Annotated in this window: 44 protein-coding genes (1 of these 44 running past the window's edge); 25 read left to right on the top strand and 19 right to left on the bottom strand. The window is 31.8% G+C overall.

Going from position 1 to position 57,671, the window contains the following annotated elements:
* The first annotated feature begins 155 nt into the window (after window positions 1-155).
* Entirely contained in the window at window positions 156-1,526 is a 1,371-nt protein-coding gene (locus B4E59_RS00335; RefSeq protein WP_291050572.1) for a hypothetical protein, read from the top strand.
* A 129-nt stretch (window positions 1,527-1,655) separates the two neighbouring features.
* On the opposite strand, the gene B4E59_RS00340 is transcribed toward B4E59_RS00335, so the two are convergent.
* From B4E59_RS00340 to B4E59_RS00360, 5 genes are read right to left on the bottom strand one after another with little or no spacing between them, the layout of a single operon-like run.
* Window positions 1,656-4,652 carry a restriction endonuclease gene (locus tag B4E59_RS00340; protein WP_291050575.1) on the bottom strand — a complete coding sequence of 999 codons (2,997 nt, stop codon included), beginning with the start codon at window positions 4,650-4,652 and terminating at the stop codon, window positions 1,656-1,658.
* Between the two features lie 9 nt (window positions 4,653-4,661).
* A complete protein-coding gene (locus B4E59_RS00345; RefSeq protein ID WP_291050578.1) occupies window positions 4,662-6,557 on the bottom strand; it encodes a DUF8451 domain-containing protein in 1,896 nt (631 codons plus the stop codon).
* 2 nt (window positions 6,558-6,559) lie between these two features.
* On the bottom strand, window positions 6,560-8,401 hold the full coding sequence (locus tag B4E59_RS00350) for a site-specific DNA-methyltransferase (RefSeq protein ID WP_291050581.1): 1,842 nt from the start codon (window positions 8,399-8,401) through the stop codon (window positions 6,560-6,562).
* 1 nt (window position 8,402) lies between these two features.
* A complete protein-coding gene (locus B4E59_RS00355) occupies window positions 8,403-9,158 on the bottom strand; it encodes a DUF4391 domain-containing protein (RefSeq protein WP_291050584.1) in 756 nt (251 codons plus the stop codon).
* Window positions 9,158-12,289, bottom strand: a complete 3,132-nt coding sequence (locus B4E59_RS00360; RefSeq protein WP_291050587.1) for a helicase-related protein — start codon at window positions 12,287-12,289, stop codon at window positions 9,158-9,160. The genes B4E59_RS00355 and B4E59_RS00360 overlap by 1 nt, the downstream gene beginning before the upstream one ends.
* A gap of 405 nt (window positions 12,290-12,694) precedes the next feature.
* On the opposite strand from B4E59_RS00360, the gene B4E59_RS00365 reads away from it, so the two are divergent.
* Together B4E59_RS00365 and B4E59_RS00370 are read left to right on the top strand one after the other, a co-directional pair.
* Window positions 12,695-14,056 carry an AAA family ATPase gene (locus tag B4E59_RS00365; RefSeq protein WP_291050590.1) on the top strand — a complete coding sequence of 454 codons (1,362 nt, stop codon included), beginning with the start codon at window positions 12,695-12,697 and terminating at the stop codon, window positions 14,054-14,056.
* On the top strand, window positions 14,056-14,943 hold the full coding sequence (locus tag B4E59_RS00370) for a DUF4435 domain-containing protein (RefSeq protein ID WP_291050592.1): 888 nt from the start codon (window positions 14,056-14,058) through the stop codon (window positions 14,941-14,943). Before B4E59_RS00365 ends, B4E59_RS00370 begins: the two co-directional genes overlap by 1 nt.
* Window positions 14,944-15,079: 136 nt before the next feature.
* Here B4E59_RS00370 and B4E59_RS00375 read toward each other — a convergent pair whose 3' ends face one another.
* Complete coding sequence (locus B4E59_RS00375; RefSeq protein WP_038336266.1) at window positions 15,080-15,919, bottom strand: HAEPLYID family protein; 840 nt, start codon at window positions 15,917-15,919, stop codon at window positions 15,080-15,082.
* A gap of 186 nt (window positions 15,920-16,105) precedes the next feature.
* Between B4E59_RS00375 and B4E59_RS00380 the strand changes: the two genes are divergently transcribed.
* Window positions 16,106-16,801, top strand: a complete 696-nt coding sequence (locus B4E59_RS00380; protein ID WP_219034502.1) for a hypothetical protein — start codon at window positions 16,106-16,108, stop codon at window positions 16,799-16,801.
* 52 nt (window positions 16,802-16,853) lie between these two features.
* On the opposite strand, the gene B4E59_RS00385 is transcribed toward B4E59_RS00380, so the two are convergent.
* The 4 genes from B4E59_RS00385 to B4E59_RS00400 all read right to left on the bottom strand — a co-directional run bounded on the left by B4E59_RS00385 (window position 16,854) and on the right by B4E59_RS00400 (window position 23,304).
* On the bottom strand, window positions 16,854-19,241 hold the full coding sequence (locus B4E59_RS00385; protein WP_291050595.1) for a GumC family protein: 2,388 nt from the start codon (window positions 19,239-19,241) through the stop codon (window positions 16,854-16,856).
* A 2-nt stretch (window positions 19,242-19,243) separates the two neighbouring features.
* Window positions 19,244-20,005, bottom strand: coding sequence for a polysaccharide biosynthesis/export family protein (locus tag B4E59_RS00390; protein ID WP_125348880.1), 762 nt, complete (start codon window positions 20,003-20,005; stop codon window positions 19,244-19,246).
* Window positions 19,995-21,935, bottom strand: a complete 1,941-nt coding sequence (locus B4E59_RS00395) for a polysaccharide biosynthesis protein (protein WP_286494991.1) — start codon at window positions 21,933-21,935, stop codon at window positions 19,995-19,997. Before B4E59_RS00395 ends, B4E59_RS00390 begins: the two co-directional genes overlap by 11 nt.
* A 106-nt stretch (window positions 21,936-22,041) precedes the next feature.
* Entirely contained in the window at window positions 22,042-23,304 is a 1,263-nt protein-coding gene (locus B4E59_RS00400) for an OmpA family protein (protein ID WP_286494989.1), read from the bottom strand.
* A gap of 222 nt (window positions 23,305-23,526) precedes the next feature.
* Between B4E59_RS00400 and B4E59_RS00405 the strand changes: the two genes are divergently transcribed.
* The 4 genes from B4E59_RS00405 (at window position 23,527) to B4E59_RS00420 (ending at window position 26,224) form a co-directional block, all read left to right on the top strand.
* The gene (locus tag B4E59_RS00405) at window positions 23,527-24,462 is read left to right on the top strand and encodes a ribose-phosphate pyrophosphokinase (RefSeq protein WP_038336277.1); all 936 of its coding nucleotides are present in this window, start codon (window positions 23,527-23,529) and stop codon (window positions 24,460-24,462) included.
* 45 nt (window positions 24,463-24,507) lie between these two features.
* Window positions 24,508-25,092 carry a 50S ribosomal protein L25/general stress protein Ctc gene (locus B4E59_RS00410; RefSeq protein ID WP_038336278.1) on the top strand — a complete coding sequence of 195 codons (585 nt, stop codon included), beginning with the start codon at window positions 24,508-24,510 and terminating at the stop codon, window positions 25,090-25,092.
* Window positions 25,093-25,231: 139 nt separating this feature from the next.
* Window positions 25,232-25,666: an RrF2 family transcriptional regulator gene (locus B4E59_RS00415; RefSeq protein ID WP_286494986.1), complete on the top strand. Its 435-nt coding sequence runs from the start codon at window positions 25,232-25,234 to the stop codon at window positions 25,664-25,666.
* A gap of 60 nt (window positions 25,667-25,726) precedes the next feature.
* Entirely contained in the window at window positions 25,727-26,224 is a 498-nt protein-coding gene (locus B4E59_RS00420; protein ID WP_221854727.1) for a hemerythrin domain-containing protein, read from the top strand.
* 108 nt (window positions 26,225-26,332) lie between these two features.
* Here B4E59_RS00420 and B4E59_RS00425 read toward each other — a convergent pair whose 3' ends face one another.
* From B4E59_RS00425 to B4E59_RS00440, 4 genes are all read right to left on the bottom strand, one after another.
* Entirely contained in the window at window positions 26,333-27,391 is a 1,059-nt protein-coding gene (locus B4E59_RS00425) for a glutaminyl-peptide cyclotransferase (protein WP_286494984.1), read from the bottom strand.
* A gap of 54 nt (window positions 27,392-27,445) precedes the next feature.
* The gene (gene ruvC / locus B4E59_RS00430; RefSeq protein ID WP_291050598.1) at window positions 27,446-27,994 is read right to left on the bottom strand and encodes a crossover junction endodeoxyribonuclease RuvC; all 549 of its coding nucleotides are present in this window, start codon (window positions 27,992-27,994) and stop codon (window positions 27,446-27,448) included.
* 30 nt (window positions 27,995-28,024) lie between these two features.
* A complete protein-coding gene (locus B4E59_RS00435) occupies window positions 28,025-30,496 on the bottom strand; it encodes a phosphoenolpyruvate carboxylase (protein ID WP_291050601.1) in 2,472 nt (823 codons plus the stop codon).
* A 180-nt stretch (window positions 30,497-30,676) separates the two neighbouring features.
* Window positions 30,677-32,188, bottom strand: coding sequence for a GH3 auxin-responsive promoter family protein (locus tag B4E59_RS00440; protein WP_291050604.1), 1,512 nt, complete (start codon window positions 32,186-32,188; stop codon window positions 30,677-30,679).
* A 52-nt stretch (window positions 32,189-32,240) separates the two neighbouring features.
* Between B4E59_RS00440 and B4E59_RS00445 the strand changes: the two genes are divergently transcribed.
* From B4E59_RS00445 to thrC, 5 genes are all read left to right on the top strand, one after another.
* A complete protein-coding gene (locus B4E59_RS00445) occupies window positions 32,241-33,032 on the top strand; it encodes a DUF2797 domain-containing protein (RefSeq protein ID WP_221854722.1) in 792 nt (263 codons plus the stop codon).
* A gap of 153 nt (window positions 33,033-33,185) precedes the next feature.
* The gene (locus tag B4E59_RS00450) at window positions 33,186-33,614 is read left to right on the top strand and encodes a hypothetical protein (protein ID WP_147280028.1); all 429 of its coding nucleotides are present in this window, start codon (window positions 33,186-33,188) and stop codon (window positions 33,612-33,614) included.
* 216 nt (window positions 33,615-33,830) lie between these two features.
* Window positions 33,831-36,284 (top strand): bifunctional aspartate kinase/homoserine dehydrogenase I, encoded by a 2,454-nt coding sequence (gene thrA, locus B4E59_RS00455; RefSeq protein WP_286494979.1) that lies wholly within the window; start codon window positions 33,831-33,833, stop codon window positions 36,282-36,284.
* A 3-nt stretch (window positions 36,285-36,287) separates the two neighbouring features.
* Window positions 36,288-37,271 carry a homoserine kinase gene (locus B4E59_RS00460; RefSeq protein WP_291048841.1) on the top strand — a complete coding sequence of 328 codons (984 nt, stop codon included), beginning with the start codon at window positions 36,288-36,290 and terminating at the stop codon, window positions 37,269-37,271.
* 2 nt (window positions 37,272-37,273) lie between these two features.
* Window positions 37,274-38,581: a threonine synthase gene (gene thrC / locus B4E59_RS00465; RefSeq protein WP_291048844.1), complete on the top strand. Its 1,308-nt coding sequence runs from the start codon at window positions 37,274-37,276 to the stop codon at window positions 38,579-38,581.
* A gap of 73 nt (window positions 38,582-38,654) precedes the next feature.
* Here thrC and ilvA read toward each other — a convergent pair whose 3' ends face one another.
* Genes ilvA through ilvD form a run of 5 tightly spaced genes read right to left on the bottom strand, consistent with a single transcriptional unit; the run spans window position 38,655 to window position 45,480 of the window.
* Window positions 38,655-39,938, bottom strand: coding sequence for a threonine ammonia-lyase IlvA (gene ilvA, locus B4E59_RS00470; RefSeq protein WP_221854717.1), 1,284 nt, complete (start codon window positions 39,936-39,938; stop codon window positions 38,655-38,657).
* A 34-nt stretch (window positions 39,939-39,972) separates the two neighbouring features.
* Entirely contained in the window at window positions 39,973-41,454 is a 1,482-nt protein-coding gene (ilvC, locus tag B4E59_RS00475) for a ketol-acid reductoisomerase (RefSeq protein WP_286494976.1), read from the bottom strand.
* A 41-nt stretch (window positions 41,455-41,495) separates the two neighbouring features.
* Window positions 41,496-42,089 carry an acetolactate synthase small subunit gene (gene ilvN, locus B4E59_RS00480; protein ID WP_180905464.1) on the bottom strand — a complete coding sequence of 198 codons (594 nt, stop codon included), beginning with the start codon at window positions 42,087-42,089 and terminating at the stop codon, window positions 41,496-41,498.
* A 6-nt stretch (window positions 42,090-42,095) separates the two neighbouring features.
* On the bottom strand, window positions 42,096-43,856 hold the full coding sequence (ilvB, locus tag B4E59_RS00485; protein WP_219034513.1) for a biosynthetic-type acetolactate synthase large subunit: 1,761 nt from the start codon (window positions 43,854-43,856) through the stop codon (window positions 42,096-42,098).
* Window positions 43,789-45,480, bottom strand: coding sequence for a dihydroxy-acid dehydratase (ilvD, locus tag B4E59_RS00490; RefSeq protein WP_221854713.1), 1,692 nt, complete (start codon window positions 45,478-45,480; stop codon window positions 43,789-43,791). The genes ilvB and ilvD overlap by 68 nt, the downstream gene beginning before the upstream one ends.
* Window positions 45,481-45,962: 482 nt before the next feature.
* Between ilvD and mfd the strand changes: the two genes are divergently transcribed.
* From mfd to nuoK, 12 genes are all read left to right on the top strand, one after another.
* Window positions 45,963-49,331: a transcription-repair coupling factor gene (gene mfd, locus B4E59_RS00495; RefSeq protein WP_291050608.1), complete on the top strand. Its 3,369-nt coding sequence runs from the start codon at window positions 45,963-45,965 to the stop codon at window positions 49,329-49,331.
* Window positions 49,332-49,550: 219 nt separating this feature from the next.
* Entirely contained in the window at window positions 49,551-49,916 is a 366-nt protein-coding gene (locus B4E59_RS00500; protein WP_291050611.1) for an NADH-quinone oxidoreductase subunit A, read from the top strand.
* Between the two features lie 29 nt (window positions 49,917-49,945).
* Entirely contained in the window at window positions 49,946-50,518 is a 573-nt protein-coding gene (locus B4E59_RS00505) for an NADH-quinone oxidoreductase subunit B (RefSeq protein ID WP_038333376.1), read from the top strand.
* Between the two features lie 9 nt (window positions 50,519-50,527).
* Window positions 50,528-51,067 (top strand): NADH-quinone oxidoreductase subunit C, encoded by a 540-nt coding sequence (locus B4E59_RS00510; RefSeq protein WP_038333373.1) that lies wholly within the window; start codon window positions 50,528-50,530, stop codon window positions 51,065-51,067.
* A 2-nt stretch (window positions 51,068-51,069) separates the two neighbouring features.
* Complete coding sequence (locus B4E59_RS00515) at window positions 51,070-52,311, top strand: NADH-quinone oxidoreductase subunit D (RefSeq protein WP_038333370.1); 1,242 nt, start codon at window positions 51,070-51,072, stop codon at window positions 52,309-52,311.
* 15 nt (window positions 52,312-52,326) lie between these two features.
* Window positions 52,327-52,818, top strand: coding sequence for an NADH-quinone oxidoreductase subunit NuoE family protein (locus B4E59_RS00520; protein WP_115002287.1), 492 nt, complete (start codon window positions 52,327-52,329; stop codon window positions 52,816-52,818).
* The gene (nuoF, locus tag B4E59_RS00525) at window positions 52,818-54,176 is read left to right on the top strand and encodes an NADH-quinone oxidoreductase subunit NuoF (protein ID WP_221854711.1); all 1,359 of its coding nucleotides are present in this window, start codon (window positions 52,818-52,820) and stop codon (window positions 54,174-54,176) included. Before B4E59_RS00520 ends, nuoF begins: the two co-directional genes overlap by 1 nt.
* 7 nt (window positions 54,177-54,183) lie before the next feature.
* A complete protein-coding gene (locus tag B4E59_RS00530) occupies window positions 54,184-55,266 on the top strand; it encodes an NADH-quinone oxidoreductase subunit G (protein ID WP_291050614.1) in 1,083 nt (360 codons plus the stop codon).
* 24 nt (window positions 55,267-55,290) lie between these two features.
* Complete coding sequence (nuoH, locus tag B4E59_RS00535; RefSeq protein ID WP_291050617.1) at window positions 55,291-56,340, top strand: NADH-quinone oxidoreductase subunit NuoH; 1,050 nt, start codon at window positions 55,291-55,293, stop codon at window positions 56,338-56,340.
* A 22-nt stretch (window positions 56,341-56,362) separates the two neighbouring features.
* Window positions 56,363-56,863: an NADH-quinone oxidoreductase subunit NuoI gene (gene nuoI, locus B4E59_RS00540; protein ID WP_038333352.1), complete on the top strand. Its 501-nt coding sequence runs from the start codon at window positions 56,363-56,365 to the stop codon at window positions 56,861-56,863.
* A complete protein-coding gene (locus tag B4E59_RS00545) occupies window positions 56,863-57,381 on the top strand; it encodes an NADH-quinone oxidoreductase subunit J family protein (RefSeq protein WP_038333350.1) in 519 nt (172 codons plus the stop codon). Before nuoI ends, B4E59_RS00545 begins: the two co-directional genes overlap by 1 nt.
* Before the next feature lie 16 nt (window positions 57,382-57,397).
* A protein-coding gene (nuoK, locus tag B4E59_RS00550; RefSeq protein ID WP_219034517.1) for an NADH-quinone oxidoreductase subunit NuoK crosses the window boundary here: on the top strand, window positions 57,398-57,671 show its 5' portion. Its footprint extends 53 nt past the window's final position; the window shows 274 of its 327 coding nt (coding positions 1-274); it begins with the start codon at window positions 57,398-57,400; the stop codon falls past the right edge of the window.

Below are 57,671 nucleotides of genomic sequence, written 5' to 3' on the forward strand. Positions count from 1 at the left end.
ACACTTTAAGAGACAGTCCTATTTCCAAATATTTTTATCAATAAAAAATTTATCCAATATCAAAATTGATATACTGGACAGGGAAACTTATGTTCAAAAAATCTTTATTAATTATTTAAACAAAGGCTCTGTTATGGAGCCTTTCACTTCACTGTATGAAAAAAATAATTCTTCCAACATCACTTGATGTTCAGAAAATAATATTAATGGCAAACAATCAATATTATGACAACATAACAGGTCAATTAAAGACATATAAATCCGATTTAAAGATACTAAAAATTGAATCCATCAACTATATTCTGTTTATGATATTTCGTTCAACTATGTTTAAATTAAATGCCTTAAATGAAGCGGAAAGATCTACATATTTTAAGGAAGGAAGATTGTGTAAAAATGATTTTTACATCGAGCTTCCATCAACCATTCTGGTTAAAATTGAACGTAACTACAATAATATTATGGACTTCTTAACAAATAAACACTCTAATTATGATAACATTTTATTTCGTATGAAATATGAAAAAGGGAAATCTTTTAGTTATTGTTTGAATTATAATTTGATAAACGACCAGTTTAATCTTATAGATATAACAAGGAAATCTATTTATAAACACATGAACGAAGTTTATCAACCAAAAGTTTCTAGTTCTATTATTAATCGTGAATTGATCGCTTTGAAGAATGATTTCTTAAATAAGTTTAGTATCGACTTTAGTGGTCTTTCAACCCAAATAGACAGCTCAAAAATTGTAACTGAATACAACTCTATCCTTGGATTGATCGATTATCATAATGGCAAAAAATGGATGAGTCTAAATACAGAAAAAGACGGAAGATTACATACGAATTTTACTATTATGTCTTCTAAACATAGGAAGTTAATACGTAATAATAAAAACGAAGAATTTGTCGAAATTGATGTTGGCTCTTGTATTCCTTATCTATTTATAATGAGTATTATACAAAAAGTAGAGTTTTATGGTGATGATCATCTTAAAAAATATCAATTGCTATTTAATAAACTTAACTCTAGAATGATAGAATTAGGAACAGTGGAACTCCTAAAGGCTGAACTTAAGGTCATGCTTATAGCTTTGGAAGAAGATCGTTTTTATCGACTTTTTCCTTTGTTAAATAAGATTGAAATCTTAAGCTTCTTCTTTTGTAAAAATGGATCAAAACCTAGTATTGAAAATATAATTGAATCAACATTTCCAAATTTCTATTATTATGTATTTCAAATGAAGAATAATAATTTTTGGGTTGATCAATACCAATGCCCTCCAAAATTTGACTGTAACGAACTTTTAGCTCATTATTTATTCCATCTTGAAGCTACCTTGATACTTTATAAGATTTCTAAAAGAGTAAAGAAAAGTATAAGAGGTATTGAAATAATAACAATACATGATTGTTTAATGGTTCCTTCTAAATATGCAGAACAGGTTAAGGCTATTATGTTAGAAGAGTTTAGTAATTTATTTAAGATTAAACCAATTATTAAAATAAAAGGCTTACCATAATATGTTTGTAAAATCGCTTGTAAACATTATAAACAGTAAGTTTCTAACTGTAAAGCATCTTTTGTAAAATATAAAACCTCAACCAAATTATTGATTGAGGTTTATATGATTATTATTTAAAATATTTTATTACACTTGATCATTTACATCATCCATATTTGTAGCTACAATCATTCGGCTACCAATAGTTTCAAAATGTGCTTTACCACAGATAATTTTTCCTTTTTCAATTGGTCGTAAAGCTTCATCAAATAAAGTTCCTTTAGATTCCGTTACGAAATACAATTGATCACCATTTCCCTTATTATACATAATAGCCCAGTCAGGATTATATGTTCCTAAAGGAGTTGGCACTTTAAACCAACTTGGTAATTTAGTGTAAAGAGAGATATTATCACTTGTTTCAAATTCTTGTGCTAAATTTACTTCAACATCAGAATCACATAAGGTTTCTTCATAAACTGATTTCGTAGATTCAACAAGATATTTACTTAAATAACCAACTAAATCATCTTCTTCAATTAACTTTTGATCATAATAAGCTTCTTCACCAATTTTCTCATATTTAATACCATCTACGATAAACAATCGTTTTTGAAGATTAATTACCTCGATACAGCTTTCGATAAATGCTTGAGGATTTGATTTGAAATAATTGATTACTCTTGGTTCTAAACCTTTTAATAAACTAATGATTGATTTACGAGTTAAATCTGTCTCATTTTGTAAATAAGTAATAATATCAGGAAGATGATTTACTTGGTTTTCCAAATGCTCTACATAGTTTTTAACCTGACCGTCAGCAGAAACACCACCTTTATCCAAATTTAATTTAGCTTTCGTATGTTCAATTTTAGCACGCTCATTACGAACATTATTGTTAATAGAATCAATACATTTTTGGATCAGTTCATTCGAATCAAACTCAACTTTATATACCGTTTTATACTTGATAGAATCCCATAAATTTTTAAATTCTTCAGATAGATATACTTGTTTGTTTAATTTTACATGTACTTTTTCAGCATTGTTCTTAATTTCCAAACTACCTGCCACTTCCTTAATTCTATTGATAATTTGTTTCGTAACTTCAACTGAAAATTCTTGTCCTAAATCAACTGTATTTTCTTTTATCGCAATTTTTAAAGTATCTTGAATCTTTCCTTTTTTATCAACATAACCTTGTTCAATAAAGTGTTTGAATAGTTTTTCTGATTCTTCTTGTCCCAAATAGATTGGTTCATCATTTTCATCTGAGCCATTTGCAATCGTATTAAATGATTCGATCGCTAAGAAGCCAAATTTAATTCCTGTATCTTCTGTTAATTCTTTTTGATATCCTTCAACAAAATCAACGAAACTTTCGTTAACAATAGTTGTAAGTATATTCACATTTTCACCGTAAACACGGTTTCCTGTTTGATCGACAGCAATACGTAAACCACGTCCTATTTCTTGTCTTCTTCGTATCTCAGAAGCTCCCATTTCTTTTAATAAACAGATTTGAAAAACATTAGGATTATCCCAACCTTCTTTTAATGCTGTATGAGAAAAGATAAAGCGTACAGGAGTATCAAAGCTCAATAAGCGTTCTTTATCCTTCATGATCAATTGATAGGTATCTTCATCTGCCTTTACTGATCCTGAAGTATCTTTAAAGTATTCGTATTTATCTTTTGAATTTGATTTTTTACTTTTTTTATCTGAAGAAAAATACCCTGTATGCACATCAGACACAATCGTGTCTACTTCTTTAACTTCCTTAAATAAGGATAATTTGTATTTAGGTAATTGGATGATACGCTCATATTCTTCTTCAAATATCTGTGCATAATCTCCATTTGAAGGATTCCCTTCCTCGTCGTATTGACGATATTTAGCAACTGTATCAATAAAGAATAAACTTAAAACTTTTATCCCTTTAGGATTTAGCTTCACTTCTTTATCTAAATGCTCTTCTATCGTTTTAGCAATTAACTTACGTTTAATTTCTCGATCATTAACACCTCCTACAACATCCCCTGTTTGGATTAATTGACCGTTAGAAAACTCTACATATTCTGGTTCTGTATTTATTTCTCTAACGATAAAACCAAAGTATTGATCTAGTTTAGTGATTTCATATAAATCATCTCCTAACTTAATATCTTTGGCTTTACGATCTACCTTACCATTTCTTCCCTTGATATCTATGATTAGTTTAGCCTTAATGCTACTTTTATTTGTAATACTCACACATTGGATAAAAGCACCATCACTTACCTCGTTTTTAGTTGTAATCGATGCAACTTCAATCTTCTTTACTTTGTTATCGTTGTAAGCATCGACTGCATCAAATTTGTACAACAAATTAATTTTCTCTTTATGCGTTGCCGAAAAGCGAAATACAGCTAAAGGATTTAAATTCTTAATTGATTTTTTCTGTAAAGCTGAACTCATTGTAGATTGAGGTTCATCTACAATAACAACAGGATTCGTTTCTTGTAGCAAATTAATTGGTGTAGCACCTAATTTATCATTGTACTCTAGTAAAATACGTTTAGTTGCTTTTTCTGTATCCATATCCTGAGCAAAAGCTTGGACATTGATAATCATAATTCGAATCTGATCAGATGTTGCAAAATCACGAACTTGACTTAAATTGGAACTATCGTATATGAAATATTTATAAGGAACATTTTCAAAAACTTTTTTGAAATGCTCGTCTGTTAATTGCAAGGATTTGTTGATTCCTTCACGTATAGAAACTGAAGGTACAACAATGATAAATTTCTTGAAACCGTAACGTTTATTCATCTCAAAAATAGACTTGGTAAAAACATAGGTTTTACCCGTACCAGTTTCCATTTCTATAGAATATTGTAAATCGTTACGATCGATATCTTGAGGTTTAGAAATACGTAAACCATTGCGTAATTGTATGGCTTGTGTATTTTCGACCAATTGTTTCTCTAATAAACTTAATTTATTTGCATAACCTAAATCTGCATCATAGGCTAAAGACTGATCTGTAGGCGCTAAAACTGTAAAATTAGACTGTAATTTTTCTTGTCCTTTAAACACATCTATTACAGCTTCTATTGCCTCTTGTTGGTAATCTAAATTACTTTCGAATTGTATTTTCATAATTTTAGATTAATCTATTTTATTAATGGTTCTATATGCCTGATCAGGATGATTAATCATTTCTGGATATTTATAATTAATGATCTTCTTATCGATCAAAGGTTTTACAAAATCTCTAAGAATATGTTTTTCTGATTTTCCTATTATTTTTACTAAATCATTAATACTAAATTCATGTATTAAGCATAAATCTTTTATAATATCTTGAATTATAGTTTTATCATTAACTCTTTTAGGAAGATTTTTTATCCTTTTAATAATATCAATTAATTCTTGAATTTGTTCTTCAGCTAGTGTATTAAGATCTACAGGTAGTGCACTAAGATCATTAGGTAGTGCACTAAGATCATTAGGTAGTGTAGTAGTATCAGCAATATTATTCTCAACAATTTCAGCAGAATCTGAATAAGTATCTCTTAGTAAATCTGTAGGAATATAGTACGTAAATTTAAATCTTCCTTTCTGTTCTAAAAGCCCTAATTCTCTAAGTTTTCTTAGTTCTGCGTTGGTAATATTAGATTCAGATCCATTAATTTGTCGAGCAGAGGAATTATCAACAGCTCCTAATTCTCTGACAAAAATTAGTATTCTTTTTTGATTATCTGTTAACTGAAATGAATCAAATTTTGTTAACCATTCAAGATCATTTTCATTTAATAGGTGGTGCAGTAACAACCTTACTGTAAATTTATTATTCTCTCTATCACTTTCAAATGTAGGAGGCATCATAGATACACTTTCCATCAACCTTCTCATTGTTCTAATACCAGAACCTTTAGTTTCTGCTAAATTAGTTTCATGAAAAATTGCAGATATATAAGGATTTCGATTTATAGATCCTGGTTCACCTAATTGATCTTCAGATTTTAAAGAAAATCCAGGATTAGTAATTTCTATTCTATTTGGATATCGAATAATTTGAATTGGACTATTTTCTCTATAAGATCTATGAATTAAAGCATTAACAACAGCTTCACGTAAAACACGTAAGGGTAATCCCATATTTTTTGCTTGAATATTTTCATCAGTCAATTCAAAACCTTTAGGTAAATCATCACTTATTGTATGTATAATACGTTGAACTAATTCTAGTAAAGATCCACGCATATCTAATGTAGAAGAAAAACGGTTGTCAGCATCTTTAACCCATTCGTTAGATGAAACTCTTATATAATCTACTCTTACCATTGGTAGAAGTCTTCTAAGAGCCATTCTACTCCCAAATGTTAATAAGCCTGTGTAAGTTATAAAATAATCTTGTTTATCTTTTTTTATTGCATGAATGGATCTTAATAACTCTATATCATTGTATTCTAATTCTTCAGCAGAAGGATTTACAGACTTTCTATATTTCCTATAAAGAGCAATAGCATCATCTGATAAATCATCTAATTCAGCATCTTTTACTATTGATTTATCAAATGAATCCTGACTATTATAGTATAAAACCATATCGTCCTCAGTTCCTTTTAAGTCTGCTGAACCTATTCGTCTATATGCCCCTTGCGGTAAACCTTTACTCTTGATATACAATGGTTTTTGTTCTTGTGATAATTCTTCCACAAAAACAACAATAGCATTTTTACCATTAATATTTTCAACCTTAATTAATGGTCTAACAGGAATATTAAATATTTCTGAGCATTGAGAACTCAAGTTAATTTGAATCTGATCAAGAGAATCAGTAGGAATACCAGTCACTACATATTCTGGAAATAAACTCTCTGAAGTTTCTTCTTTTTCTACACCCAGAAGTAAATAACCTCCACCTAAATTAGGTTCGTTACTAAAAGAACAGACAGTTTCCATAATAGATTTCCCTACCTCTGAAGCCCTTTTAGCTTCTATTTTGTTACATTCATCTGTAGAATTTAATTGTAACATCAATTCTTTTAAACTCTCCATAATTAGATTGATTTTACATTTTCAATTCCTGCTTGACGTAGAGTTTGAACTGTATTTGTTTTATCGGCATCGTTAGCGAAACCTGCATCTTTAAAAATTACAGCTGGTTTTTCGTCTACCGATTCTTTGTGCCATTCTGCAATACCATTGGCAACTTCTACAGTAATATGATCAGCTAAACAAATGTACATCGCACCAAAACCAATGTTATATACCTTACAATTCGCAATTGTTTTCTCTTGGATAGGTAACGTTAATTCTAAACCATATTTAAGTAATATTTCGAATAATACATCCTCTTCTGTACGATCGTTTTTAATGCTATCGCCATTGTTTTCTAAGAATAGATCTAATTGATCTTCGAATTGATCAACAGAAGTATCCCAAGCACGAATATTGGAGCTATCTAATTTAAACGCACGGAATCCAACATCTAATTTGTCGATGTTTTCTTTATCCTTATTTTCTTGTTTAATTAATTCCCCAGCTCTACGAATACGTTCTTTAGTGATTTCTGCAATGGTTTTATAACCTGCTTTATACGCTTCAGATTTCTCATCTGTTGGTTCAGGTAATTGCACCGAAATACATTTTCTATTACCACCATCTTCAGCATTAAGTGACATTACAGCGTGTGCTGTAGTTCCTGATCCTGAAAAGAAATCTAGTACATATAATGTTTTATCATTAGCAAGTCGGATAAAATGTGTGATTAAAGATATTGGTTTTGGAAAATCGAAAAATCTACCTTCCATTAGTTTATCTAAATCAAGACTTGCTTGTTGATTAGATCCAAATTCCTTACCTAAAAAATCATTTGATATTTGCCCTTTTTCATTATCTAAATAAACTTTACCATTCGGATAACCATCTCCATCTTTCGCCCAATAAACTTCATTATTTTTAATCATTTCTTCCAAATCCTCCTTTTTAACCATCCAAGTTCCTTCTAATAAAACGTTATTTGGTGATAAAATAGAATATTTATGACGACCACGAGTCGTATGCATTAACCTAGTTCTAGCGAATTTCCCTTTTTCATCAGAATATCTATATTCTTTTAATGCTTCATTAGATAATGGAATTCTACCTAATTTCAATAAATTTATATTTTTAGTATATAGTAATATATATTCTTTGACTTTCGCAATATTGCCAATATTAGATTGATTAAATGTTTTGCGCCAGTTAATACACGCAACAAAATTTTCCTCTCCAAAAATCTCATCACAAAGCTTTTTAAGATTAGCTTGTTCGTTATCATCAATCGATATAAAAATAACACCATCATCTGCTAATAAATTACGAGCTAATTTTAAACGAGGGTACATCATATTTAACCAATTGCTGTGGAAACGACCATCACTATCTGTATTGGTAGATGTTTTTTTACCTTCTTCGTCGGTTTGTCCTGTTAGCTCTAAATAATTAGATAAATTATCTTTGTAATTGTCTTTGTACACAAAATCCTTTCCTGTGTTGTAAGGTGGATCGATGTAGATCATTTTTATTTGGTTGCTGTAGGTTTTTTGCAACAATTTTAACACCTCAAAATTATCCCCTTCAATAAAAATATTACCTGTTGTTTCCCAGTCTTTACTATCCGCTTTATTTGGTCTTAGTGTACCAGTAGAAACTTTATTTGCTTCTCTTTGCGCTTGTGTTTTTCCTGCCCAAGTCATTTGGTAGAATTCTTTCTCCTTTTGGATATATTCTCCCACCAAAGCTTGTAGCTCTTCTACGACTAATTTTCCTTCACTAAATGCAGTAGGAAAGATTTCTTTTAATCTTTCGATATTCTGTTGCACAATATTTTCAGAAGTTAATTCGTTGATTCTTTCCATTTTAGTTCAGTTTATTTTTTAGTTCTTGTATGTTATTTTTCAGTTGGTGAATATCGGAATTAATTCGCACTTTCTCATTCATTTGAGTGGCTGTAGCTAAAGCTTTCTTTGCTGATTTAATCTTGTATTCTAATGCTTGTATTTGTTCTTGTACCAGTAACATCTGTTCAGTTACTTCATAGTTTCTTAGTTTATACTCATCAGTAAGATCCTGTAAATTATAATTCTGAACTACTTGTAAATAATACCCATAAAATGCTTTTAAGTCGTGTTTATTAGCCTTTTTAAAATCCAGTGCTTCAACGAAGTCAACATTAAAAAAATCTAAATGGTTGGAATAATATTCATTTTGAATAACACGTAAAGCATTCGAGTTTTTACTAATTGATTTAGTTGCTAAACTTACATTTCGTAATTCATTTTCATCACTTACTAAACTTATTATACAATGATGTGGAATTAGCTTGTGTAATAAATGGCTAATTTGTTTATATATTTTAGTATATTGATCTTTTTGAAGAATCACTTCAATCACATAAACCTCAACATAAGATTCCTCTGATGATTGATAATGTTGGATGTTCGCTGTCTCCTGCTTAATTAAAGCCTTAATTCTAATACTTTGTATATTTGCACCATCTAATAATTTACGTTCGCTTAACGTGCAATTCTCGTTGTTTTTTAAAGAGAGCTTTGTAACAGGAATATCAATTACCATTTTTTCAGGAAATTGAAATAAGTTAATAAGATTATTCATTACGATACAATTAAATAACTAATCACTTCATAATTAAAATCACCTGAAGACTTTCCTATAATAGAACCTTCTGGATTAAAAATAGATTGTAGTTCAACTATTTTTTCTTCACCAGATAAATGCTTCTTCACCAAATCTAATAAATCAACATATTGGTTCATAAACTTACCAGACTTTGTTTTTAGGTTGAATGCTTTTAATTGCTCTTCTTCTATTGTGATTTTTCCGTAAGACAATTTTTTAAATAAGTCTAATGCACGTTTTCCCATTCGCATTGGCACATTAATCTCGCCATCATTAGTGATATAAACTAAGCTGTAAGGATGTATTAGATTATTCTTTAATTTGTCTTCAAAATTATTTTCATCTAAATCTTTCAAACAGAATAATACCCCTTGAGGTTGGTCAACAATATTATTAGTAACCAGTGAAAAAAGACCACTTGGATAATTTTCAAACGTTTTTAATTCTGTATCTTTTATCCGATCTGCATCAACTTTAAAATCATTGAACGTTAAATCTGAAATTGAAATACCACCATCTAAATCTTCTAAATCTACAACCGAGTCTTTCATTTTTTCTAATTGTTTTTTACGATAATCCAGTTCTTTTGGTTGGTTTTCACGATCATCAATTACATTGTCATCACCAGTTGCAGAGATATCTAAAATCTGCATTCTACCTTTAACTCGTTGTATAAGATCTATGTATTGATCTAATTCGATATGAGGATAAAAGTTTACTAACTGTATTTGATCATTTTGAGAACCAATACGATCGATACGTCCAAAACGTTGAATGATACGAACAGGATTCCAATGAATATCATAATTCACTAAGTAATCACAATCTTGAAGGTTTTGACCTTCTGAAATACAGTCTGTACAGAATAATAAGTCAATCTCCTTTGTTGCCTCAGGAAATACTTCTTTACGAGATTTAGACATTGGAGAGAAGTTAATTAAGATGTTTTGAAGATCCGTTTTAACTTCTTTTAAATTGGTATAATTTGTACCACTACCTGTAACTAATGCTGAATGAATCCCATATTCTTTAAGGAATAGGTCAGCACAGTTTTCGTACAAGTAATTTGCGGTATCTGCAAAAGCAGAAAAAATGATAACTTTTTTATTATTTGGATTTAAAGGATTTTGAATTTTATTTTGAATTAATCCAACAAGGTCTATTAATTTTTGATCTCTATCAGTAGTTACAACTTTACATTTTGCAAGTAACTCAATAATAATTTCACGATCTGATTTTAAAAACTCGTTGAATTTAACTAAGTCCATATCTTGGATTAGTACTTTAACTTTTCCTCCTAAAACCATATCAGAATAAGCTTGATCATCAAAGTCAAAATCTAAAACATCAATATCATTTGAAAATTCTTTATGATTCTTTATTTTTTGATCTAAGGAGTCGATGGTATGAAGAATCTTTTCTAATGTTAAACAAAATGAATGGATTGAAGATTCTAAACGTTTTAGAAGATTTACACGCATTAAAGTAATAATACTCTCTTCACGATCTAATTGAGAGAAAACAGCCCCTGTTTTAGTTTCTGTATCATATAACTCAGCATAAGCCTTACGTTTATGTTCGAAAACAAAAAACATTGGTGAATAGAATTTTAAATTCAAAGATTCTAAATAATCATTTAGGTATGATATCGAGAAGTCTTTATTTTCTTTATCAAAATCTGAATAAACCGAAATAGGCTTTAATCGAGTTGGAAATTTCCCTATATCAGCCACATCATAGTATTTCTCGATGTGTTTTCTTGATCTTGAAATGGTGAATAAATCTAATAGCTTAAAGTAATCACCATCCAACTTATTGATTAAATCTTCACGAGTTGGGTTTGCTTGCTTTACCCAGTTATTAAATTTTGTTTGAGCTTGTCTTAATGTTAATTCTATACTTGATATTCCTTCATTTATTAAAGCTTGATCGTTAGACTCAGTAATGAAAGATAATTGATTTTTAAGGTCATTAAGGCGTGTATTTACAGGTGTAGCAGATAATAATAGTACTTTAGTACGAACACCAGATTGGATTACATCTCGCATTAATTTTTCATAACGTGAAATACGTTTTTTAGAAGGATTGTTGTTTCTGAAATTATGTGATTCATCAATTACGATTAAATCATAATTACCCCAATTCACCATTTCTAAATTGATATCACCTGATAAACCACTTTCACGAGATAAATCTGTATGGTTTAACACATCAAAATTTAGTCTATCCTGTACTAGAATGTTCCTTTTATCATTCAAACGATATGTTACCCAGTTATCTCTTAGTTTTTTTGGAGCTAAAACTAAAACACGATCATTACGTAGTTCGTAATATTTGATGATAGCTAAAGCTTCAAACGTTTTACCTAAACCAACTGAATCAGCAATAATACATCCATTGTATCTTTCAATTTTGTCAATGGCTCCTAAAACAGCATCTTTTTGGAAATTAAATAATTTATTCCAAACCACAGAAGATTTAAAACCTGTTTTAACTAAACGCTCTTCATTAATGTCGTCCGTTGTTTTATTCTGAAATATTCTCGAAATACTGAATTTATAAATTTCTTCAGGTGATTTTAATGGAACAGCTTGTTTGTACATTTTGATTATATCTTCTTTACAATCAATTGCATTTTCCCAGAACTGTTCAAATACATCTTTAAACGAATTCTGTGAATCGTCCATTTCAAAAATCATGTACGGCTTACCATCTTTAATGATACCAAGAGTTGGTTCATTAAGAGGATTAGGAGCAAATTGGTAAAGTTTATCATCAATAATAATAAAACTATTTCCTGCTACTCCCTTTCTAATATTGAATTGATCTGATTCTGCTATAATTGTATTGATACGATAATACGTCTGTAGTTTATTATTGGTTGAATTTTCTGATAAATCACGAACATAACTTTCCCTATTACTCAATCGATCGAAATCATCTTTGTTAATTATAACATCAACACTTGCACATTCTTTAAATATTTTTAATAAATCGTACAAAGCATTAAATGTGTAATTGTTAGTGCAAATTTTAACTACAGATGAGGTCGTAGTATTAGCTAATATTTCATCGATTAAGGTTGTAGTTTGGTTGTTGATTATCATAATTTATCAATAGTTCTATACTGTAAAAATAATGAATTTTATTTCTAAACTCAATACGTTACATTTTGACGATAAATATAGTATTCAAAATGTTATATTTTGATAAAATAACAACAATTAATGACACTCTTCAAATTAATACTAACTTACTGTTTTTAAGTAATATATTGAATTTAATAATGTTAACTTTCGTGATAATAATTTTTATTATAAAAATTATTATTTTGGTTAATAGACTAACTTTTTCTGCATTTAAGAATTATAAATCACAAAAAATTTAAAAAAATTTTTGAAGCAACATGCAGTGCCTTTATACACTTAGAGGGAGGGAGGGCTATTTAAGCGGATACGGAGGGAGGGGTGTTATAAAGTTTATTTTATTATATATTTGAACAAAACAATAATATGAATAAATTAAACATAGCTGGATTTAAGATAGAAAAACTATTTGGATACTTAGATGTTGATTTAAAATTCGATGAAAAATATAAAATATTAATAGGTGAAAATGGTTTAGGAAAAACTACAATTCTTAATGCATTATATTATTTATTAGAAAAAAAATTCGAAAAATTAAATGATATTGTTTTTGATTCTATTGAATTGACATTCGATTCTAAAAAAATAATAAAATTTAATAAGATTGATTTAGAGTTTTATTTAAATGGAAGAAATAAAAATCAAGAAAATAGATTTTATGAATTGCTAGGTGAAACATTAAAGAAACCTGATCTTCAATCTTTAAATGAAATTATTTATAACAAGAAATATTCAGACTTTGAAAAAAGAATAGAGGTTGTTGATTATTTAAATAAAATAAATTTTAAAGTAAAAGCTCCTAATAAATATATTTATGATAATGTTAAATATTTTATAGTAGAGCAGAAATCAGCGGACTTTAATAATATTTTAGAAATTTTAGAAAAAAATGTTAGTTCAAAAATTTTATATTTTCCCACTTATAGAAGAATAGAATCTCAACTTAATAGATTAAGAAAGGATTCAATAGAAAGGTTTTATTGGGAAGATGAAATAGAAGATGAATCTGAAAAATTTGATGATAATCTAAAATTTGGGATGGATGATGTTAAAGATAGAATTAATAATCTTACAGAGGAAATTAGATCAAAATCATTAGTTGGTTTTTCTAAAATTACAGGAGATCTTTTAGGTCATTTATCTAATGAGTTCAAAAATTATAGAGTTAAAAATAGATTTGATAAAAATAAATTAGAAATTATATTAAATAGGGTTGAGGATTCGATAAATAAGGAGGATAAAATTAAAATTACTCAATATATTGAATCAGGAGATAAATCTAATAAAGGGTTGCTATATTTTATTGATAAATTAATAGATCTATATAATGAACAAGAAACACTTGATCTTGCAATAAAGAATTTTGCGGAAACGTGTAATAACTATTTGAATTTTAAAAAATTTGACTATGATGAGAGTTCTATTAGTCTAAAAATTGTTAGAGAAAATTCAGATGATATAATTGAACTAGACCAGTTATCTTCTGGAGAAAAACAAATAGTTTCATTATTCTCTAAAATTTATTTAGACTTAGAAAAATCTTTTTATATTCTATTAGATGAACCTGAATTATCACTTTCAATTATCTGGCAATCTAGATTATTACCTGATATCGTAAAATCAAATAAATGTGATTTTTTATTTACGGTAACACATTCACCTTTTATATATGATAATGATTTAGAGGATTATGCATATGGTTTAATTAATTATATAAAATTTAATTAATGGATCCTAAAAGACTTTTAAGCAGAACTAAAGATCCAATATCTACATTTCATAAATTTGTTTTAAGTATTGGTAATAATGAAGATAATTGTATTTGTTTTTTTGAAGGAAGAGATTCACAATACTATTACACAAGAATAAATCATTTTAAAAAAAATTATAATCCAATAATTTGTGGTAATAAAATGAATGTAATAGAAAGTAATAAAAAAATTTTAAGGAAATATCCTGATTATAATACATTATTTTTTATAGATTCAGATTTTGATGAAAAGGTAGAATTACCTAATCTTTATGTAACATGTGGTTATTCAATTGAAAATTTTTATTGTTCAAGTGAGGTTATTTCTGAAATTTTGAAAAATGAATTCTTCTTAAATGTAACAGATAGAGAATATATAATTTTGATGAGCTTATTCGAAAAGTTACAAAAAGAATTTCATAAATCTAGTGAATTATTCAATCTTTGGTATTTTACTATAAAGAATAAAGCAAAACAATTAGGAATTAGTTGTGGTGCTTCTCTAAATGATAAATTTCCAAAAGGATTTCTCAGTATTTCTTTAGATAGAGTAAATTCAACTTATGATTTGGAAATTATTAAATCGAAATTTCCAAACGCTATTGATGTTACGCAGGAAGATCTAAATCAAAATAAATCACTTTTTTTTACTAAATCTCCTTGGTTATTATTTAGAGGTAAATACGAGATAGAGTTTATAATTAAATTTTTGAATTTAATTATTGATGATGCAAATACAACAAAGAAATATTTAAAAAATAAGTCTCAGTTTAGAGTTGATTCTACTTTAATATTAAGTCAATTAAGCCAATATGCAATTACAACATTTGAACTTAAAGATTTCTTAAATTCTAAATTAAATTAACAAATCTATCCCCTAATTCATCCTCTTTATTAATTTTAAATAGGTAAGTGGTTGTTTATTAATGTTTATATTAAGTCCCGCCAGCTCCACAAATCTCCTTTAAAAAGTTTTAAAGGAGGTTTTTTTATTAAGAAAACTAAGGTTCCCAAATAATACGTGTCATCACATCAAGGTTGGTTCCTGTATGTTTGGTGATAGAAACTCCAGTAACCAAACCAATCATTAAATTGTGTTGAATAGCCAATCTAATTTGAGGTCTTAAAGTATAATGAAATCCATCGCGGTCAATATCCATATTATTTTCAAGTCCAATAAAGTTTTTCGAATTTGGTAAAACATACATCATACTTGCATTTATAGTTGCTCCAACATCTACTTTTTGCTCTTTATAATGATGTTCAAAAATAGGACCTGTATAGATTAACGTGTTGAAATTTTTAAAATTCTTTGCTCCAATAAAAACAGGATTCATTTTCATACCCGTAAATACAGAACCTTGATGTCCTAATTCTTTAAAATTATTAAACTCAAATTCATGAACATAAGCTACAGCCAAAGACATTTTTTGTTTTTCATTTACTAAAAAAGTATATTGAGTTGCTAATTTTAAACCTTCAATTTTATTGTTCGGAACATAAATAGAGCCATCGTTATTATCGCTTTTGTGATTAAAAGAAAAAGGTACTTCAACCTCCAATCCCAAACGATCTGCAACAGCCCATTCATACTCAATAAAACCATTATATTCATTATATCCTTTTTTTGAGGTCACTCCAAATCCTACATTTATCTCAGCTTCTCCTTTTCGTGCGCCCAAATCACGCATCAAATCTGTATAGAGAGGTTCTGCATGTTCAACTTTAGGTTTTAATGTTTTTTGTTGAGGTTGAATGGTGATAATTGAATCATTTTTCGTCTGAGCTATCGTAGTAATTGTTAAGAAAGTGCTTGTAATTATTGTTAAGAAAAATTTCATTTGTTTATTATTTTGAGACAAAGGACAAAGAAGATTTAGGAAGAAATTAGGAATTGAAGTTTTACCCCTTTAAAAATCTAACCTATTAAATTTTGAAGTTTTTTGATACTTATCATTTTAAGAATAATAAAAACTATCTTATCTTAGTCGATGAATTAACACCACATTTAAGACAATCAAACAATTATGAGTTCCTACGAATATTATAACTTTCCGATACAGTTGATAAACGGTTTTTTAGATGATTCTAAAAAAGTTTTGATTGATATTTCACATTATTGTATTTATAGAGTTTTTATAGATAATTTCGAGAAATATTCGGGTTCTTTTACAGGTTATCAGAAGGCTTGTGATGATTTTGGAATCGAATTTAAAAATGTTGCAGCAGCTTATCAAAATGGTAAAGATTTGTATGAAGCAACAATAGATAAAAGTCCGATGGTTGGAATGACTTCTGAAATGTATTGGGATTATATGACCAATGAAAAATCTGAATTTGAAAAGGTTTTACTGCTTGGGGATCTTGCTTTTAAAAGCATTTTAGGTGCAAAATCATATATAAAATTGGATAATAAATATTGGTTTAGCCGAATGAATGGTTCTGTAAAATCAATTGCGAAAGAAGAAATTTCTCCAAAACTTCAACGTTATTTGAACGAATATCAAACCAAAAAGATTAAGAATCAATTAATTGCTGGTTGGGGATTAGCTTCATATTCAAGATATAATCGCGGATTTTATGTGAGTTATAAAATGACATTAGATGATTTGGCTTATCATGCAGAAAAGATTAGAAAATCTACACAAGATAAAAAGATCAAAAATGATGTAAAATCAGCTCACGAAAAAGCATTAGAGAGATTGGAGAAGGAAGGTCAATAGTGTATATATTTTATAGAACAAAAAACCTGAAGATTAACTTCAGGTTTTTATTTTATTTACGTTTAAAAAGGTTTTTAAAAAATCCACCTTTATTATGGTTTTCTCCATAACCATAACCATAGCCATAACCATAGCCATAACCTTTTGTAAAGTCAACATCATTAATAACCATAGCCATATTCTTAAGTCTATTTTCTCTATATAAATCTCTTGGAATTGCTAGCATACGTTTATCTAAGTAGTTGGCACGAACTACGTACATTGTAATATCTGCATCGTCTGAAATTAATAGTGTATCAGTTACTAAACTTACAGGAGCTGTATCAACTATTACATAATCATAATGTTCCTTTCCATATTTAATAATATCATCAAATCGTCCATTCATTAATAATTCGGATGGATTAGGTGCTATTTGACCTGAATAAATAACATCGAATTTATAATGTGCAGGTTTTTTTATGATAATATCATCAATATTAACATCATTAGAAATTAAATATTCAGTTACACCATATTTATGTATATATTGATCAGAAATACCTAAATAATCTAATACTTTTGGACTTCGAATATCAGCTCCGATTAACAATACTGATTTTCCAGACATTGTTAAAATCTGAGTTAAGTTAGTTGATATAAATGATTTTCCTTCTCCACTAGTTGTAGATGTAATATAAATACATTGAGGATCTGTTGAGTTCTTTAATAAGAAATTTACATTTGTTCTTAAGATTCGGAAAGCTTCAGCAGCACTTGAGTTATCATTATTTTCTAATATAGAAATATTACTTTTCGGTACTTGTCCTGCGATAGGTGCTCCTACGGCATTTTCTACATCTTCTTTTGAATTAACTGTATTATTTAATAATTTGTATATATAAATTATTATAAAAGGTATTATAAGACCTACAATAAGCGCTCCTAAAAATATAATACTTTTTTTAGGGGAAACAGGTTCTTTTATACCATAAGCATAATCAATTACTTTAATATTTTCTGGTGTTGCAGCAGCTTTTATTTCATTTTCTTCTCTTTTCTGAAGTAAGAATAAATATAAAGCCTCTACAATTTGTTGTTGGCGAGATATATCTCTAAAACCACGCTCTTGACTAGGTACTTTTTTAATTTTTCCAGCAATTTGATTTTGCTTTCCTTGTATTGTATTTAAAATAGTTTGTGTGTTATTTCTATATAATTTTAAACTATTCTTCAGGTTTCTTTTTACATCATTTATTTGCTCTTGTAATTTAATAACATTTGGATGTTCATTTGTTACAGATTTTAACATATCTTCTTTAGCTAGGACTAGTTCGTTGTATGAAGATATTTCTGATGAAATAGATTTATCTTCTAAACCAATATTTGAAGGAAGTAAATCTGTACGAGACGTATTAAGAGCTCCATTCATATATTCAACTAATTGTAGTTGTGTAGAAGCATCTAATAATTTCTTTTCATTATCAGCAGCACTCTCTAAAAAAATATTTGCTTCAGAGGTAACATCTGTAATATTATTACTTTGTTTATATTGTTCTAATTGTTTGTCAACACCATCTAAATCGCCACTAACAATAGCTAACCTTGAATCAATAAACTTAGATGTAGCTTCAGTTAATTTATGGTTATCGCCTACAATATCTTTGTTGTAATTAATAATTAAATCATTAATTACTTTTTTAGAAATCTCAGGAACAGGACCTACTAATGAGAAGTTAATAATTTTAGAACTTTTTTCACTGTTAGGATCTATAGCAAGTTTCTTTTGGTAATTATCTACAGTCTTATCAATAGAATTTAAAACAATCAGATATTCATTATCAATTGATTTAGCTAAGTTTTTATTAGGACTGATAACAAAACTTCCAATCTTATCATTTATTTTTTGTCCAAAAGAATATTCCTTTTCTGTAGAAGTTGTTTTGTTTGTTAAAATAAATTTTGTTGTAGATTTTATTTGAACAATAAATTTAGCTTCTAAATCTTCATTGGTTTTATCAGCTTCGTTTAGAAAAATAATTTTAATAGGAGATTTCTCTTGAGTTAATTCAACTTCAGCTACACGACCTTTACTAAAATATTGAATATTTAAATTATTTTCTTCTACAACCTTAGTAATTAGTCGTTTTGATTTTAAAACATCAATTTGATCACCAACTTCAGCATTTGTTGAAGATCCCCCTCCAAGCATAGCTTGATCCATTAAACCAGCTAATTCACCTGTTGCAGATTCTTTCTCATTTAATAATATTTTAGCTGAAACTTGATATTGTTTCTGAGTATATTTAACATATAAAAAGGCTAAGGTTAAAGAAATAATAACTCCAAATACAAACCATTTCCAGTAATAAAGATATTGTTCTAAAATTTGTCTGATATTAATCGTTTCTTCAGACTCATCGAAGTATTGGTCTTCTAGGTTATTTTTATTTGTACTCATTTTTATTTAGAAATAACAGCAATTACAGATATTATAACACCAGCAACAGATATCCATAATGAATAGTTTGGTGTAAATTTAGATGATGAAATTTTAGCATTATTTGGTTCTACATAAATAACATCATTTTGGGCTAAATAATAAACAGGAGAGTTTAGTATTTCTTTGGATGTTAAATCGACGTTATATGTTTGTTTTTGTCCATTTTGTTCACGAATAACCATAATATTATTTCTAACACCATTAATAGTTAAATCACCAGCCATACCTAAAGCATCAAGTATACTTACTCTTTCGCTTGGAATTGTAAAATTACCAGGTTTAGCAACTTCTCCTAAAACGCTAATTCTAAAATTTGTAAAATTAATATTTACCCCAGGATTAACGATATATTTTGAGATTTTTGCTTTTAATTCATTTTCAGCTTCTGTTCTAGTTAATCCACCTACTTTCACATTACCAATTAACGGATAGTTGATATAACCATTTTCATCAACAGTATAAACCTTCGCATAAGGATTATTTTGCACCCCAGAATTTACTTGATAAACACTTTGTTGATTAAAAGGTTCTGTAGCTTTTATATCAGCAGCACTTACACTGATTGCTAGCATATCAGAAGATTGAATTTTAGGAATATATTCTTCGTATTTCGTAGTAGATTGTTGATCTCCTTGAAAGTAGACTAATTCTTTTTTTGATGCACAAGAAGAAATAGTGAGTATAACTATTACAATTAAAAGATTAAAAATTTTATTTTTCATAAATTAAGTTATCAAGTTTTTCAAATTCTGAGTTTTGAGATTTAAATTCTGGTACAATCTCTTTTATTTTAGCCACTAAATGCATGACTTGCTCATGTTTTTCTATGGTTGAAGACATTAAGCATAGTTCTTCAATTAGTTTTTTATTGTCTTGACATTTGTTTGTATTAACTTTTGCTATCATTATTTTTTCATGATGGGTCTTTACTGTATTTTCATCATTAGCCAATAACTCTTCATAGATTTTTTCACCTGGACGCAAACCTACAATTTTTATATCAATTTCTTCAGGATATTTAAAGCCACTTAATCTAATCATCCTTTTAGCAAGATCAATAATTTTCATTGATTCGCCCATGTCGAATACAAAAATCTCACCACCTTTTCCCATAATAGCCGCTTCTAATACTAATTGGCAGGCCTCTGGAATAGTCATGAAAAAACGTGTAATATCGGGATGTGTTACTGTCAAAGGACCTCCGTTTTCTAATTGACGTTTGAATAAAGGTATTACAGAACCATTAGATCCTAAGACATTGCCAAATCGAGTAACAATATAATTTGTTTTAGATTTTTCATTTGTACAATTTACATAAATTTCTGCCACACGTTTGGTTGCTCCCATCACGTTAGTCGGATTAACCGCTTTATCTGTTGAAACCATAACAAATTTTTCGGCACCAAATTCATTCGCTAAATCAGCAATAATTTTTGTTCCATAAATATTTGTATTAATTGCTTCATATGGAAATCTTTCCATTAAAGGAACATGTTTATATGCAGCTGCATGAAAAATAATTTGCGGATGATATTTATCAAAAAGGCTTAACATTCGTTTTCGATCTCTTACACTCGAAACGATATAATCTATTCTATTTTGTTTTTCTTCAGAAATTTCATTTTTTAAAGACTGTTGAACATCATATAGAGCCGATTCTGCCTGATCAATCAAAATTAGTTGAGCAAAATCCATCATAGCAAGTTGCCTTGAAATTTCACTTCCTATAGAACCTGCAGCACCAGTAACAAGTATTACCTTACCTTGTACATTTTCATTAATAATAGGGTTTTTCAACTTAATTGATTCACGACCTAATAAATCTTCAATTTTTAATTGTTTGATTTGAGCAGGCTTGTATGTACCATCAATCCAATTAGAAATAGGTGGAATTATTTTTATGTTTACATTCAAATCTTCTAATGATTTGGATAGATTTAATAATTGATTCGTTTTAATATTTTGAATAGAAATAATAATTTCTGAAATATCATTTCGTTCAATGAATTTATTATCAATATCATTTATAGAATAAATTTTAACACCATCTATAAATGTTCCAATTTTAGAAGGTTTATCATCAATAAAACCTACAACTTTATAATTAAACTGAGTATCATTTTGTAAAATATCTCGAGTAATTAATCCTGAATCTCCTGCACCGTAAATTAATATTTTTTGTTGTTCCTTATTTTTTGAGAAAAAATAATTATAAATCCATTTATAATATAATCTGGCAATAACCATTATTACTGTTGAAATAAATAAATGGACAAAGATAACAGAGTAAGACATTCTGAAAACATATGAAACAGGAGTGTTCTCCGAAAGATTAGATTCAATGAATTGTCTATAGATAAAAGAGATGAAGAAAAGAATCAGAAAAGCCGTAGTATTAGATACAAATACATTTTCAGCATCTTTTAACCCCGTTTTTTTTACAATTCCCTTATATGTTTTGAAGTATAGGAAACATAGAGTATATGCTGCTACAACAAATGGTAATTTAAATAATAATTTTTCTAAACTAAAAGAATTTAGAAAACTATTAAGTATAAAATTGGTTATTACATAGCTAAAGAAAACAATAAGTATGTCTAGCACTAATACTACCCATCTAGGAGCATTAAAGTGTTGGTTAAAAGGATTCAATATTTTAGTAATTTAAGTGGTGGTAAAGATAATAAAAAAATCAGGAATAGAGACTCCAAAAAATGGAAAAATCTATCCCTGATTAATATCTTAAATTAAGAGAGAATTATTTTACTCTGAAAACAACTCTTCTTGCTAATTGATGAGATGAAACTTGAGAGTTTTTGAACTCTTTATCTTCCCCTTCACCAACAGTAGTTAATTGAGAAGCATTAGCTCCTTGACTAACTAAAATAGCTTTAACATTTTCTGCTCTTCTACGAGATAAGTCTTTATTGAAAGCATCTCCTCCTACTGGATCAGCAAAACCTAAAATGTCAATTTGAGCATTTGGTTTAGCTTTTAAGTACTCAGATACAAATTTGATACCTCCAACAGATTGTTGGTATGGTTTGTCAGAGTTGTAATCGAAGTATACGTTGATAATACCTGAATTAATCATTTGCTCTAAGAAATCAGCATCGTTAATGACAGTTGTGTTTCCTCCTGCATTTTGTTTGATATATTCTTCAATATTATCTGGAATTCCGTTTCCGTTGTGGTCGATAGTAACACCTTTTGTGTCAACTACTGCACCTGGAGCTGAATCTGGTTCTTGATCTAAGTAATCAGCAACACCATCACCATCAGTATCTTTTAACATTTGTTCGATGTTAGAAATACGATCTTCTAAGTCAGAACGAGTTGGTTCGTAAACCCAGTCAGCATGTTTTTCGTTTTTACCTAAGTAAAATGTTAAACCTAAAGTAGCATTCCAAATTTCACCTCCAAATCCTGAACCTGATGTGTTAGCTGTGCCATCAAATGTTACATTTTGACGAATATTTCTTACGTAAGATACATCTCCTGTTAAAACAACACGATCAGTTAATCTTAATTGTGGTGTTAAACCAACCATAACATTTACCATGTTATCATTGTCGTCGAAAACTTTACCATCAGCACCTTTTGTCGCATCATTATTCATCCAAGAGTAACCTGCACCACCATGAGCTAATAATCCAATTCTATTTGTCCATGTTTCAAAATTCATGATTCGTCCTAAGTTCGCAACCCCTTGTAAATCTACACGGTAATAATTAGAACGGAAACGAGCTACATCTTCGCCTTCTTTGATACGATCATATCCACCATCTAATTTTAAACCAAATTTTGGATTGAACATATAACGTACACCAAAATCAGCATGGAAAAAACTTGGTGTTTCTGAATAATAACCTGGAGCGAATGCTTTTCTTGCTTTTACCGCACCTCCATTGGCCTCGATAGACCATTTGTTGTAATCGTTGTTAATTGTTTCAGTAGTTTCTTGCGCGTGAGCAAAAATTCCTAATCCAATTACACTTAATAGGTATGAAATCTTTTTCATGAGGATATATTTAATTGCAAATTTATATAAATACTTAAAAACGAATCAATCAAAAACTGTTAAAAAACACTATAACTAACGAAAGTCATGATTATGTCTTTATGATTATTTTAACTTGTTTAAAAAATATTCAATAATTGTGCCGAAATTAATTTTTGATTTTCTTATATCATTTTTAAATCATTTAAATTATTTTTGCATAAATATTTCCCAAAACAAACAATGGAACAATCAGCATTTCTTTTTTCGACCAGAGGATCATTAGAATTAGCACAAAAAATTGCCGATCAATATGGTCAAGAACTTGGTAAATCTAAAATTGTAGAATTTAGCGACGGAGAATTTGTACCCGCTTTTGAACAGCCAATTCGCGGAGCTCGCGTTTTCTTAATTGGTTCTACAATGCAACCAACAGACAATTTAATGGAATTACTTTTAATGTGTGATGCAGCAAAACGCGCATCTGCTAAAAGTATTACAGTTGTTATTCCTTATTTTGGTTTTGCTCGTCAAGATCGTAAGGATGCTCCACGTGTGCCAATTGGAGCAAAATTAGTTGCAAAAATGTTAATGACAGCTGGAGCAACTCGTGTAATGACTATGGATTTACACGCTGATCAAATTCAAGGATTTTTTGAAGTTCCTGTTGATCATTTATTTGCTTCAACAATTTTTGTTGAATACATTAAAGGTTTAGGCTTAGATAATATTTGTATTGCTTCTCCAGACATGGGAGGTGCTAAACGTGCAAATACATATGCTAAATACCTTAATGCAGATATCGTAATTTGTCACAAAGAACGTAAAGTTGCAAACCAAGTTGATAGCATGATGTTAATCGGTGAGGTTGAAGGTAAAAATGTTATTTTAGTGGATGACATGATTGATACAGCGGGTACACTTGCAAAGGCGGCTGAATTGATTATGGAAAAAGGAGCAAAATCTGTTCGTGCGATTGCAACGCATGGAGTTTTATCTGGACCAGCTTATGAGCGTCTTGATAACTCTCTATTAACGGAAATTGCTATAACTGATAGTATTCCATTAAAAAATACTTCCGTATCTAAAATAAAAGTATTATCTTGCGCTCCGCTTTTTGCTGATGTTATGCATCTAGTACATAGCAACAAATCTATTAGTCAACGTTTTGTTATCTAGTGGTTTAACTAAATATTAAATTATTTTTATTATATACATATTATTATGAAGTCAATTACAATTCAAGGTGTAAAAAGAGAAGACTTAGGTAAAGTGGCTACACGTAACCTACGTAATGCTGAACAAGTACCTTGTGTGGTTTACGGTTCTGGAGAGCCTATCCACTTTTCAGCTGATGAAAAAGCATTCAAATCATTAGTTTACACTCCAGATGCTCATACAGCAACTATCGAGTTAGCTGATGGAGCTAAAATTCAAGCAATTTTACAAGACATCCAATTTCACCCAGTAACGGATAAAATCTTACACGTAGATTTTTACCAATTAAACGAGGACAAACCAGTAACTATGGAAGTTCCAGTTCGTTTAGTAGGACGTGCTCGTGGTTTAGTAGCTGGTGGGGTTTTACGTTTCAATATGCGTAAATTAAAAGTTCGTGCTATTCCAGCAAACTTACCAGACGAAATCGAAATCGATATCACTCCAATGAGAATTGGTCACAAAATGTATGTAGAAACATTGAAAAATGATAACTACACATTCGCTCATCCAGATAACGCAGTAGTAGTAGCTATTCGTACTTCTCGTAACGCAGTTAAGGATGCTGATCAAGACGAAGACGAAGATTAAGAAATTTTCTTTTCAGATAATATTAAACCACTCATTTTTGAGTGGTTTTTTTATTTTTAAAAATTTAATAAGATAAATTTGTCCGATTTAAAATTAGTTGTATATTTGCTTCATAATTTATAATGAATAAAAGAAATTAATGTTTTCTAAAGCGTGCGAATATGGAATTAAGGCTTGTGTGTTTATTGCACAAGAATCTGTAGAAGGAAAGAGAGTCAATTTAAAACAAATTGCAAATTCTATTAATTCTCCAGAAGCTTACACAGCCAAAATTCTTCAACAATTAGTTAAAGCAAATGTGATTTCATCTGTCAAAGGAAAAATGGGAGGTTTCCAAATGGATGCAGCGCATTTAGAAGATATCAAATTAGTGAATATCATCAAAGCGATTGACGGAGATGGTCTTTATCATAGTTGCATTTTAGGTTTAGTAGAATGCGATACTAACAAACCTTGTGCTTTACATAGCCGTGTTTTTGCAATTCGTAATGATTTGCGAGGTATGCTAGAAAAGACATCGATGTTTAATTTGATTGATGATCTAGAGAAAGGAATTGCTTTTCTTAAGCATTAAAAAAATTTGATTAAAAATAAGATAAAAATATCCGATTATCCGAATTGAAAAATTATAACAATGAACCTATTAATAGAACTTCCTCAAACAACTGCTTCTCAGATGAGTTATACTGTAACAGTAAATCTAAATGAAGCGTGCGAAAGGCATCATAAAACATTATTTTTTTGTTGGAATATTCGTGCTGGAATAGATAAAGGAGTCGATATTCAACGAATTGTTGATTATGTAAATTGGTATGGGGAAAAAGTATTATTCAAAAAATTTGAGATAGAAGAAAATTACTTGTTTTCGCTTTTAGATGAAGATCATTACTTGGTAAAAAGAGCATTGAAAGAACATAGACGTTTGAGACGCTTGTTCAAAATAGATGCAAAAAATCCGATGAAAAGTTTGATTTATATCGAAGAAGAATTGGATTTGCACATCAGATTTGAGGAGAAACAAATGTTTCCTGAATTTGAGAAAAATGCAACACAAAAAAAGTTAAAAGTAATTAAAGAACAATTTAATTCACTTTTAACTAACACAGATTGGAAAGATCAATTTTGGTTATAGGATCTTTCATAACCATAAATTTTTACTTATAATTTTTTAGATGATTTTTGAAAAAGAAAAGCTCGATTTTGCAGGTCGAGCTTTTTGCTTTTTTATGTGTTAAGGAAATTATTTCTTAATCTTAATTTCAAATATTTTATCCCAGTTTTTACCTGTTAATAACATATTTCCGTTGTCTTTGAAAGCGATTCCGTTCAATTCTTGTGCTTGCGGATTTCCTTGTTTTCCTTTCAATTCAGCGAAGTTAAACTCTACTTTTACAGCGCCAGTTTGCGGATCAATTACCACAATATTACTGTTATCTGCATGTCCAGATTTTAGGTAAACATTTGCATAAATTAAACCATCGTGGTATTCAATTTCATTCAAATAACTATATGGTTGTTGACTGTCAAAAGCTTGAACAGTTCTTAGATAATTAAAGTTTTCATCAAAGAAATGAATACGTTGAGAACCTTCTGTTATGGCCAATTCTTTTCCAATTGTTGTAATTCCCCAACCTTCGATAATTTGAGCTGGCATATCAAATTTTTCAACTTGATTAAAGTTTAAATCATATTTATAAATCACACGATCTTGCCATGTTAATTGATAAATAAAACCATTCAGTTCTGTAATTCCTTCTCCAAAAACATCGTCTTTGATTTGATATAATTTTGTAGGTTCAGTTGCCCCCAATTTATATTCAATCAAACGTGTTTTTCCTCCGCGAAGTCCAGTTCCTTCGAAAATATTTCCGTTTTTGAAATAAAAACCTTGCGTAAAATAATCTGGATTATGTGGATAAGTTCCTACAATTTCATAATTCCATTGCGCAGCCGGCTCATTTGCATAAACCACAAACGTAAAATCGCGCGAATTTGTTTCTTCTTCTCCTTTGAAGAATTTCAAATTAACCGTATGATTTCCTAATCCAATTGTTTTTCCGTCAATCGTAAAATCAGCAGGAACTTCTTGTCCATCTACCGAAACAATAACTTTCGTAATTCCATCTAAATTAGTTAAAGGAATATCGATTTTGTCGCCAATTTTGTATTTATTTTGTTCAATTTTCGAAACAATTTCAGTGATTGCAGTATTGTTTTTTCCAGTCGAATCTTTACAAGAAAATAACACTGAAGAGAAAACTGTTGCACAAACTGAAGCAGCGATTAAATATTTTTTCATTTGATGTGTTTTATGTTTTACGAATTAGGTTGCTAATTCTACTACAAATATATTTTATTTTGTTCGATTCGGATTATTTTTTACAAAGGCATCCCAACTCGAATATGAATTTGACGTCCCAGTTGTTTTACCCGAATTTAGATAATGACAAACCGCAACGGCAAGACCATCTGTGGCATCCAAACGTTTTGGAATTTCTTTCAATCCAAGTAAATGTTGTAACATGCCCGCAACTTGTTCTTTTGATGCATTTCCGTTTCCGGTAATCGCCATCTTAATTTTTTTTGGCGCATATTCTACCACAGGCATATCACGATGCAAACAAGCGGCTATACAAACACCTTGCGCACGTCCAAGTTTTAACATAGACTGAACATTAACGCCAAAAAACTGCGCTTCAATGGCTAATTCATCAGGATGATATTGATCGATAATGGCTAAAGTTTTTTCGAAAATCTTTTTCAATTTCGTTTGCTGATTCGGAAATTTATGCAACAATAATTCGTCTAAAGTAATCAACTTTATTTTGTTGTTTTTGACTTCAATCAAACCAAAACCCATCACCATTGTTCCAGGATCTATCCCTAAAATAATCTTTTCCATCGTTGCGAAGGTATTAAGATATTCTGAAAATTAAGCCGAATTTCGACTCGCATTAATATTTCCGAATAACGAACGCATTACAATTTGCTCATAGACTGATTTGAACTCACTTTCGTGATGAATTTTGTTCAACGCAAATTGTTGAATCGTTAATAATGGTAACACAATTTTTTCGCGCATTTGTACCGAAGATTTGTTCAATGGTTCGTCTTGCATCAATTCTGTGTAACCTGAAATTTCTAAACATAATGCTTTTGATAATTCAAATTCATCATGCAAAATATTCCAAAATTCACCATATTCAGGATCATCTTTCATATAAGAAGTTAATGGAAAATAAGTTTTTTCCATCGACATCATACTATTCTGAATCAACGTTTTGAAGAAGCTCGAATTTTTGAATAAATCTTTTACATCTTCTAAATGACCTTGTTTTTTCAATTCATTTATAGCCGTTCCAACACCAAAATATCCTGGAACATTTTGTTTTAATTGACTCCAAGAACCCACAAATGGAATAGCACGCAAATCATCGAACTCTAATTTTTTATCACCACCTCGTTTACTCGGACGGCTTCCGATATTCGTTTTCCCATAATAGTTAAGCGTACTCATATTTTCTAAATAAGGTAAAAATGAAGGATGCGCTTTCAAATCTTCGTATTTCTGATAACTAATTGTGGCTAATTTATCAATCAATACACGTTCATCAGGTGAAATCTGACTTGTGCTTGTCGAGAAAACATCCGAAATAATTCCAGCCGTGTACAATTGTTCAAAATTATATTTTGCCTGCGGCATTGTTCCATAATTCGACGTAATTGTTTGCCCTTGAATCGTAATTTGAATTTCGTGATTCGCAATTGTTTTCCCTTGAGAAGCATAAAATTCGTGTGTTTTTCCACCGCCACGTGCAGGAGGTCCACCACGACCATCAAAGAAAATAACTTCGATTTGATTTTTATCCGAAACATTCGAAAGGATTTCTTTGGTACGATAAATTTCCCAATTTGCTTTGATGTAACCACCGTCTTTTGTTCCGTCCGAAAAACCTAACATAATTGATTGACGCTGTTTTCTACGTTCTAAATGTTGTGCATAAATTGGTAGATTATACAATTTATTCATCGTATTCTCAGCACCATCTAAACCTCTAATCGTCTCGAAAAGTGGCATAATATCAAACTTAATTTCGTCATCTTTGTAACCACAAAATTTGAATAAAGCGTAAACATTTAAGACATCGAAAATGGTTTCAGAATTTGAAATAATGTATCGGTTAACACCTAATTCGCCATTTCGTTGCTGAATCGTTTTTAATTGATAAACATTTCTGATTGTATCGACGACAATATCATCTTCAAAATCTTCAGGCTTAGCTGTAAAAGAAGGATTTGTTAACAAGTCGATTTGTTCTGCTTCACTTAAATCTTTCAGATTAATTCCAGTATATTTTTTAACAATTTGGTTAATTACTTTTTGATGAACACGCGAATCTTGACGAATATCCAACGAAGCAAAATGTAACCCGAAAATATCAACACGCGTGATAAAATCGTCCAAAATATCCGAGAAAATTCCGTTGTGTTGTTCAATCAAAATTGTACGAATAGTTTGTAAACGCGTCTTGATTTCATCAATTGTAATTGTTCCATTTTCATTGAACATATTTTCGTAAATCAAATTACTCAACGCTTTCAAAGGTTCTGTAACATGCTTGAATGTTAATCTACGTTGAACAATTTTAAGATGATTGTAATAATTTTTTAAGATACTTGTACGCAATAAACTTGCAACTTTCCATGTAATTTCTGCTGTTACAAACGGATTTCCATCGCGATCGCCTCCAGGCCAAAAACCTAATTGAATAACAGGAGATTTTAGAGGTTCACTTTCTGTAAAAAACAATTGGTTGATTTCGTTGTATAATCGTCCAATTGTCTGATAATATACATTTCTCAAATAATAAATAATAGAAACAGCTTCATCGTAAGGAGTTGGTTTTTCTTCGTTGATAAAAGGTGTTTTTCCTAATTGTTGTAACAATAAATCAATTTTACTTACCGAATCTTGTTGAATTGCGTCGCGTAAATCTTGAATAATTTGTTGAACATTTGTCGGATAAAACTGCGTTGGATGTGCTGTAAAGACAACTCTCGTCACAAAATCTTCGATTCTGGTTTTTACTTGCTCCATTTTACCTTGCGCCTGTGCAATATGGTAAATGCTTTCCAAACTTCCTTTTTCATTTTCGGAATGTAATGACGGAAATGCAGCATCTTCGATACTATCAAACAAAACAACTTGTCGCTCGATGTATTGTATCATTCGAAACATCAAATCGATTTGCTCTTGTTCGGTTTTTAAATCAGTGTATTTCTCAAAAAAATTGTTGATGATTTCATTTGGCGATTTTCCTTCCGGTAAACCTTTTTGACTTTCATTATACAAAAACGGAATCAACGATCCGATGTTTTGCATTTTTTCGTAGGGCAGACTCATAAAGAGGCTGTTGTAAATTTGAAACTTATTTTCCACAATTTGGTGGAATTTAAGTTCAGATAAATTCGTACTTCGCATTAATAGGTATTTTTTCTCTTAATAGTAAATTTACTTGTTTCGAGGTAATTATCCTATTTATTTTAAACCAAAAAAAGAGAATCATATTGATTCTCTTTTTTATTATGATCGATTATTTAATTCAATTAATGGTTCTATAAATTCGCGTGTGTTTGCTAGCCTCGGAACTTTATTTTGTCCACCTAACTTACCACGTGAAGCCATCCATTCGATGAATAATTTTTTGCGAGCTTTGTGTACAATTGGGCGATTAAGCGTCATATTATTGTAACGTTTTGCTTCGTAATCCGAATTAACTTCTTGCAAACCTTTATCTAAACATTCAATAAATTGCTCAAAATTTTCAGGTTCTTTATCAAATTCGATTACCCATTCATGCGCGCCTTTTTCTTTCCCTTGCATAAAAATTGGACCAGCACTATATTCAGAAACAATTGAATTTGTTTGATTACAAGCGCGTTTCAAAGCTTCTTCGGCATTTTCTATCATCAATTCTTCACCAAATGCATTGATATAATGTTTTGTTCGTCCAGAAACAACAATTCTGTGTGGATTTTTAGATGTAAAGCGAACTGTATCACCAATAATATAGCGCCATAAACCTCCATTTGTTGTAATCACTATGGCGTAACTTTTACCAACTTCAACTTCTTCAATTGTTAAAAATCGTTGATTTGATGAACCAAATTCTTCCATTGGAATAAATTCGTAAAAAATTCCGTTGTCTAATAATAACAACAAATCTTTACTATTTAATTGATCCTGAATTCCAAAAAAACCTTCAGACGCATTATATAATTCGAAATAATTTAATTTTTTCTGAGTAATTAAATTATAATTTTCTGCATAAGGTTTGAAGCTAATTCCACCATGAAAAAACACTTCGAGATTTGGCCATAATTCGTCCAAATAATTCTTTCCAGTTTCGGATAATAATTTATTCAACACAACTAACATCCATGAAGGAACGCCAGTTAAAGAACCAACATCTTCATTTTTTGTTGCATTGATAATCGCATTCATCTTCACATTCCAATCAGACATTAAAGAAATCTCACGATTCGGAATATTTTTCATCTCAGCATAAAAAGGTAAATTATCAATCAGAATAGCTGACAAATCACCAAAACGCGTATCATATTTTTGATAAAGTTCACTACTTCCACCAATTCTTAAGTTTTTGTGCATAAAAATATCCGTTTCGGGATAAGCGTTTAAGTACAATGCAAACATTGTTTTTCCTGCTGCGTAGTGACAATCTTCTAAGGATTCATTACTAATCGGAATAAATTTACTTTTGGCATTTGTTGTTCCAGAAGATTTCGCAAACCATTTTATTTTTCCATACCAAGTAACATCTTTCTCTCCTTTTCTTGCTAATTCAATATAAGGTTGAAAATCCTCGTAATGTACCGCAGGGACTTGCTCTTGATATTTATGTGTCGTTTTGATTTCGTCAAAATGAAATTCTTTTCCGTAAATAGTCGATTTGGCTTTTTTGATATTCTCAAATAACACACGTTCTTGCGTACCAACTGGATTTTTGATACTTTCCTCGATGATATTCATTCGGCTACGCATCATAATTTCCATAATCTTATTGACTATTCCCATCCGCTAAAAGTTTTGTAGATTTACACAAAATTAATTAAACTTTTTTAGCAAGATGCAGTTTGAAGGACAAATTCGTAAAATGACAACTGAAAATGGAACGCCAATCAATTATTATTGGAATTTCAAGAATGATTTTATTGTTATGAATCAATTGTTAGGAAAAAAAATCAAGATTAACTTTGATCATTACGAATGTTTAAACTGTCACGAGGACAAAGAGATTTATCAGATGGGATATTGTAAAAATTGTTTTTTTACAGTTCCAGAAGCTAATCCAAGTATTATCAATCCAGAACTTTCTACAGCACATTTGGGAATTGCGCAACGTGATTTAGAGTTTGAAACGAAATTCGAATTGCAACCGCATATTGTGTATTTGGCAAATTCTTCGGGAATAAAAGTTGGTGTAACACGTTTAACTCAAGTGCCGACTCGTTGGATCGATCAAGGAGCATCAGAAGCTATTATTATTGCACGAACGGATAATCGTTACGAAGCTGGAATGATAGAGGTTTCGTTGAAAAATGTTATTGCAGATAAAACAAATTGGCAAAGAATGTTGAAAAATGATGTGCCAGAAATTAATTTGTTTGAAAAGTATCACGAAATCAGAAATGAAGTGAATCCAGATTTTCAACAATTTTTGGTTGATGAGCCAGAAGTTTGGAAGTTAGACTATCCAGTTTTATCTTATCCAGAAAAAGTAAAATCATTAAACTTGAAAAAAACGCCAGAAATAGAAGGTGTTTTGAAAGGAATAAAAGGTCAATACTTGATTTTTGAAGACAATACCGTTTTCAATGTTCGAGGTCACGAAGGTTTTTATGTGAATTTTAAAGTGTAAAATTTATTTTACAATAAAATATATTCAAAAGTCGATTTTGTAACAGAATCGACTTTTTTTGTTTCTATCTATTTGATTTCAATAAAAATACTTGTTTTTTATCTTATTTATTTTTACATTAGTTATAATCAATTAACACAAAAAATAGGAATTATGAAAGCAAGTGCATTACTTATGGTTGGTGGTATTTTGGCTTTAACAGCATGTAATAAAAAATCAGATTTGCCAGATTATAAGGTGAAAGAAGCAGTTTTAGATGTTTACAAATACAGAGCAGATAAGCCAGATTCACTTTTTTCGAAAGTAGAAGGCGTAAATGTGGATGATTTGAATGCGGTGGTTAAACAATATGGGCCAGTTGATGTCTACAACTTTGAGAAAATGACGCCTCTTGAAGATGGTGACAAAACAGTTTACGAAGCAGTTTATAAAGTATCTTTTAAAGGAGCAGAAGGTACAGAAACTTTTAAAGTACGAAAAATTGATAAACTAGACGGAATTGTTGTTGGCTATGCAAGTGATGTAAAACCTGTTGCTGAACCAAATGATTCATTGGCTGTAAAAAAGGATTCGGTGAAATAAATATAAAAAAAGAATAAATACGTAATGATTTATTGAAAAAGTTTGTATATTCGTTATCAATAATGAAACAAAACGGATTAGATACAATCATTTCAATTACGACGACTTCTAGTGTTCACACTTAGAGGAGTTTTGTTATGTATTTAATTCTAAAAAAATAATGCAAAAGCATCTTCTCAAAAGGAAGATGCTTTTTTTATGATCAAAATTTAAATTATGAAAGTTTTAAAATTCGGAGGAACATCAGTCGGATCGGTAGAAGGTATTCGCGCGGTCGTAGAAATTGTTAAACAGGAAAAGCAACAAAATAACTCGATTATTTTGGTTGTGTCTGCTATTTCTGGTTTGACCAATTTATTAACCAAAATGTCTGAAGAAGCTTCATCAGGAAATTTTGATGAAAATGATTTAAAACTTTTTCAAGACAAACATTTCGAAATTGTAAAAGCTTTAATCGATGTGCCGAATCAAAATCCGATTTTAACAAAATTAAAATTGTTGATGAATGAGTTGGAAGCATTATTAGAAGGGGTGGAAATTCTGAAAGAATTAAGCCCTCAAACAAAAGATTTGATTTTGAGTTTCGGCGAAAGATGTAGTGCTTTATTAATAGCAAAAGTAATGCAAGAGCATGTTGGAAATTCATTGGCGATTAATGCATCAGATTATATTTTGACTGATCATAATTTTGGTCAAGCGAATGTTATCGAGGAAAAATCGTTTCAGAATATTCAACAATTAGCAAAAGATTATTCGGATAAATTATTAGTTGTAACAGGGTTTATTGCTGCTAATGAAGAAGGACGAGTGACAACTTTGGGAAGAGGAGGTTCTGATTACACTGCGGCTTTGATTGGTGCGGCTTTACATGCAGAACAAATTGAAATTTGGACAGATGTAAATGGAATGATGACGGCGGATCCTCGTTTTGTGAACAAAGCTTTTTCGTTAGAAAATTTATCGTATACAGAAGCGATGGAATTGTCGTATTTCGGTGCGAAAGTGATTTATCCGCCAACAATGGCTCCAGCTTTTAAACTTCGAATTCCGATTTTAATTAAAAACACATTTCAACCGGATTTTGAGGGAACAAAAATTCAGTTCGATTCGCAACCAACAGATTATCCAATTAAAGGAATTTCGTCGATCAAAGATATTGCATTAGTCAATATAAAAGGAAGCGGCTTGGTTGGCAAATTGGGCTTTAGTGGAAAACTTTTTTCACTTTTAGCGCAACATCATATCAACATTGTGTTGATTACGCAATCTTCGTCAGAGCATAGTATCACGCTTGCCATTCATCATAATGAAGTCGAAAAAGCAAAGCAATTAATTGAAGAAGAGTTTTGTTTGGAAATTGCAGTAAAATGGTTGGAACCAATTGAAATTGAAGAAAATCTCGGAATTATTGCAATTGTTGGAGAAAACATGAAGAAAATGGTTGGTGTTTCGGGCAAGTTATTTTATGCATTAGGACGAAATGGAATCAATGTCAGAGCGATTGCGCAAGGTTCTTCGGAGTATAATATTTCGGTTGTGATTAACGAAAATGATTTGTCAAAAGCTTTAAATGCGGTACATGATGCGTTTTTTAATCATTTGAAAAAAACAATTCATGTTTTCAATGTTGGAGTAGGAAATATTGGGTCGACATTTTTAAATCAATTAGAAAAACAGAAAGATTTTTTAGCAAAAAATAATGATATCGAAATAAAATTGGTTGGATTATCAAATTCAAAAAAAATGATGTTTGATGAAAACGGAATTAATTTATCGAATTGGAAAAATGAATTAGAAAATTCTTCTTCTCCAGCTGATTTGAATGAATTTATCCAAAAAATGAAACAGTATAATTTACCAAATTGTGTTTTTGTAGATAATACTGCGAGTTCTGATTTGCCAAATTATTACAAACAAATTTTTGAAAGCAGTATTTCGGTTGTAACATGTAATAAAATTGCGAATTCATCTTCTTATCAAGAGTATAAAAAATTGAAAGAAACTGCTCGAAAATATGGCATTGATTTCCTTTATGAAACGAATGTTGGAGCAGGTTTACCAATTATTAGCGTGTTGAAAGATTTAAGAATGAGTGGAGATCAAATCTTAAAAATTGAAGCAATTTTATCAGGAACAATTTCGTATATATTTAATCATTTTAAAGGTGAAAATACATTTGCCGAAATTGTAAAAAAAGCGCAAGAATTAGGTTATACAGAACCAGATCCTCGCGATGATTTGAGTGGAATAGATTTTATGCGAAAAATGTTGATTCTTGCTCGTGACAATGGTTACGAAATTGAAGCGGGAGATGTAAAAATCGATTCTATTTTGCCTAAATCTTGTTTAGAAGCTGCAACTGTAGAAGATTTTTATCAAGAATTAGTCAACGAAAATGATTATTTCGAAAAGATAAAACATCAAGCAGATGAGGAGCAGAAAGTGATTCGTTACATCGGGATTTTAGAAGATGGGAAAATATCAATTTCGTTAGAATTGGTGGATAATCAACATCCGTTTTATGCCTTGTCTGGAAGCGATAATATTATTTCTTTTACAACAGCGCGTTACAAGGAACGTCCTTTGGTTGTGAAAGGACCTGGAGCTGGTGCAGAAGTTACAGCAGCTGGCGTTTTTGCAGATTTAGTTAATATAAGTTCAATACGATAAAAGATGAATCAAATAATCGAAAATAAATATAAGCTTGATCAAGCGAAGTTTTTAGATAAAGTACATGTTTTTGCTCCTGCAACAGTTGCCAATATGATCTGTGGATATGATATTTTGGGCTTTGCGGTGGATTATCCAGGTGATGAGGTAATCATGAAAAAGACAGAAAAGTTAGGAATCGAAATTCTGACAATTACAGGTGACGAGGGTAAATTGCCTTTGGATGCGATGAAAAATACAGTTTCTCATTCGGCATGGAAATTATTTTGTGATTTAGGTCTACAAGATTCTTTTGGATTATCGATAGAATTACACAAAAAAATGCCAATTGGAAGTGGTTTAGGTTCAAGCGCGGCGAGCACAGTTTCTGGACTTTTTGCATTGAATGAATTATTAGGAAAACCACTTTCTAAAAATGAGCTTTTGCCTTATTGTATGGAAGGCGAACGATTGGCTTGTGGCGCTGCTCATGCGGATAATGTTGCGCCATCGTTGTTTGGAGGAATTACGTTGATTCCTTCTTATGAGCCGATTTTGGTGCGTTCTTTACCTGTTCCTGAAAATTTATATGTCACACTGATTTACTCAAAAGTAGAAGTGCCAACAAAGGATGCGCGCAAATTAATTAAAGATAAAGTGCAATTGAGTAAAGCAATAAAGCAATGGGGAAATATTGCAAGTTTGGTTGCAGCGCTTTATGAGAATGATTACGAAGAAATTGGTCGTTCGATGCAAGATGATATTGTCGAACCAAATCGTTCTTTATTGATTCCATATTTTAATGAAATGAAAAGTATTTCGCTCGAAAATAATGCATTAACATTCGGTATTTCTGGTTCTGGACCAACAGTTATGGCGTTATCTAAAAGTAAATTGGGTGCAGAAAATATCGAACAAAAACTAAATGATTTTTTGACGATAAAAGAAATTGAACATTTATCATTTGTCTCTAAAATTAATCAACAAGGACCTTACATAAAACACTAAAAATGAAATTATATAGTACAAATAATCATAATAACAGAGTCGATTTTAAACAAGCGGTTTTCCAATCTTTGCCAGAAGATAAAGGATTGTATATGCCTTTGTCGTTGGAAAAATTAGATGAAAATTGGTTGAATTCTATTGAAAATTATTCATTTCAAGAGATTGCGAAAAAGGTGACAAATCACTTATTAAAAGATGATTTTTCTGAAGAAACGATTAATAATTTAATTGATGATGTAATTAATTTTCCTGCGCCTTTGGTGTTTTTAGAAGATGATTTAGCTATTTTGGAATTATTTCACGGACCTTCTTTTGCTTTTAAAGATTTTGGAGCAAGATTTATGAGTCGCGTGATGGCACATTATTCAAAAAAAGATAATCAATTGTTAGATGTTTTGGTCGCAACTTCTGGCGATACAGGAGGCGCTGTAGCACTTGGCTTTCTGGGAGTAGAAGGAACGAGAGTAACGATTTTGTATCCAAAAGGAAAAGTGTCGCTGATACAAGAATTGCAATTAACGGCGAATGGAAAAAATATTCGTGCCATAGAAATCGACGGAACTTTTGATGATTGTCAAGCATTGGTCAAGCGAGCTTTTTTAGACAAAGATTTAATGAAAAATCTAAACTTAACCTCAGCAAATTCAATTAATATTGCTCGCTTAATTCCGCAATCTTTCTATTATTTCGAGGCATTTGCCCAAGCAAAAAGAAAAGGTTTTGAGAAAGTTTCTTTTGTTGTTCCGAGTGGAAATTTCGGGAATATTACAGCAGGTATTTTGGCTTCAAAATTAGGATTGGAAGTAGAACAATTTGTTGCGGCTACAAATGCGAATGATACTGTTCCATTATTTTTAAAAACCGAAAATTATCTACCCAAACCTTCTGTACAAACGTTTTCGAATGCGATGGATGTTGGAAATCCGAGCAATTGGGTTCGTGTGATGGAATTTTTCGAGCAAGATATGGAGCAATTAAAATCAAAAATGGTTTCAAAAGCTTTTTCAGATATTGAAACGACAAATGCAATTGTTAAAATTAATCAAGAATATGATTACATTGCTTGTCCGCATACGTCGATTGCGTGGTTGGCAGCGAAGGAATACCAAGCGAAAAAGCAAGATGAAAAAGAGTTAGTGGTATTTTTATCGACAGCGCATCCGTGTAAATTTCCTGAAGTTTTTCCGAAAGAAATACGAGATAAAATTGTCTATCCAAAAGAAGTCGAAGAATTGAAATCGAAACAATCGAATAAAGTTAAAATGAACAATAATTTTGATGAGTTAAAAAATTGGTTGTTGAATAATTAATAAATTAAAAAGCAAAGTTTCTAACTAAATAGAAGCTTTGCTTTTTTTGAATAGTATATTAATGATGGAAAAATTATCCAATCATTAACGAAAAGAGTGTGTTGTCTGTGTTAAGATATTGATAGTCGAAATGATGATTTTCTAATCTAAAAATTAAACCATCTAAATCTTCTTTTTTGTCTAATTCAATGCCAACTACTGCTGGACCTGTTTCTTTGTTATTTTTTTGCGTGTATTGGAAATAGGTGATGTCATCATTTTCACCCAAAACTTCGTTCACTAATTCTTTTAAAGCGCCAGCACGTTGAGGAAAATTGATAATGAAATAATGTTTCAAACCTTCATATTGCAAACTTCTTTCTTTTATTTCTTCCATTCGCGTAATGTCGTTGTTGCTTCCACTAAGCACGCAAACCACATTTTTTCCTTTGATTTCTTCCTTGAAAAAATCTAAAGCCGAAACACTCAAAGCGCCTGCTGGTTCTACAACAATTGCGTCTTCATTGTACAAACGCAAAATGCTCGAACAAACTTTTCCTTCTGGAACAGCACAAGTTGTTTCTAAACCTTCTGCACAGATTTTGTAGGTTTTTTCACCTGCTTTTTTTACAGCTGCGCCATCTACAAAAGGGTCAATCTTCGCTAATGCAACAGATTGTTTTTGTTTGATAGCTTCTGCCATACTTGCTGCGCCACTCGGTTCTACGCCAATAATTTTGGTGTTTGGACTAAGTGTTTTCATCACAGAAATAACGCCAGATGCTAAACCTCCACCGCCAATTGGCACGAAAATATAATCGATTGGTTGATTGCATTGATTCAAAATTTCTAAAGCAACAGTTCCTTGTCCTGCGATTACTTTTTCGTCATCAAAAGGATGAATAAATGTAATATTTCCTTCTTGGGATAATTGATGTGCAAAAGCCGATGCATCATCAAATGTATCACCATGTAAAATGATTTCGATTTGATCTTTCCCAAACCATTTTACTTGTTTTATTTTTTGTTGAGGTGTCGTCGTTGGCATCACAATTTTACCTTTGATATTTAATTGTTGACACGAATACGCCACACCTTGTGCGTGATTTCCTGCACTTGCGCAGATTACACCATTATTTTTTTCTTGTTCTGATAACTGAACGATTTTATTATAAGCACCACGTAATTTGTATGAACGGACGACTTGTAAATCTTCTCGTTTTAGATAGACATTCGCATCAAATTGACGACTTAAATTTTCATTGAAATCGAAAGGAGTGTTTTTGGCAACTCCTTTCAAATTCATTTGTGCTAAGTTTACTTCGTCAAGCGAAACGCCTAAGGTCTCAGTTTTCTCACTTCTAAGTCCCTTTGTCATAATTCACTATTTTCTTAGTTATTTTAATATTTGATTATGCCGTTTTTATGGTTTTCATAGCAGTCATTGCTTTACGAAGTTTTTTTCCCACAGTTTCGACAGGATGATTACGTAAAACATCATTTATGTGTACCAATGTCGCATTGTCAACAGCATTGTCTTTTCCTTCGTTGTAATTTTTTCCGACAACGTCTACGTTTACTTTTGTCATAAAATCTTTTAACAAAGGTTTACAAGCCTGATCGAAAAGATAACAACCATATTCTGCTGTATCAGAAATTACACGATTCATTTCGAATAATTTTTTACGAGCAATTGTATTTGCAATCAATGGTGTTTCGTGTAATGATTCGTAGTAAGCAGATTCAGGTTTAATACCTGCTTCCACCATAGTTTCGAAAGCTAATTCAACTCCAGCACGAACAAAAGCAACCATTAAAGTGTAATGATCAAAATATTCTTGTTCAGTAATATTTGCATCTCCAGCGGGTGTTTTTTCAAAAGCAGTTTCTTCAGTTTCAGCTCTCCATTTTAATAAGTTTTTATCATCATTCGCCCAATCTTCCATCATTGTTTTACTAAACTCACCAGAAATAATGTCGTCTTGATGTTTTTGGAATAATGGACGCATAATATCTTTTAATTCCTCTGATAGTTCAAAAGCTTTAATTTTAGCAGGATTACTTAATCTATCCATCATACCGCTAACTCCACCATGTTTTAAGGCTTCTGTAATTACTTCCACACCATATTGAACTAATTTTGAAGCATAACCAGCATCAATTCCGTTTTCAATCATTTTTTCGAAAGAAAGAATAGAACCTGTTTGTAAAAGACCACATAAAATGGTTTGCTCTCCCATCAAATCTGATTTTACTTCCGCAACAAATGATGATCTTAAAACTCCCGCTCTGTGACCACCAGTTCCTGCACAATATGCTTTTGCTTGATCAAAACCTTTTCCTTCGGGATCATTTTCTGGGTGAACGGCAATTAATGTAGGAACTCCGAATCCTCTTAAATATTCTGCACGAACTTCCGAACCTGGACATTTTGGTGCAACCATTATTACTGTAATATCTTTACGAATTTGCACACCTTCTTCTACGATATTGAATCCATGAGAATATAAAAGTGTAGCACCTTGTTTAATAAGTGGTTGAACAGTATTGATAACTTGCGTATGTTGTTTATCCGGCGTTAAATTCGCAACAACATCAGCATTTGGGATTAATTCCTCGAAAGTTCCTACTGTAAAATTATGACTTGTTGCATTTTTCCAAGAATCTCTTTGTTGTTCAATCGCTTCTTTGCGTAACGCGTATGAAACATCTAAACCGCTGTCTCGTAGATTTAATCCTTGGTTTAACCCTTGCGCACCGCAGCCTACAATCACAATTTTTTTGTCTTTTAATGCGTCTGTACCTTTTGCGAATTCTGAGTTATTTAGAAATTCTGCTTGTCCTAGTTGATATAATTGACCTCTTAATGATAGTGAATTAAAGTAATTAGTCATTTTTGATTTTTTAATAAAATTATTTGTTGAATTATTCGTCTTTACATTGTGAAAACTGAGGTTCCTTCGTTTAGGAATTCATTTTCGATTACTTCTTTTGATGGCTCGTCTTTTTCGAATTGTAATAATTTTTCATGGAAACCAGCACTTGCTTTTATAATGGCTATTCTAGCTCCACGAACAAATTCTATTAAGCCATATTTAGTCAGCTCTTGTGTTAGATTATCAATTTCCTCACGATGACCAGCTGTTTCAAAAACTGTATAATCATTGCGAATCACAACTGTATTCGCGCCATATTGACGTAATAAACGTTCAACGTATGCCTTTTCAGCAATAATGTTAGTGGGTACTTTGTATAAAGCTTGTTCTTGCCAGATTAATTCATCATTATTATTGAAATAAGCTTTAAGAACATCGATTTGTTTTTCAATTTGCATGCAAAGTTTTCGAACGACTTCTTCAGATTCTTCAATTACAATTGTAAATCGGTGTACATTTTCTATTTCTGATGGAGAAGTGCTTAAACTTTCAATATTAATTTTTCGTCGAGTAAAAATTCCTGCAACTCTTCCCAAAATTCCTATGGAATTTTCTGTATATAGCGTAATTGTATATTCTTGTTTTGAGTCCATAATAATTTATTTTAATCTAATTTCAGAAACACTTGTACCTTGTTCTACCATAGGAAATACATTGTTTTCTTTTCCTACCATAACTTCTAAAAGATAAGAACCATCATGCTCTAACATCTCTTTTAAAGCATTTTTCAAGTCGTTTCTTGCTTCTATTTTTTGACCTTCTATTTGGTAGGCTTTTGCAAGTGCTACAAAATCTGGACTTGTAATATCTACGAAAGAATAGCGTTTGTCGTTGAATAATTCTTGCCATTGACGCACCATTCCAAGGAAGCTATTGTTTAGGATTAATATTTTTACTTTAGCTCCAAATTGCATAATCGTTCCCATTTCTTGTAACGTCATTTGGAAACCACCATCTCCACAAACCATGACAATGTCTTTTTCTGGTGCTCCATACCATGCTCCAATTGCTGCAGGTAAACCAAATCCCATTGTTCCTAATCCTCCTGATGTAACCAAAAGCTTAGAATCTTTGAATTTCGCGTAACGACAAGCCGACATCTGATGTTGTCCTACGTCTGTCACAATAACGGCTTCTCCTTTAGTTAATTCATTTAAGGTATTGATAACCTCAGCCATAGATATCACATCAGTTGTTGGATGGAATTCTTTATTAATAACTTCTGTACGTTCTTCTTTTTCGAGATCTCTAAATTCTTTTAACCATTGAGAATGATCATTAGGATGAATCAAATTTGTTAATAACAGAAGTGTTTTTTTACAATCTCCCCAAACAGGGACAGCAACTTTTACATTTTTACCAATCTCTGCTGGGTCAATATCAAGATGAATCACTTTGGCTTGTTTTGCATATTTGTCTAAGCGTCCAGTTACGCGATCATCAAACCTCATTCCTATGGCAATTAATACATCGCAATCATTTGTTTTAACATTAGGTGCATAATTACCATGCATACCTAATAAACCTACATATTGTGGATGATCAGTATCTAAAGAACTTAATCCCATCAAAGTTGTTGCTACAGGAATTCCAGATTTTTCTAAGAAATCGTTTAATTCTTGTTCAGCTTTTCCAAGTAATATTCCTTGACCAATAATCGCAAATGGTTTTTTTGCTTGATTAATAAGTTTAGCAGCAGCTTTTATATATTCAGTTCTTATCTCTGGTTCTGGTCTATAACTGCGAACATGCGTGCATTTCTCATACTTTTTCTTTTCGATAAGTTGTATTTGAGCATTTTTTGTAATGTCAATTAAGACAGGTCCTGGTCTTCCAGAGCGAGCAATATGAAATGCTTTTGCTAGAACATCATTTATTTCTTCTGCATCAGTAATTTGATAATTCCATTTCGTGATAGGATTAGTAATATTGATAACGTCAGTTTCTTGAAAAGCATCCGTTCCTAAAAGAGAAGCGAAAACTTGCCCTGTGATACATACAATAGGATTGCTATCAATCATGGCATCTGCAATTCCAGTGACTAAATTCGTTGCGCCTGGACCACTCGTGGCAAAAGCTACACCTACTTTTCCTGAAGTTCTTGCATAACCTTGCGCAGCGTGAATGCCTCCTTGTTCATGACGAACTAAAATGTGTTCTAATTTATCTTTGTAATCATACAAAGCATCATATATAGGCATAATTGCGCCACCAGGATAGCCAAAGACTGTTGTAACTCCTTCGGACAATAAAGCGTTAATAATCGCTTGTGAACCTGAAATTTGAGTTGGTTTATTGGTCAGTAAGACATCCTTCTGAAGCGTTTCCGACTTGCTTTGCGTATTTGTATAAGACTCCATTTTTTACTTTTAATGCGGGTTGTTTCCAGTTATTTTTTCGATTTTCTAATGTTTTTTCATCAATCAAAAGGTTTAATTCATTTTTGTTGATGTCAATTTCGATGAGATCATTATTCTCGACTAATGCGATTGGACCTCCTTCAAAAGCTTCTGGTGTTATGTGACCGACGACAAATCCGTGCGTTCCGCCACTAAATCGTCCGTCTGTAATCAAAGCGACTTTATCTCCTAATCCAGCTCCAATAATGGCAGATGTTGGTTTCAACATTTCTGGCATTCCAGGACCACCTTTCGGACCTTCGTTTCGGATGACGATAACGCTTCCAGCTTTGATTTGTAAATCTTCGATTGCTTTTAAAACTTCAACTTCGCTATTAAAAACTTGTGCTTTTCCTTTAAAATAAAAACCTTCTTTTCCAGATATTTTAGATACCGATCCGCCAGGAGCAAGGTTTCCGTAAAGCATTTGTAAGTGTCCAGTTTCTTTTATGGGATTAGATAATGGACGAATAATATTTTGTTTAGAGAAATCTAAATCAGGAACCGATGCTAAATTTTCGGCTAATGTTTTTCCAGTAACCGTTAAACAACTTCCATCGATTAAATCTTCTTGTAACATATACTTTAAAACAGCAGGAACTCCACCAACTTTACTCAAATGTTCCATCAAGTATTTTCCACTAGGTTTTAAGTCTGCTATTACTGATGTTTTATCGTTAATTGCTTGTATATCGTCTAATGATAATTTGATATTCATAGTCGCTGCAATTGCTAATAAGTGCAAAACAGCATTTGTGCTTCCGCCTAAAACAACAATTGTTTTGATTGCATTTTCTAAAGAATTCTTCGTGATGATATCACTTGGTTTAATATCTTTTTCTAATAAAATTCTTAGATAATGTGCCGCAGTTGTACATTCGTTTTTCTTTTCTTGACTAAGAGCAGGGTAAGACGAAGAATAAGGTAAACTCATTCCCATTGCTTCAATCGCCGCTGCCATTGTGTTTGCTGTATACATTCCGCCACAAGCACCTGGACCAGGACAAGCATTCTGAATGATTCCACAAAAATCTTTGTCATCAAGATTTCCGTTTAATTTTTTTCCTAATGCTTCGAAAGCAGAAACAATGTTTAATTCCTCTTCTTTGTAATGTCCCGGAGCAATTGTTCCACCATAAATCATGATCGAAGGACGGTTTAAACGTCCCATTGCCATAATCGATCCTGGCATGTTTTTATCACAACCAGGAATAGTAATTACGCCATCGTAAAAGTGTCCTGCACAAACAGTTTCGATAGAATCTGCAATGATTTCTCTACTTACTAAAGAGTAGCGCATTCCTGAAGTTCCGTTGGTAATTCCATCGCTAATTCCGATAGTGTTGAACTTCAATCCGATTAGGTTTTCGGCTTTCATTCCATCTTGTACCAACTGTGCAAATTGATTTAGGTGCATATTGCAAGTATTTCCATCGTACCCCATGCTTGCAATTCCGATTAATGGTTTTTTAAGGTCTTCGTTTGTTAAGCCAATCCCATGTAACATCGCTTGTGACGCGGGTAAAGTGTCATCTTGCGTAACGGTTCGACTATGTTTGTTTAGTGCTTTGTTGTTGTTTTTCATCACTATTTATTTGACATTGTTTGTATTAAAAACATAAAAAAAAGCCACCCTGAATAAAGGTGGCTCATAAAAAATCGTTCAAAAAATTTGTCATAAAACCACCTTTCCTAATCGTAAGACCAAGACTAAAATAATAATGATAATAATGACGAAATTGTTTTGCATAATATTGTTTAATTAATTTTTCTCCATAAAAAAAGCCACCTCGTTAAGAAGTGGCTTTAATTGTTATTTTGTACGTACACAACTAATTACCACTCCCTGGGATAAGAATGACTAAAATAATCAAGTTGATAATGTTGTGAACTAATTTCATTTTCTTTTTTTGATAAGCCAAAGCTAGGATTAATTTTTTTAACTTAGCTCAACTTTTTTTATAAATTTTCCGAAAAATTTTCATTAATTGAAAATTCGCATTTTAACATTGCTTTTTTTAAAGATTGTTTAAAAATAAGTTTATAAAATTTTATATTTGCAAAACTTTGGAACAGAAAACTATTCACAACGTTTTTAGCTTATACGATTCTTCAGATTTCGTACAGAAGCTTATTGTCAATTTTAAAAATAATCCACAGCATAAAGTCAATATCAAAGGTTTTTTAGGTTCAGGATTGAGCATTATAACTGGTCATTTATATGATCGTGTTGCGCGTCCTACGATTCTAATTTTTGATGATAAAGAAGAAGCGGCTTATGTGTTAAATGATTTGGAAACTTTGTTTGATAAAGAACAAATTCTATTTTTTCCGTCTTCTTATAAGCGTCCTTACGAAATTGAGGAAGTAAATAATGCAAATGTTGTTATTAGAACAGAGGTTTTAAATGTATTATCGCATTCGAAACGCCCAAAAATTGTGGTGACATATGCGGAAGCCTTGTCTGAAAAAGTAGTGACAAAAAAAGCGCTTTCTACGAATACACTTAAAGTGAAGGTTGGAAATGATTTAGGAATTGATTTCTTAACGGAGGTTTTATCTTCTTATAATTTTCATCGTGTTGATTTTGTTTCTGAACCGGGAGAATTCTCGATTCGTGGTGGAATTATAGATGTTTTTTCGTTTTCGAATGAGCATCCTTATCGAATTTCGTTGTTTGGTGATGAGGTGGAAACCATCAGAACGTTTGATATCGAGAATCAATTGTCCATTGCAACGACAAAAGAAATTACGATTATTCCAAATCTTGAGAGTAAATCGATTAACGAAAAACGAGAAAGTTTCTTAGAATATATTTCGAAAGATAGTTTAGTTATCGCGAAAAATATTTCTGTTTTAGCGAAACAAATCACCAAGAATTTTGAACAAGCGGAAGTTGCTTTTTCAGAATTGAAAGGAGAAATTAAACAAGCAGAACCGAATCATTTATTTTTGAATGAGAATGCATTTCTTCAACAAATTTCATCTTATGGAGTTATTGAATGTTCCATGAAATCTTATTTTGAAACAGTTGAAGAAATAGAATCACCATTCAAACCTCAACCAAGTTTTAATAAGCAATTCGAGTTATTAATTGATGATTTGAATGAGCATAAAGCCGAAGGTTTCAAAAATGCACTGATTTGTTCCAATGAAAATCAAATCAAACGTTTCGAAGAAATTTTTGATGATATCGGAAAAGAAGTTTCATATATTCCCGTTTTGGGATCTATTTATCAAGGTTTTATTGACGAAGAAATCAAATTAACGTGTTATACAGATCACCAGATTTTTGGTCGATATCATAAATTCAATCTTCGAAATTCATTTTCCAAAAAAGAAGCGATTACGCTAAAGGAAATCAATTCGTTGCAAGTTGGAGATTTTGTGACGCATATAGATTATGGGATCGGAAAATTTGCAGGTTTGGTACGATTGAATAATAATGGCGTAACGCAAGAATCAATCAAATTGATTTATCAAAATAATGATATTCTGTACGTTAATATTCATTCGTTGCATAAAATTGCGAAGTTTAGAGGAAAAGATGGCGCTGAGCCAAAAATCTCGAAACTTGGTTCGCCAGCTTGGAAAAATTTAAAGAATAAAACCAAAGCGAAAGTAAAAGAAATTGCCTTCGATTTGATTAAATTATATGCGAAACGTCGTGCTAGAAAAGGTTTTGCGTATTCGCCTGATACATATTTACAAAATGAGTTGGAAGCTTCTTTTATTTATGAAGATACGCCCGATCAGTACAAAGCGACGCAAGATGTGAAAGCTGATATGGAATCTGAACGCCCGATGGATCGCCTGGTTTGTGGTGATGTAGGTTTCGGGAAAACGGAAGTCGCGATTCGTGCGGCGATGAAAGCTGCAGTAGATGGAAAGCAAGTTGCTGTTTTGGTTCCAACAACGATTTTGGCTTTTCAACATTTCAAAACATTTTCAGAGCGTTTACGAGATTTGCCTGTGAAAGTTGCTTATCTCAATCGATTTGTAACAGGAGCAAAGAAAAAGGCCGTTTTAGATGGTTTAAAATCTGGTCAAGTTGATATTGTGATTGGGACGCATCAATTGGTTAATCCAAAAATTGAGTACAAAGATTTAGGCTTATTAATTGTGGATGAAGAGCATAAATTTGGTGTTGGTGTAAAAGATAAATTGAAAACGCTTCGCGAAAATATTGATACATTAACGTTGACTGCAACGCCAATTCCGCGTACACTTCAATTCTCTTTAATGGCTGCGCGAGATTTATCGGTCATCAAAACGCCTCCGCCAAATAGACAGCCTGTCGATACGCAATTGGTTGGTTTCAATGAAGAGATTTTTCGTGATGCGATTATGTACGAAATGCAGCGTGGCGGACAAGTTTATATCATTCACAATCGTGTGCAATCCTTGAAAGATATTGCAGGAATGGTGCAACGATTAGTTCCTGATGCGCGCGTGGCGATTGGTCATGGACAGATGGATGGAAAAGAATTAGAAGCTGTTTTACTCGATTTTATTGATGGTCGATATGATGTTTTTGTGTCAACAACGATTATCGAATCCGGTTTGGATGTTCCTAATGCGAATACAATTTTAATTAATGATGCGCAGAATTTTGGTTTGGCAGATTTGCATCAAATGCGTGGACGTGTTGGTCGTAGTAACCGCAAGGCGTTCTGTTATTTGGTTGCGCCGCCGCTTTCGGTTTTAACGGACGAAGCGCGTAAACGTTTGCAGGCGATTGAGCAGTTTTCTGATTTAGGTTCTGGATTTAATATTGCCATGAAAGATTTAGAAATTCGTGGAGCGGGAAATCTTTTAGGTGCTGAACAAACAGGATTTATGATGGATATTGGATTCGAAACGTATCAAAAAATCTTGAATGAAGCGATTGAAGAATTGAAAGAAACGGATTTCAAAGATTTGTTTGAAGATCAAAAATCGGAAGAAGTAAAATCGTATGTATCGGATGTGCAAATTGATTCGGATTTACAAATTATGTTCCCAGACGAATACATTGAAAGTTCGGAAGAGCGTTTATTGCTGTACAAAGAATTAGCTGATGTCGAAACTGAAACAGAATTACAAACGTTTAAAAATAATTTGATTGACCGCTTTGGAAAATTACCAATTGAAGCCGAAAATTTATTGGAATCAATTCAACTGAAATGGATCAGTAAAAAATTAGGTTTCGAACGTTTGGTGATGAAAAATGGTGTTTTATTGGCTTATTTTATTAATAAACCACAAAGCGAATTTTATCAGTCAGATGAATTTAGATTAATTTTAAATTACGTTAAAAATAACCCTAAAAACATCAGTTTTAAGGAAAAATCATCCAAAAAAGGAGAAGAGTACCCAACATTGTTAGTACGATTTGAACATATTAAAACTGTGCATGAATCACTACAAGGTCTACAAAATTTATTAATTCATTAACTTTTTTAAGTTTTAATTAGTAATCTAATAAAATACATAGGGAGAATTGACCAAGTTGTTAGTTCTCCTTTTTTTATTCAATCATCAAACTTCCGATATAGATAAATAATATATAATTTATCACATAGAGAACTATAACTTACTGAAAACTAATTTACATAAATAATATGATATTTTATTATTATTTTTATCGATAAAATATTAGTTGGAAAAATAGTTATGGAAACAGCATCAAGTTATATTCCTATTCTCATTCTTTTTGTGGTTGCTTTTGCGTTTGTAGCGGGTACTATCGTTGCGACACATTTTCTTGGGCCATCGAGAAAGACAGACGAAAAATTAGAGAATTTCGAGTCTGGGATTGAGAAAGTTGGAAATGCAAGACAGCCATTTGCAATTAAGTACTTCTTAGTAGCCATTTTATTCGTGTTATTCGATGTAGAGGTAATCTTTTTTTACCCATATGCAGCGAATTTTAAAGAATTAGGTTGGGAAGGTTTTGCAGCAGTTGTAACATTCGTTGGATTATTCTTTGTGATGTACTTGTATGTACGCAAAAAAGGAGCTCTTAATTGGGAAAAATAGAGCGATTAAAATTCTAAAATAATAGTATAATGATTCATAATAAAAGACCAGTAACACACAATACCAATGTGAAGATAGTAGAGTCTCCAGGAGGTTTTGAAGGTGAAGGTTTTATGGCGATGCAACTATCAAAAGTAGTTGGATTAGCGCGTAAAAACTCTATTTGGCCTTTACCATTTGCGACAAGTTGTTGCGGAATTGAGTTTATGGCGACTATGGGTTCGACATACGATTTGGCACGTTTTGGATCTGAACGTTTGGCTTTTACGCCTCGTCAGTGCGATTTGTTGATGGTAATGGGTACAATTTCTAAAAAAATGGCGCCAGTTCTGAAGCAAGTTTACATCCAAATGGCAGAACCTCGTTGGGTGATTGCTGTTGGTGCTTGTGCAAGTTCGGGAGGAATTTTTGATACATATTCGGTCTTACAAGGAATTGATGAAGTAATTCCAGTAGACGTATATGTGCCAGGTTGTCCGCCTCGTCCAGAAGCAATTATCGATGGTGTAATGCGTATTCAGGAGTTGGTAGAGAGCGAAAGTGTTCGTCGCAGAAGTAGCGAAGAATATCAACAACTTTTAGCAAGTTATGGAATTAAATAAGTTGAAATAATGGACAATTCATTTATAAAAGACCGTTTGGTTCAGAAGTTTCAAGAAAATATATACGGATACGAAGAGCATTTCGGTGTATTGACTTTATACGCTAACAAAGATTTCAATCTAAAGATTTTACAATATTTATATGATGATGAGCAATTATCTTTCAAATTTTTGAAGGATTTAACTGCTATTCATTATCCTAATAATGTTGGAGAAGAATTGGTTGTAACCTATTTAGTTTATAATCTATATGAAGGAGTTGAGGTTCGATTAAAATTTGCTTTACCAATCGAAAAACCTTCGATTTTTACAGCAACTAAATTATTCGAAACAGCTAACTGGTTAGAGCGCGAGGCGTACGATTTCTATGGAGTTGATTTTGTAGGACATCCAAATTTAATTCGTGTCATGAATGTTCCAGAAATGGATTATCATCCGTTACGCAAAGAGTTCCCATTAGAGGATCAAACACGTAAAGACAAAGACGACGATATGTTTGGTCGAGGTGGTGATTTCAATTATGGAGGTTTTAATGTAAAAGCAAATTAACCATGGGAAAAGAGAAAACTAAAAAATTAAAGCATCTTGATCTTCCAGATGGTTCGTTAGAAAAAAGCACAATTACCTTAAACTTAGGACCTACGCATCCTGCAACACATGGGGTGTTTCAAAATATTTTAGAGATTGATGGTGAAATCATCAAATCTGCGGTTCCTACAGTTGGGTATATTCACCGTGCTTTTGAGAAAATTGCTGAACGCAAACCTTTGTACCAAATTACACCTTTAACAGACCGATTGAACTATTGTTCGGCGCCGTTGAATAACTTAGGTTGGCACATGACAGTTGAGAAATTCGTTGGAATTGAAGTTCCAAAACGTGTTTCTTATTTGCGTGTTATCATTATGGAATTAGCTCGTATGGCAGATCATATCGTATGTAATTCGATTATGGGTGTTGATACAGGAGCATTTACAGGATTCCTTTATATGATGAAATATCGCGAGTTGATTTATGAGATTTACGAAGAAATTTGTGGTTCTCGTTTAACAACAAATATTGGTCGTATCGGTGGTTTCGAACGTGATTTTTCTGAAGTTGCTTGGACAAAAATCCATCGTTTCGTGAGAGAGTTTCCAGATGTCTTAACAGAGTTTGAAAACTTATTTTTACGTAACCGAATTTTTATGGATCGTACACAAGGAGTTGGAGGAATTTCGGCTGAGCGTGCTTTAAATTATGGTTTCACAGGACCAAATTTACGTGCGGCTGGTGTAGATTATGATGTTCGTGTAGCGAAACCATATTCTCGTTACGAAGAATTCGAATTCGATATTCCAGTTGGTACAACGGGAGATTGTTACGATAGATTCTTAGTTCGTGGTCAAGAAATGTGGCAAAGTTTAAGTATCATTAAACAAGCAATTGCAAAAATTGATGCATTAGAAGGAGAAGAAGCAACGCAGTATCATGCTGATGCTCCAGACTTTTATTTACCACTAAAGAAAGATGTTTACACAAAAATGGAAGCGTTAATCTATCACTTCAAAATTATTATGGGAGAGGTAGATATGCCAAAAGGAGAAATTTATAATTCAATCGAAGCTGCAAATGGTGAGTTGGGTTATTATTTCGTTTCTGATGGTGGACGTTCGCCATACCGTTTACATTTCCGTAGACCTTGTTTCATTTATTATCAAGCTTATCCAGAATTGATTGAAGGATCAATGATTTCAGATGCCATTATCACAATGAGTAGTTTGAATTTGATTGCTGGAGAATTAGATGCTTAATAAAAATTATTAAAAATGGCAATTCAATTTTCAGAAGAAACACAACAAAAAGTAGATAAAATCATTGCACGTTATCCATCGGATAAAAAACAAAGTGCATTGATTCCTTTACTTCATGTCGCACAAGCTGAGTTTGGTGGTTGGTTAGACACTCCTCATTTAGATTATGTTGCAGAAGTATTAGAAATTTTACCAGTAGAAGTTTACGAAGTAGCTTCATTTTATTCGATGTTTAACTTAAATCCTGTAGGGAAATTTGTGTTAGAAGTTTGTCAAACAGGACCTTGTATGTTAAGAGGTTCAGACAAAATTATTGAACACATCAAAACAAAATTAAATATTGAAGCTGGTGGAACTTCGGCAGATGGTTTATTTACATTAAAACCAGCCGAATGTTTAGGAGCATGTGGTTACGCGCCAATGCTACAGTTAGGAAAAACGTATCGTGAGAATTTAACGATCGAGAAAGTAGACGAATTAATCGAGGAATTGAAAAAATTAGCATAATGGGACAAAAATTACTGTTAAAAAATATTGATGTTCCAGGAATTCGTCAGTATCAAGCTTACCGCGAAAACGGTGGTTATGCAAATGCTGAAAAAGCATTTAAAATGACAACTGATGAAATCTTAGAAGAAGTAAAAACTTCTGGTTTAAGAGGTCGTGGTGGTGCAGGTTTCCCAACTGGAATGAAATGGAGCTTTTTGGCAAAGCCAGAAGGTGTTCCAAGACACTTAGTGGTAAACGCGGACGAATCTGAACCAGGAACGTTCAAAGATCGTTTCTTGATGGAATATATTCCTCATTTATTAATTGAAGGAGTTTTGATTTCATCATTCTGTTTAGGTTCTAATACATCATTTATTTATATCCGTGGAGAATATGCGTGGGTTGCAGAAATTTTAGAAGAAGCAATCGATGAAGCAAAAGCTGCAGGTTGGTTAGGTAAAAACATCCAAGGAACAGGTTTCGATTGCGAAATTTATGTTCAACGTGGAGGTGGAGCTTATATCTGTGGTGAGGAAACGGCATTGTTAGAATCGTTAGAAGGTAAACGTGGAAATCCACGTCTAAAACCACCTTTCCCAGCTGTTAAAGGTTTATGGGGAAGACCAACGGTTGTAAATAATGTGGAAACAATCGCTGCAATTGTTCCAATTATTGAGATTGGAGGAGAAGCATATTCTAAAATTGGAGTTGGTCGTTCTACAGGAACTAAATTAATTTCAGCTTGCGGAAATATTAATAAACCAGGTGTTTATGAAATTGATATGACAATCACGGTTGAAGAATTTATCTATTCAGACGAATATTGTGGTGGTATTCCAAACGGAAAACGACTTAAAGCATGTATTCCTGGAGGAAGTTCTGTACCAATTGTTCCAGCAAACTTATTGTTAAAAACAGCTGAAGGTAAACCTCGTTACATGAATTATGAAAGTTTATCAGAAGGAGGATTCCAAACAGGAACCATGATGGGTTCTGGAGGATTTATTGTTTTAGATGAAGATCAAGATGTTGTTTATCACACGTATACATTAGCTCGTTTCTATCGTCACGAATCATGTGGGCAATGTTCACCTTGTCGCGAAGGAACAGGTTGGATGGAAAAAATCTTGAAACGAATCGATGAAGGAAAAGGAAAAATGTCTGATATCGAATTGTTATGGGATGTTCAACGTAAAATCGAAGGAAATACAATTTGTCCATTAGGAGATGCAGCGGCTTGGCCAGTTGCAGCGGCAATTCGTCACTTCCGTGATGAGTTTGAATGGCATATTAATAATCCGGAAGAATGTTTGACGCGTAATTTTGGTTTAGCGCATTACGCTGATCCAATCGAAATTAAAGAAACCGCAAATTAATACGAAGATGGCAGAAGAAACACCATTATTTAAAATTACCATCGATAACGAAACGATTGAAGTACCTGCGGGAACAACGATCCTTCAAGCCGCTCGTATGATTGGTAAAGAAGTAGCACCTCCAGCGATGTGTTACTACGGTAAATTAGAAAACACAGGAGGAAACTGTAGAACATGTTTGGTAGAAGTATCAAAAGGTAGTGAATCAGATCCTCGTCCAATGCCTAAATTGGTTCCGTCTTGTCGTACAACAGTTATGGACGGAATGGTTGTAGGCAATAAAACTTCTGAGCGTACAGTTGAGGCACGTAAAGGGATTGTTGAATTATTATTAATCAATCACCCTTTAGATTGTCCAGTGTGTGATCAGGCAGGAGAATGTAAGTTACAAGATTTAAGTTACGAGCACGGAGCAGAAGCAACGCGTTACGAATTTGTTCGTCGTACATTCCCAAAAGAAGATTTAGGTCCAAATATTCAGTTGAACATGAACCGATGCATTTTGTGTTATCGTTGTGTAAAAACTGCAGATCAGATCACAGGTTGTCGTGAGCATGGTGTAATGAATCGTGGAGATCACGCTGAAATTTCAACTCATATCAACAAAAGTTTAGATAACGAATTCATCGGAAATATTATTGATGTTTGTCCAGTTGGTGCATTAACAGATAAAACGTTCCGTTTCAAAAATCGTGTTTGGTTCTTGAAACCAGTTGATGCTCATCGCGATTGTCCGACTTGTTCTGGTAAAGCACAAGTGTGGTTCCGTGGAAATGAAGTTTTCCGTGTAACAGCTCGCAAAGATGAATTTAACGAAGTAAAAGATTGGATTTGTAACACATGTCGTTTTGATAAAAAAGATATCAACGATTGGACGTTAGAAAAACCTTCAGAAATTTCTAAAGATTCTGTTGTTCGTCAAGGTCATTACTTTGAGAACAAAGTGGAGCCAAAAGAAACACTTCCGAAAGTTATCAAACGCGATCCAAAAATTTTATTAGATATTCATTCGGTTTCAGAAGTAAATGAACCAAATCGTGATTTATCTAAAATTGATGGACCAGCAACAAGTAAAGATTTTAAAGATTAATCATTCGAAAATAAAATTAACAAAATGACAGAAGAATTTATTGCTGATGCATTAGAAAAGTTAGCTTTAGTAGGCGTAATGATTGGTTTTGCATTAGTTGTTGCCATGTACTCTACTTGGGCTGAACGTAAAGTTGCAGCATTCTTACAAGATCGTATCGGACCAAACCGTGCAGGTATTTTTGGTTTATTACAACCACTTGCCGATGGTTTAAAATTATTCTCGAAAGAGGAAATTACACCAAAAGATTCGAATAAATTTTTATTCATCTTAGGTCCATCTTTGGCAATGATTGTAGCTTGTATGACAGGTGCAGTTATTCCATGGTCGACAGCTTTCGAGATTGGAGATCGTGTAGTTATTCCTCAAATTGCAGATGTTAACATCGGGTTTTTATACATTTTAGGTGTATTAAGTTTAGGTGTTTATGGAATTATGATTGGTGCTTGGGCATCGAACAACAAATACTCTTTAATGGGAGGTTTGCGTGCAGCTTCGCAGATTATTTCGTACGAATTACCAATGGGAATCGTGTTAATCACCATTTTGATGATGACAGGTTCTCTAAAATTGAGTGATATTGTACATTATCAACAAGAACATGCATGGTTTATCTTATTACAACCATTAGGATTTATCATTTTCTTGGTGTGTTCGTTTGCAGAAACTAACCGTACTCCGTTCGATTTACCAGAAGCAGAAAATGAATTAATTGGAGGTTATCACTCAGAATATTCTTCGATGAAGATGGGATTCTTCTTATTTGCAGAATACATCAACATGTTTATCAGTTCTGTGGTAATTTCTACCATCTATTTTGGTGGATACGATATCCCATTTGTAGACGATGCAACATTAGTAAACTCTATCGGAGTGAATGGAACGGCAATTCTTAATTTCCTTTCATTATTCGGTAAAGCTTGTTTCTTCATCTTCTTCTATATGTGGGTGCGTTGGACAATTCCTCGTTTCAGATATGACCAATTAATGGATTTAGGTTGGAAAAAATTATTGCCTTTAGCATTAATCAATATGTTAATTACAGGCTTAGTGATTTTATTATTAAACAAGTAGAATCATCAAAATCATTAAAAGTATGAAACCAATTACAAATAGAGTAAAACAAGTAGAACGTAAACCCCTTACTTTTTGGGAAAGTATCTATTTGATTTCTATCGCAAAAGGGTTGATGATTACATTGAAGCACTTCTTTTCGAAGAAAGCAACAATTAGTTATCCAGAAAAACAAAGACCGTTTAGTCCTGTATTTAGAGGATTACACGTTTTGAATAGAGATGAAGAAGATCGCGAAAATTGTACGGCTTGTGGACTTTGTGCTTTGGCTTGTCCAGCAGAAGCGATTACAATGGAAGCAGCAGAAAGACTTCCTGGTGAAGAAAATCTTTACCGCGAAGAAAAATATGCAGCGAAATATGAAATTAACATGTTACGTTGTATTTTCTGTGGATTCTGTGAAGAAGCTTGTCCAAAAGATGCTGTTTATTTATCGCAAACAGTTCCACCAGCAAGTTTCAAACGTCAAAACTTTATCTATTCGAAAGAAGATTTATTAATCCCGAAAAAAGCTACAAATTAATGGAATTACCTATCATTTTATTCTATGTTTTGTCGAGCTTAACGGTGTTAAGTGCGCTACTAATGGTGTTCAGTAAAAATCCTGTACATTCCATTTTATATTTAATCGTAACATTCTTCTGCATCAGCGGACATTATGTATTGCTAAACGCACAGTTTTTGGCAATTGTAAATGTCATTGTCTATGCCGGAGCAATTATGGTATTGTTCTTATTCGTGGTGATGTTGATGAACTTGAATAGTGAAAAGAAATCATTTGGTCGACCAGCAAAAATATTAGCAGCGAGTTTAATCTCTTTGTTATTTGTTGCCTTGACAATTGGTATTTTCTCACAAAATCAAGCTTCTGCAAACACAGCTGTAGAAATGGGAACAGGTGATTTAGGATTGATTCACAACTTAGGATCATTGTTATATTCAGAATATGTTTTACCATTCGAGTTGAGCAGTATTTTGTTTATTTCTGCAATGATTGGAGCGGTGATGTTATCGAAAAAGGACGAAGAATTATTGGATTAAATATAAAAAGTAAAAGATGTTACCAATCAGTTATTATATTACTTTATCATTAATCCTATTCGGAATAGGAATGGCAGGTGTTATGTTACGTCGTAACGCAATTGTCATTTTTATGTGTATAGAATTGATGTTAAATTCTGTGAATTTGTTGTTAGTAGCGTTCTCAAAAATGCACTATCACGCAAATCCAGCATTAGAAAAAGGAACAGATGCACAACTTTTAGTATTCTTTATTATGGTTGTAGCCGCGGCTGAGGTTGCTGTAGGATTATCAGTAATAATTTTATTGT

Source organism: Empedobacter sp. UBA2044, assembly GCF_002333005.1.
GTDB lineage: Bacteria > Bacteroidota > Bacteroidia > Flavobacteriales > Weeksellaceae > Empedobacter > Empedobacter falsenii_B.

Coding starts and splice junctions, on each gene's coding strand:
- B4E59_RS00335 (WP_291050572.1), top strand. CDS start 156: ATGAAAAAAATAATTCTTCCAACATCACTTGATGTTCAGAAAATAATA.
- B4E59_RS00340 (WP_291050575.1), bottom strand. CDS start 4,652: ATGAAAATACAATTCGAAAGTAATTTAGATTACCAACAAGAGGCAATA.
- B4E59_RS00345 (WP_291050578.1), bottom strand. CDS start 6,557: ATGGAGAGTTTAAAAGAATTGATGTTACAATTAAATTCTACAGATGAA.
- B4E59_RS00350 (WP_291050581.1), bottom strand. CDS start 8,401: ATGGAAAGAATCAACGAATTAACTTCTGAAAATATTGTGCAACAGAAT.
- B4E59_RS00355 (WP_291050584.1), bottom strand. CDS start 9,158: ATGAATAATCTTATTAACTTATTTCAATTTCCTGAAAAAATGGTAATT.
- B4E59_RS00360 (WP_291050587.1), bottom strand. CDS start 12,289: ATGATAATCAACAACCAAACTACAACCTTAATCGATGAAATATTAGCT.
- B4E59_RS00365 (WP_291050590.1), top strand. CDS start 12,695: ATGAATAAATTAAACATAGCTGGATTTAAGATAGAAAAACTATTTGGA.
- B4E59_RS00370 (WP_291050592.1), top strand. CDS start 14,056: ATGGATCCTAAAAGACTTTTAAGCAGAACTAAAGATCCAATATCTACA.
- B4E59_RS00375 (WP_038336266.1), bottom strand. CDS start 15,919: ATGAAATTTTTCTTAACAATAATTACAAGCACTTTCTTAACAATTACT.
- B4E59_RS00380 (WP_219034502.1), top strand. CDS start 16,106: ATGAGTTCCTACGAATATTATAACTTTCCGATACAGTTGATAAACGGT.
- B4E59_RS00385 (WP_291050595.1), bottom strand. CDS start 19,241: ATGAGTACAAATAAAAATAACCTAGAAGACCAATACTTCGATGAGTCT.
- B4E59_RS00390 (WP_125348880.1), bottom strand. CDS start 20,005: ATGAAAAATAAAATTTTTAATCTTTTAATTGTAATAGTTATACTCACT.
- B4E59_RS00400 (WP_286494989.1), bottom strand. CDS start 23,304: ATGAAAAAGATTTCATACCTATTAAGTGTAATTGGATTAGGAATTTTT.
- B4E59_RS00405 (WP_038336277.1), top strand. CDS start 23,527: ATGGAACAATCAGCATTTCTTTTTTCGACCAGAGGATCATTAGAATTA.
- B4E59_RS00410 (WP_038336278.1), top strand. CDS start 24,508: ATGAAGTCAATTACAATTCAAGGTGTAAAAAGAGAAGACTTAGGTAAA.
- B4E59_RS00415 (WP_286494986.1), top strand. CDS start 25,232: ATGTTTTCTAAAGCGTGCGAATATGGAATTAAGGCTTGTGTGTTTATT.
- B4E59_RS00420 (WP_221854727.1), top strand. CDS start 25,727: ATGAACCTATTAATAGAACTTCCTCAAACAACTGCTTCTCAGATGAGT.
- B4E59_RS00425 (WP_286494984.1), bottom strand. CDS start 27,391: ATGAAAAAATATTTAATCGCTGCTTCAGTTTGTGCAACAGTTTTCTCT.
- ruvC (WP_291050598.1), bottom strand. CDS start 27,994: ATGGAAAAGATTATTTTAGGGATAGATCCTGGAACAATGGTGATGGGT.
- B4E59_RS00435 (WP_291050601.1), bottom strand. CDS start 30,496: ATGAGTCTGCCCTACGAAAAAATGCAAAACATCGGATCGTTGATTCCG.
- B4E59_RS00440 (WP_291050604.1), bottom strand. CDS start 32,188: ATGGGAATAGTCAATAAGATTATGGAAATTATGATGCGTAGCCGAATG.
- B4E59_RS00445 (WP_221854722.1), top strand. CDS start 32,241: ATGCAGTTTGAAGGACAAATTCGTAAAATGACAACTGAAAATGGAACG.
- B4E59_RS00450 (WP_147280028.1), top strand. CDS start 33,186: ATGAAAGCAAGTGCATTACTTATGGTTGGTGGTATTTTGGCTTTAACA.
- thrA (WP_286494979.1), top strand. CDS start 33,831: ATGAAAGTTTTAAAATTCGGAGGAACATCAGTCGGATCGGTAGAAGGT.
- B4E59_RS00460 (WP_291048841.1), top strand. CDS start 36,288: ATGAATCAAATAATCGAAAATAAATATAAGCTTGATCAAGCGAAGTTT.
- thrC (WP_291048844.1), top strand. CDS start 37,274: ATGAAATTATATAGTACAAATAATCATAATAACAGAGTCGATTTTAAA.
- ilvA (WP_221854717.1), bottom strand. CDS start 39,938: ATGACAAAGGGACTTAGAAGTGAGAAAACTGAGACCTTAGGCGTTTCG.
- ilvC (WP_286494976.1), bottom strand. CDS start 41,454: ATGACTAATTACTTTAATTCACTATCATTAAGAGGTCAATTATATCAA.
- ilvN (WP_180905464.1), bottom strand. CDS start 42,089: ATGGACTCAAAACAAGAATATACAATTACGCTATATACAGAAAATTCC.
- ilvB (WP_219034513.1), bottom strand. CDS start 43,856: ATGGAGTCTTATACAAATACGCAAAGCAAGTCGGAAACGCTTCAGAAG.
- ilvD (WP_221854713.1), bottom strand. CDS start 45,480: ATGAAAAACAACAACAAAGCACTAAACAAACATAGTCGAACCGTTACG.
- B4E59_RS00500 (WP_291050611.1), top strand. CDS start 49,551: ATGGAAACAGCATCAAGTTATATTCCTATTCTCATTCTTTTTGTGGTT.
- B4E59_RS00505 (WP_038333376.1), top strand. CDS start 49,946: ATGATTCATAATAAAAGACCAGTAACACACAATACCAATGTGAAGATA.
- B4E59_RS00510 (WP_038333373.1), top strand. CDS start 50,528: ATGGACAATTCATTTATAAAAGACCGTTTGGTTCAGAAGTTTCAAGAA.
- B4E59_RS00515 (WP_038333370.1), top strand. CDS start 51,070: ATGGGAAAAGAGAAAACTAAAAAATTAAAGCATCTTGATCTTCCAGAT.
- B4E59_RS00520 (WP_115002287.1), top strand. CDS start 52,327: ATGGCAATTCAATTTTCAGAAGAAACACAACAAAAAGTAGATAAAATC.
- nuoF (WP_221854711.1), top strand. CDS start 52,818: ATGGGACAAAAATTACTGTTAAAAAATATTGATGTTCCAGGAATTCGT.
- B4E59_RS00530 (WP_291050614.1), top strand. CDS start 54,184: ATGGCAGAAGAAACACCATTATTTAAAATTACCATCGATAACGAAACG.
- nuoH (WP_291050617.1), top strand. CDS start 55,291: ATGACAGAAGAATTTATTGCTGATGCATTAGAAAAGTTAGCTTTAGTA.
- nuoI (WP_038333352.1), top strand. CDS start 56,363: ATGAAACCAATTACAAATAGAGTAAAACAAGTAGAACGTAAACCCCTT.
- B4E59_RS00545 (WP_038333350.1), top strand. CDS start 56,863: ATGGAATTACCTATCATTTTATTCTATGTTTTGTCGAGCTTAACGGTG.